41 protein-coding genes and 2 tRNA genes are annotated in these 41661 nt (G+C 66.3%); 20 read left to right on the top strand and 23 right to left on the bottom strand.

Translation table 11 applies throughout. The features are described from left to right. Nucleotides 1-149: 149 nt before the first annotated feature. Complete coding sequence (locus ACM14_RS24230) at nt 150-1031, bottom strand: LysR substrate-binding domain-containing protein (protein WP_065347559.1); 882 nt, start codon at nt 1029-1031, stop codon at nt 150-152. Between the two features lie 205 nt (nt 1032-1236). Between ACM14_RS24230 and ACM14_RS24225 the strand changes: the two genes are divergently transcribed. Then, nucleotides 1237-2769 carry an MFS transporter gene (locus tag ACM14_RS24225; protein ID WP_084027439.1) on the top strand — a complete coding sequence of 511 codons (1533 nt, stop codon included), beginning with the start codon at nt 1237-1239 and terminating at the stop codon, nt 2767-2769. 39 nt (nt 2770-2808) lie between these two features. Beyond that, on the top strand, nt 2809-3210 hold the full coding sequence (locus ACM14_RS24220) for a group II truncated hemoglobin (protein ID WP_065347557.1): 402 nt from the start codon (nt 2809-2811) through the stop codon (nt 3208-3210). 80 nt (nt 3211-3290) lie between these two features. Here ACM14_RS24220 and ACM14_RS24215 read toward each other — a convergent pair whose 3' ends face one another. After that, complete coding sequence (locus tag ACM14_RS24215; RefSeq protein ID WP_012203944.1) at nt 3291-4712, bottom strand: FAD-binding oxidoreductase; 1422 nt, start codon at nt 4710-4712, stop codon at nt 3291-3293. Nucleotides 4713-5047: 335 nt separating this feature from the next. Between ACM14_RS24215 and ACM14_RS24210 the strand changes: the two genes are divergently transcribed. Continuing rightward, nucleotides 5048-5446: a nuclear transport factor 2 family protein gene (locus ACM14_RS24210; RefSeq protein WP_065347556.1), complete on the top strand. Its 399-nt coding sequence runs from the start codon at nt 5048-5050 to the stop codon at nt 5444-5446. Nucleotides 5447-5570: 124 nt separating this feature from the next. After that, a complete protein-coding gene (locus tag ACM14_RS24205) occupies nt 5571-7013 on the top strand; it encodes an amino acid permease (protein WP_012203946.1) in 1443 nt (480 codons plus the stop codon). Nucleotides 7014-7059: 46 nt separating this feature from the next. Here ACM14_RS24205 and ACM14_RS24200 read toward each other — a convergent pair whose 3' ends face one another. After that, entirely contained in the window at nt 7060-8589 is a 1530-nt protein-coding gene (locus ACM14_RS24200; RefSeq protein WP_065347555.1) for a PLP-dependent aminotransferase family protein, read from the bottom strand. Nucleotides 8590-8772: 183 nt separating this feature from the next. Between ACM14_RS24200 and ACM14_RS24195 the strand changes: the two genes are divergently transcribed. The 3 genes from ACM14_RS24195 to greB all read left to right on the top strand — a co-directional run bounded on the left by ACM14_RS24195 (nt 8773) and on the right by greB (nt 9769). After that, nucleotides 8773-8849: transfer RNA gene (locus ACM14_RS24195), tRNA-Arg, on the top strand. Between the two features lie 159 nt (nt 8850-9008). After that, a tRNA-Arg gene (locus tag ACM14_RS24190) sits at nt 9009-9085 on the top strand. Between the two features lie 117 nt (nt 9086-9202). Next, nucleotides 9203-9769, top strand: a complete 567-nt coding sequence (gene greB / locus ACM14_RS24185) for a transcription elongation factor GreB (RefSeq protein WP_013803797.1) — start codon at nt 9203-9205, stop codon at nt 9767-9769. 4 nt (nt 9770-9773) lie between these two features. Here the strand turns inward: greB and ACM14_RS24180 are convergent, their stop codons facing one another. Then, nucleotides 9774-11159 (bottom strand): lytic murein transglycosylase, encoded by a 1386-nt coding sequence (locus ACM14_RS24180; RefSeq protein ID WP_065347554.1) that lies wholly within the window; start codon nt 11157-11159, stop codon nt 9774-9776. 86 nt (nt 11160-11245) lie between these two features. Between ACM14_RS24180 and ACM14_RS24175 the strand changes: the two genes are divergently transcribed. Beyond that, nucleotides 11246-12112: an NAD-dependent protein deacetylase gene (locus ACM14_RS24175; protein WP_065347553.1), complete on the top strand. Its 867-nt coding sequence runs from the start codon at nt 11246-11248 to the stop codon at nt 12110-12112. A gap of 27 nt (nt 12113-12139) precedes the next feature. Here the strand turns inward: ACM14_RS24175 and ACM14_RS24170 are convergent, their stop codons facing one another. From ACM14_RS24170 to ACM14_RS24155, 4 genes are all read right to left on the bottom strand, one after another. Further along, a complete protein-coding gene (locus tag ACM14_RS24170; RefSeq protein ID WP_012203951.1) occupies nt 12140-14407 on the bottom strand; it encodes a bifunctional (p)ppGpp synthetase/guanosine-3',5'-bis(diphosphate) 3'-pyrophosphohydrolase in 2268 nt (755 codons plus the stop codon). Between the two features lie 101 nt (nt 14408-14508). Further along, a complete protein-coding gene (rpoZ, locus tag ACM14_RS24165; RefSeq protein ID WP_012203952.1) occupies nt 14509-14712 on the bottom strand; it encodes a DNA-directed RNA polymerase subunit omega in 204 nt (67 codons plus the stop codon). Nucleotides 14713-14730: 18 nt separating this feature from the next. Next, on the bottom strand, nt 14731-15360 hold the full coding sequence (gene gmk / locus ACM14_RS24160) for a guanylate kinase (RefSeq protein WP_013803794.1): 630 nt from the start codon (nt 15358-15360) through the stop codon (nt 14731-14733). A gap of 44 nt (nt 15361-15404) precedes the next feature. Further along, a complete protein-coding gene (locus ACM14_RS24155) occupies nt 15405-16298 on the bottom strand; it encodes a YicC/YloC family endoribonuclease (RefSeq protein ID WP_065347552.1) in 894 nt (297 codons plus the stop codon). Between the two features lie 89 nt (nt 16299-16387). Between ACM14_RS24155 and ACM14_RS24150 the strand changes: the two genes are divergently transcribed. The 4 genes from ACM14_RS24150 to hemW all read left to right on the top strand — a co-directional run bounded on the left by ACM14_RS24150 (nt 16388) and on the right by hemW (nt 20264). Then, a complete protein-coding gene (locus tag ACM14_RS24150) occupies nt 16388-17419 on the top strand; it encodes a serine/threonine-protein kinase (protein ID WP_012203955.1) in 1032 nt (343 codons plus the stop codon). Further along, nucleotides 17416-18321 carry a PP2C family serine/threonine-protein phosphatase gene (locus ACM14_RS24145; RefSeq protein WP_012203956.1) on the top strand — a complete coding sequence of 302 codons (906 nt, stop codon included), beginning with the start codon at nt 17416-17418 and terminating at the stop codon, nt 18319-18321. Before ACM14_RS24150 ends, ACM14_RS24145 begins: the two co-directional genes overlap by 4 nt. A 99-nt stretch (nt 18322-18420) precedes the next feature. Then, a complete protein-coding gene (gene rdgB, locus ACM14_RS24140) occupies nt 18421-19023 on the top strand; it encodes an RdgB/HAM1 family non-canonical purine NTP pyrophosphatase (RefSeq protein ID WP_012203957.1) in 603 nt (200 codons plus the stop codon). Beyond that, the gene (gene hemW / locus ACM14_RS24135; RefSeq protein WP_012203958.1) at nt 19020-20264 is read left to right on the top strand and encodes a radical SAM family heme chaperone HemW; all 1245 of its coding nucleotides are present in this window, start codon (nt 19020-19022) and stop codon (nt 20262-20264) included. Before rdgB ends, hemW begins: the two co-directional genes overlap by 4 nt. Before the next feature lie 76 nt (nt 20265-20340). Here the strand turns inward: hemW and ACM14_RS24130 are convergent, their stop codons facing one another. The 5 genes from ACM14_RS24130 to ACM14_RS24110 form a co-directional block, all read right to left on the bottom strand. Beyond that, nucleotides 20341-20691 (bottom strand): I78 family peptidase inhibitor, encoded by a 351-nt coding sequence (locus ACM14_RS24130; protein ID WP_034390989.1) that lies wholly within the window; start codon nt 20689-20691, stop codon nt 20341-20343. Between the two features lie 151 nt (nt 20692-20842). After that, nucleotides 20843-22429, bottom strand: a complete 1587-nt coding sequence (locus ACM14_RS24125) for an SPOR domain-containing protein (RefSeq protein WP_065347551.1) — start codon at nt 22427-22429, stop codon at nt 20843-20845. A 150-nt stretch (nt 22430-22579) separates the two neighbouring features. Beyond that, nucleotides 22580-23896 carry a fumarylacetoacetase gene (gene fahA / locus ACM14_RS24120; protein WP_065347550.1) on the bottom strand — a complete coding sequence of 439 codons (1317 nt, stop codon included), beginning with the start codon at nt 23894-23896 and terminating at the stop codon, nt 22580-22582. 75 nt (nt 23897-23971) lie between these two features. Continuing rightward, entirely contained in the window at nt 23972-24790 is an 819-nt protein-coding gene (locus ACM14_RS24115) for a 3-hydroxybutyrate dehydrogenase (RefSeq protein ID WP_065347549.1), read from the bottom strand. Beyond that, nucleotides 24787-25530: a GntR family transcriptional regulator gene (locus ACM14_RS24110; RefSeq protein ID WP_065347548.1), complete on the bottom strand. Its 744-nt coding sequence runs from the start codon at nt 25528-25530 to the stop codon at nt 24787-24789. Before ACM14_RS24110 ends, ACM14_RS24115 begins: the two co-directional genes overlap by 4 nt. A 189-nt stretch (nt 25531-25719) precedes the next feature. Between ACM14_RS24110 and ACM14_RS24105 the strand changes: the two genes are divergently transcribed. Continuing rightward, nucleotides 25720-27957, top strand: a complete 2238-nt coding sequence (locus ACM14_RS24105; protein WP_065347547.1) for a hypothetical protein — start codon at nt 25720-25722, stop codon at nt 27955-27957. A 72-nt stretch (nt 27958-28029) separates the two neighbouring features. Beyond that, nucleotides 28030-29145, top strand: coding sequence for a 3-deoxy-7-phosphoheptulonate synthase (locus ACM14_RS24100; protein ID WP_065347546.1), 1116 nt, complete (start codon nt 28030-28032; stop codon nt 29143-29145). 349 nt (nt 29146-29494) lie between these two features. Here the strand turns inward: ACM14_RS24100 and ACM14_RS24095 are convergent, their stop codons facing one another. The 3 genes from ACM14_RS24095 to ACM14_RS24085 form a co-directional block, all read right to left on the bottom strand. Beyond that, nucleotides 29495-29950 carry a PaaI family thioesterase gene (locus ACM14_RS24095; protein ID WP_065347545.1) on the bottom strand — a complete coding sequence of 152 codons (456 nt, stop codon included), beginning with the start codon at nt 29948-29950 and terminating at the stop codon, nt 29495-29497. Continuing rightward, entirely contained in the window at nt 29943-30410 is a 468-nt protein-coding gene (locus ACM14_RS24090) for a MerR family DNA-binding transcriptional regulator (RefSeq protein ID WP_012203968.1), read from the bottom strand. The genes ACM14_RS24095 and ACM14_RS24090 overlap by 8 nt, the downstream gene beginning before the upstream one ends. 83 nt (nt 30411-30493) lie before the next feature. Further along, on the bottom strand, nt 30494-31276 hold the full coding sequence (locus ACM14_RS24085; RefSeq protein WP_065347544.1) for an SDR family oxidoreductase: 783 nt from the start codon (nt 31274-31276) through the stop codon (nt 30494-30496). Nucleotides 31277-31342: 66 nt separating this feature from the next. On the opposite strand from ACM14_RS24085, the gene ACM14_RS24080 reads away from it, so the two are divergent. Further along, on the top strand, nt 31343-32290 hold the full coding sequence (locus ACM14_RS24080) for a LysR family transcriptional regulator (RefSeq protein WP_065347543.1): 948 nt from the start codon (nt 31343-31345) through the stop codon (nt 32288-32290). Continuing rightward, complete coding sequence (locus ACM14_RS24075) at nt 32287-32724, top strand: hypothetical protein (RefSeq protein ID WP_065347542.1); 438 nt, start codon at nt 32287-32289, stop codon at nt 32722-32724. Before ACM14_RS24080 ends, ACM14_RS24075 begins: the two co-directional genes overlap by 4 nt. Before the next feature lie 244 nt (nt 32725-32968). On the opposite strand, the gene ACM14_RS24070 is transcribed toward ACM14_RS24075, so the two are convergent. The 5 genes from ACM14_RS24070 to ACM14_RS24055 all read right to left on the bottom strand — a co-directional run bounded on the left by ACM14_RS24070 (nt 32969) and on the right by ACM14_RS24055 (nt 38333). After that, the gene (locus ACM14_RS24070) at nt 32969-33208 is read right to left on the bottom strand and encodes a hypothetical protein (RefSeq protein ID WP_065347541.1); all 240 of its coding nucleotides are present in this window, start codon (nt 33206-33208) and stop codon (nt 32969-32971) included. A 523-nt stretch (nt 33209-33731) separates the two neighbouring features. After that, nucleotides 33732-34067 (bottom strand): hypothetical protein, encoded by a 336-nt coding sequence (locus tag ACM14_RS31790; protein ID WP_139093488.1) that lies wholly within the window; start codon nt 34065-34067, stop codon nt 33732-33734. Nucleotides 34068-34328: 261 nt separating this feature from the next. Continuing rightward, a complete protein-coding gene (locus ACM14_RS24065; RefSeq protein WP_065347540.1) occupies nt 34329-36815 on the bottom strand; it encodes a DUF4238 domain-containing protein in 2487 nt (828 codons plus the stop codon). A gap of 273 nt (nt 36816-37088) precedes the next feature. Further along, on the bottom strand, nt 37089-37793 hold the full coding sequence (locus ACM14_RS24060) for an HNH endonuclease (RefSeq protein WP_065347539.1): 705 nt from the start codon (nt 37791-37793) through the stop codon (nt 37089-37091). A gap of 192 nt (nt 37794-37985) precedes the next feature. Then, the gene (locus ACM14_RS24055; protein WP_065347538.1) at nt 37986-38333 is read right to left on the bottom strand and encodes a helix-turn-helix domain-containing protein; all 348 of its coding nucleotides are present in this window, start codon (nt 38331-38333) and stop codon (nt 37986-37988) included. A 122-nt stretch (nt 38334-38455) separates the two neighbouring features. Between ACM14_RS24055 and ACM14_RS24050 the strand changes: the two genes are divergently transcribed. After that, nucleotides 38456-38833 (top strand): hypothetical protein, encoded by a 378-nt coding sequence (locus ACM14_RS24050; protein ID WP_065347560.1) that lies wholly within the window; start codon nt 38456-38458, stop codon nt 38831-38833. A gap of 207 nt (nt 38834-39040) precedes the next feature. On the opposite strand, the gene ACM14_RS24045 is transcribed toward ACM14_RS24050, so the two are convergent. Together ACM14_RS24045 and ACM14_RS31785 are read right to left on the bottom strand one after the other, a co-directional pair. Continuing rightward, the gene (locus ACM14_RS24045) at nt 39041-39340 is read right to left on the bottom strand and encodes a hypothetical protein (RefSeq protein ID WP_065347537.1); all 300 of its coding nucleotides are present in this window, start codon (nt 39338-39340) and stop codon (nt 39041-39043) included. Beyond that, nucleotides 39341-39925, bottom strand: coding sequence for a DUF4124 domain-containing protein (locus ACM14_RS31785; RefSeq protein ID WP_139093487.1), 585 nt, complete (start codon nt 39923-39925; stop codon nt 39341-39343). A 238-nt stretch (nt 39926-40163) separates the two neighbouring features. Here ACM14_RS31785 and ACM14_RS24035 point away from each other — a divergent pair, with 238 nt between their 5' ends. The 3 genes from ACM14_RS24035 to ACM14_RS24025 all read left to right on the top strand — a co-directional run bounded on the left by ACM14_RS24035 (nt 40164) and on the right by ACM14_RS24025 (nt 41540). Then, a complete protein-coding gene (locus ACM14_RS24035) occupies nt 40164-40478 on the top strand; it encodes a helix-turn-helix transcriptional regulator (RefSeq protein WP_012203973.1) in 315 nt (104 codons plus the stop codon). Continuing rightward, nucleotides 40475-40831: an SRPBCC domain-containing protein gene (locus ACM14_RS24030; protein ID WP_065347535.1), complete on the top strand. Its 357-nt coding sequence runs from the start codon at nt 40475-40477 to the stop codon at nt 40829-40831. Before ACM14_RS24035 ends, ACM14_RS24030 begins: the two co-directional genes overlap by 4 nt. Before the next feature lie 103 nt (nt 40832-40934). Beyond that, nucleotides 40935-41540: an ATP-dependent Clp protease proteolytic subunit gene (locus ACM14_RS24025; RefSeq protein WP_013803771.1), complete on the top strand. Its 606-nt coding sequence runs from the start codon at nt 40935-40937 to the stop codon at nt 41538-41540. The last annotated feature ends 121 nt before the right edge of the window (nt 41541-41661 follow it).

The raw sequence follows: 41661 nt of genomic DNA, 5'->3' as shown, positions 1-41661 counted from the left end.
GGGTCGCGGACATTCGGGTCGCCTTCTTTGATCTGACCTTTCTTGGCGAATCAAGAAAGGGCAGTCGGCTGCCGGGCCGAGACCCGGCCTCGAAAAACAACCACCCGGCAGGGGCAAAAAAAGGCGACTCCGGCGAGCAGAGACACAACTCAGCCCTCCTTGAACAACCTCCCCCCCACAAAATCCACAAACGCCCTCACCTTAGGCGACAACTGCCGGCTCGACGCCCACAGCGCCGAAAACTGCCCCGTGTGCGTCAGGTCCTCCGCCAGCACCCGCTGCAGTTCGCCACGCCCCAGTGCATCCCGCGCGAGGAAGTCCGGCATATAGGCCAGCCCCATGCCCGCCACGGCCGCGCCCAGCATGGCTTCCATGTTGTTGCAGACCAGGGCGGCGGGCAGGTGGGGCGGCATGCCGGGCAGCACCCATTCCTCCAGCTTGCCACTGCTCAGGAAGCGGTAGCGCAGGCAACTGTGCTGTGCCAGTTCGGCGGGGGATTGCGGTATGCCTCGTGCCGCCAGGTAGTCGGGCGAGCCGGCCAGGATGAAGCGGAACGGCCCCAGCCGGCGCGCCACCAGGCGTGAGTCGGCCAGTTCGCCGCTGCGGATGACCACGTCCAGGCCGGCCTCGACCACGTCCACCAGGTGGTCGTTGAAGTCCAGGTCCAGGTCAACCTCCGGGTACAGGGCCTGGAAATCGGGCAGCACGGGCAGCAGGAAGCGGTAGCCGATGGTGGGCAGGCTCACGCGCAGCCGCCCGCGCGGCGCCTCGGCGGCGGCCTGCATGGTGGCGCGCGCATCGTGCAGTTCATCCAGGATGCGGCGGCAGCGCTCATGGAACAGTGCGCCTTCCTGCGTGAGGCGTACCTGGCGCGTGGTGCGCTGGAACAGGCGCAGGCCGAGTTGCTGTTCCAGCCGCGCCACGTTCTTGCCTACGGCCGAGGCCGAGATGCCCAGGGCGCGCCCGGCCTCGGCAAAGCTCAGCAGGTCGGCTGCACGCACAAAGGATTCGAGTCCGCTGAAGCTGTCCATGTCGATTGCCAACCTTGGGTTGGGAGTGTGGGGAGTCTGGCGCCTATTTTCACGGCATTGCAGCGCTTTTATCGTTCATGCATGCCTGGCCATGTGCGGCCGGGAAATTGCGAAAGCCTTGCAAACCATGTCCTCCTGCCTGACTTCTTCCCGCGCACCGGATGCGCTCCACGGTACAGCGCGTCCGCGTGCATCCCCGGTCTGGGTGCTGTTGTCGGTGTGCCTTGCGGCGCTGGCGATGCCGCTGAGCTTTACCGGGCCGGCCGTGGCCCTGTCTGCGCTGCGCGAGGCGCTGGGCGGCGGGCCGCTGGCGCTCAACTGGGTGACGAATGCCTTCATGCTGAGCTTTGGCGCCACGCTGATGGCGGCCGGCGCGCTGGCCGATCTGCACGGGCGGCGGCGCGTTTTCCTGACCGGGCTGGGCGTGGTGCTGGCCAGTGCGCTGGCCCAGGCCTGCCTGGGCGGGCAGGGGGCCATCGTCGTGTTCAACCTGCTGCGTGCGCTGCAGGGCCTGGGCGCGGCGGCCGCGCTGGCGGGCGGCACGGCGGCGCTGGCCCAGGTGTTCGACGGGACGGCGCGCATGCGTGCCTTCAGTGGCGTGGGCACGTCGTTCGGCGTGGGCCTGGCCTTCGGGCCGTTGCTGTCGGGCTGGTTGCTGGGCGTGGCGGGCTGGCGCGGCGTGGTGCTTTGCGTGGCCGCCGTGGCGCTGGCCGCGCTGGTGCTGGGGCTGCGCTGCATACCGCAGTCGCGCAACCCGAAGGCGCAGCGGCTGGACCGGGCCGGTGCGCTGCTGTTCACCGCAGCCCTGGCGCTGCTGACCTGGGGCGTGCTGCAGGGGCCGGAGGCGGGCTGGTCCAGCGGGGCGGCGCTGCTGCCGCTGGCCGGTGCCGCGCTGGCGCTGGCGGCCTTTGTGGCCGTGGAGCGGCGCGTGCAGCAGCGCACGGGGCAGCCCATGCTGGACCTGTCGCTGTTTCGCTATCCGCGTTTCGTGGGCGTGCAGTTGCTGGCGGGTGCGCCGGCCTATGCCTTCGTGGTGCTGCTGGTGCTGCTGCCGGTGCGCTTCATCGGCGTGGAGGGCATGGCGCCGCTGCAGGCGGGGCAGCTGATGTTTGTGCTGTCCCTGCCCATGCTGTTCGTGCCGTTGCTGGCGGGCTGGCTCACACGCTGGGTTTCGGCCGCGCTGCTGTGCCTGGCGGGGTTGCTGGTGTGCGCGGCGGGCCTGCTGTGGCTGGGCGGGTGCGCGCCGGGCACGGCCTTTGCGCAGATGGCGCCCCCGCTGCTGCTGATCGGCCTGGGCATCGGGCTGCCCTGGGGTTTGATGGATGGCCTGGCCGTGAGCGTGGTGCCCAGCGAGCGCGCCGGCATGGCCACGGGCATTTTCAGCACGGTGCGCGTGGCGGGCGAGGGCATGGCGCTGGCGCTGGTGGGCGCGGGGCTGGCTGCATTGCTGGCATGGCGTCTGTCGGCCCTGGCAGCTCAGGCGCCCCAGGCGGCGCAGGCGGTGCATGCCACCGGCCGTGCGGCGCAGTTGCTGGTGACGGGGAACATCGCCGAGGCCATGGCCCTGCTGCCCGGCCTGTCTGCACCCGCCGTGCTGGCGGCCTATGGCCAGGCCTTTGGCATCTTGCTGGATGTGCTGGCGGGCATCACGGTGCTCACGGCGCTGGCGGTGTACGGCTTCCTGCGTGCCGGGGCCCCCACGGATACCGGTACGGGCACGGACATGGCACATGCCTGACAATCGCGGGTTTCACTCAGCCGCCAGCCGCTTTTCGCCATGTCAGAGGAATCCCAGAACAACGCCCCCCAGACCCCCTATGAATGGATCGGCGGCGAGCCCAAGGTGCAGGCCCTGGTGGACCGTTTCTACGATCTGATGGACCTGGAGCCCGGCTACGCCGAACTGCGTGCCGCCCACGGCAGCACCCTGGCCGATGCGCGCCAGAAGCTGTTCTGGTTCCTGTGCGGCTGGCTGGGCGGCCCGGACCATTACCAGGAGCGCTTCGGCCACCCGCGCCTGCGCATGCGCCACATGCCGTTTTCCATCGGCATCCTGGAGCGCGACCAATGGGTGGCCTGCATGGACCAGGCCATGGGCGAGACCGGCGTGCCCGAGGATTTGCGCGTGCGCCTCAAGGCCAGCTTCATGAACACGGCCGACTGGATGCGGAACCGGTAGCAGGTGGCTGCCCCCGGCGCTGCTGAAAAAAAGGGCCGGCCCCCTGCAGGAGGCCGGCCCAAGCAGCAAACGGTTGGGGTTCAGAGCTTTTCGTCGCGCATGTAGTACCAGTGGTACAGGAACCGCTGCCCCAGCCGGCGAAACGGCGCAAACGCGGGCGAACGCACCATATTGAAGACGTTCGGATACTCCAGCTCCGAGTTGTAGATGGGCAGCTCGAAAGTCTTGCTCTGGCGCCCCGCGATGCGCTCTGCCATGCGACGGCCCGCGTGGGCCGAGAAGGAGACGCCGTTGCCGCCATAGCCCACGGCGTAGAAGATGCTCTGGGCCGGATCGGGCTGGAAGACGCGCGGCATCATGTCGTGGCTCACATCGACCCAGCCCCACCAGGAGTAGTCGATGGTGATGCCCTTGAGCGCCGGGAACTTGCGGTGCAGGCCGTCCACCAGCTTGGCCATGTGGATGGGGTTGGGCGCATCGGCACCCGTGACGGCGCTGCGGCTGCCGATCTGCACGCGGTTGTCGGGCAGGCGGCGGTAGTAAAAGCGCAGCGTGCGGGTGTCGGTGATGACCTGGGTGGTCTTGAAGCCCGTGGCCTCCAGTTCCTGCTCGGTCAGCGGTCGCGTGACCAGCGAGTTCGAGAGGATGGGCATGATCTTGGAGCGCAGGCTGCCATGCAGGGCGTTGCTGGTGTAGCCGCCCGTGGCAAAGCCCACGGCGCGCGCCCGCACGGTGCCGCCGGGCGTGCGCAGGTGGTGCACGCCGTTGCGCGTCTCGACGCCCAGCACCGGGCTGGCCGGGTGCACCTTGACGCCCAGCTCCCGCGCCTTGCGCAGGTAGCCGAAGGCCAGCTTGAGCGGGTGCACGCCGATGCCGTCGGGCTCGTGCATGGCGCCGTGGCTGTCGGCATCGTTCACATAGTCGCGGCGCAGCTCCTCGGGGCTGAGCATGCGGGCGTCGTAGCCGAAGACCTCGCGCATGATCTGGGTCTCGTTGCGCAGGAAGTCGAGTTTCTTTTCGCGGTGGGCGATGTAGAGGTGGCCGCCGGGCTGGGGCTCGCACTCGGGGAATTCGGCCACCAGGTCCTTGAAGGTCTGGAAGCCCTCGCGGATCTCGGCGTCGAGCTTGAGCGCCACGTCCTTGCCCCAGCGCGCAATCCACTGCGAGCGGTACAGGCGGCCGCTGGCGTTCTGCCCCTGGCCGCCATTGCGGCTGGTGCAGCCCCAGGCGGTCTGGTTGGCGTCCAGCACCACGGCGCGTATGCCGTGTTCGCGCGCCAGGAACAGGGCCGTGGCCAGGCCCGTGAAGCCCGAGCCGACGATGGCCACGTCCACGTCCATGTCGCCGGTGACCGGGCCGTCATCGTCTGGCGGGCGTCCCGCCGTGCCGACCCAGTAGGTGGGCGCATAGCCCGTGCCGTGGCCCGGGTTGGCGGCCACCAGCGGGTCGTACTGGGGGTCGTAGGGACGCAGGTGGCTGGGGCGGATGTCCTCGGCTTTCATGGCGGATGTCTCCTGGTGCGGCGGCTTGGGATCTGCCGCTTTTTGCTATGGATTCGGTGGAATGGGGCCAATGCCGGCAAGCCCTGCAAGGCGGTGCGCCGACGATGGAATCAGCATAGCCAGCAGGCCATGGAGCCAGTTAGCGCCACAGCCCAGCTTTCGATAGAGCCAGTGGCGGCCGGTGCGCGCGCCTGGACCTAACGATTGATGGCATCTGGTTCTAACGGGTCCGTGTGCCTGCTACCTACCATGGGCCATCGACATTTCGATGACGCGGCGCGGCGGCCCTGCCCGGGGCCCGGCGCCGTGGTACCCACCACAGACAAGGAGACAGCATGAGCGCAGACACCAACCCTCCGGATGCCCAGTTCCTGGCCCGCTTTGCCGAGGCCTGGAACCGCCACGACATCGAGGCCCTGATGGGCTTCATGGCCGATGAGTGCGAGTTCCACGCCGTGGCCGGGCCCGATCTCATGGGCCGCAGCTTCGTCGGCCGCCAGGCGGTGCGCGAGGGTTTCCAGATGGCCTGGCAGGCCTTCCCCGATGCGGCCTGGCTCGATGGAGACCATTTCGTGCAGGGCGACCGTGGCGTGTCCGAGAGCACCTTCAAGGGCACCAAGGCCGACGGCCTGCGCGTGGAAGCGCGCATGGTGGATGTCTTCACCTTCAAGGGCGGAAAGATCGCCGTGAAGAACGCCTTCCGCAAGGACCGCCCGCCGGTGGCGGCCGCCTGACGGCGCGGGGCCTTGCGGCCCCGTGCCACCGGGAACACCGGATACGCCACGGCAAGGCGCGCACCTGCGCAGCCACCACAACAGAGCATCAGCCGTGGCGCCTGAACGCAACAGGAGACAAGACATGATCGGACATCAGCAAGCCTCTTCGCCGGGGCTTTCACACGGGCTCAAACAGCGGCACATGACCATGATCGCCCTGGGCGGCGTCATCGGCGCCGGGCTGTTCGTGGGCAGCGGCGTGGTCATCAAGTCGGCCGGGCCGGCCGCGATTCTTTCCTTCCTCATCACGGGCCTGCTCGTGGTGCTGGTCATGCGCATGCTGGGCGAGCTGGCCTGCTCCATGCCCGGCGGAGGGTCCTTCTACGAATATGCGCGAGAGGCCTGGCGCGACCGCCCCGGCGTGGGCCGGCTGGCAGGCTTTCTGACGGGCTGGATGTACTGGTACTTCTGGGTCATCGTCGTGGCGCTGGAGGCCGTGGCCGGTGCCGACCTGGTGCGCTACTGGCTGCCCGATGTCCCCAACTGGAGCATCAGCCTGGTGCTGCTGGTGATGCTGACGCTGACCAACCTGGTCTCGGTGAAGTCCTTTGGCGAGTTCGAGTTCTGGTTCGCCTCCATCAAGGTGGCGGCCATCGTGGTCTTCCTGTTCGTGGCCGGCGTCTACGTGCTGGGCCTGACGCCTGCGTCGCAGGGCATGCACTTCGGCAACCTCACCGGCAATGGCGGCTTCATGCCCAACGGCATCGTGCCGGTGCTGACCGGGGCCGTGGCGGCCACGGGCTTTTACTTCGGCGCCGAGATCGTGACCATCGCGGCGGCTGAAACCGCCGAGCCGCAGAAGGCCGTGGCCAAGGCCACCAGCTCGGTGATCACGCGCGTGCTGGTGTTCTATGTGGGCTCCATCTTCCTGGTGGCCTGCCTGGTGCCCTGGAATGCGGTTGGCATCGCCACGCCGTATGTGAGCGCACTGAACACCATGGGCGTGCCGGCTGCCGCGCAGATCATGAACGCCATCGTGCTGACGGCCGTGCTGTCGGCGCTCAACTCGGGGCTGTATGCATCCTCGCGCATGCTGTTCGCGCTGACGCGGCGCGGCGATGCGCCCCAGGCGCTGGCCAAGGTCAGCCGCAACGGCGTGCCCACGCGCGCCATCCTGGTGGCCACGGTGTTCGGCTACGGCGCCGTGGTGATGTCCTATGTGTCGCCCGACAAGGTGTTTGCCTTCCTGGTCAATTCCTACGGCACGGTGGCGATCTTCGTCTATATCCTGATCGCCATCTCGCAGCTGCGCCTGCGCTCCCGCCTGGAGCGCGAGGCGCCGCACCTGCTCAAGGTGCGCATGTGGTGCTATCCGTACCTGACCTGGTTCGCCATCTTCGGCATGCTGTCCATCGTCATCGCCATGGCCTTCATCCCCGAGCAGCGCACACCGCTGGCGCTGGGCGTGGCCAGCCTGTGCATCCTGTTGCTGGCCTATGGCGTGCGGCAGTTCCTGCAGCGTGGCGTGGCGCCGGTCGTGTCCTCGCTGTCCGAGGCCGCGCAGCCCGAACCGCAGAAGTACTGACCGGGGGCGACGGGACCGGCAGGGCCGGTCCCGGCCACTCCTTGCGTTACTTCTCGGGCTGCTCCTCACGGATCGCATCGGCCAGGGCCTTCACGCCCTGGCCGATGTCGTTGGCGGGTATGGATTGGTAGCCCATGCGCATGAAGCTGCCGGGCGTGCCCGGGCGGGCGAAGAACACATCGCCGGGCTCGATGAGCACGCCGTGCGCTGCGGCGCGCTGCGCCAGGGCTTCGACAGGAATGTGGTCGGGCAACTGCACCCAGCATGAGCCGCCGCCGCGCACGGGCGTGATGCGGCAGCCGGGGGCATGCTCGGCCATGGCGGCCGTGAGGGCTGCGTGCCGCTCCTTCTGCGCCTGGGCCAGGCGCCGCTGCTGGGCCTCGTAATGGCCCAGGGAGATGAACATGGCCAGCGTGCGCTGCACGAAGGTGGCAGGGTGGCGGATCATGAGCCGGCGCAGCGCGCGCAGTTCGCGGATCAGCTCGGGCGCAGCCACGATGTAGCCCACGCGCAGGCCCGGCGCCAGGCTCTTGGACAGGCTGCCCACGTAGATCACGCGGTTGCTGCGGTCCAGGCTCTTGAGCGCCGGAATGGGCTGGCCGTCGAAGCTGCTCTCGCTCTCGTAGTCGTCCTCGATGAGGATGATGTCGTGCGCCTCGGCCATCTCCAGCAGCGCCTCGCGTCGCGCCAGCGGCATGGTCACGCCCGTGGGGCATTGGTGGCTGGGGGTCACGTAGAGGTAGTCGAGCTGGCGCAGCAGCGGCGTGACCGGCAGGCCCTGGCCGTCCACCGGCAGCGGGATGACCTGGGAGGTGCGGCTGCTGAAGATGTTGCGCGCGTCGGGGTAGCCGGGCTCCTCGATGCCCACGGCCGTGCCCTCGCGCATCAGCAGGTCGGCCACCATGTAGAGGGCGTGCTGCGCACCCACGGTAATGATCAGCTCGTCGGCCGAGGCCCAGACGCCGCGGCGCGGCAGGATCTTGGTCTGCACCTGCTGGATCAGCATCTCGTCGTCGCGCGCGATCTGGTCGGGCGCCCACTGGCGTATGTCCAGCACGCCCAGGGCCTTGAGGCAGCATTCGCGCCAGGCGGCCGTGGGAAACAGCTCCTTGTCGAACTGGCCGTACAGGAAGGGATAGGGGTAGCGCTGCCAGTCCTCTTCCTTGACGATGCTGCGCTGCTGGCTGGGCAGCAGCCACAGGCGCCGCGACCAGTCGGTGCGGCGGCCTTCGCCAGGGGTGGTGCTGGCCGCAGCGCCGCCCGGCGTGCGCCCCTTGAGTACGTCGGGATGGATGAAGTGGCCCTTGCGCTGGCGGCTCAGCAAAAAGGCTTCCTCGGCCAGCTGCTGGTAGGCCAGCACGACGGTGATGCGTGCCACGCCCAGGTGGCGCGCCAGCTCGCGGCTGGAGGGAATGGATTCGCCGGGTGCGAGGATGCCCGAGAGGATGGCATCGACCAGCATCTCGCGGATCTGGCCCTGCAGGCTCAGGGAGGGGCGGGCGCTGCGGCGAAACAGCTGCCCCCACATGGCGCCCTCGGGCGGTTGCGGCTGCGTGGCCGCGCGCTTGTCTGTCATGTCTTGTCGTTCCCGCCGCTGCGGCGGGCCGCTCGCTGTGTTTGTCTCCCGCGCAGGTGCAGGGCAGGGCCTGCATCCGCGACCGGCCAATATAGGCCAGCGCGGTGCGCCACGGGGCCCGGAGTTTGCGATGGTTGCAATTTTTGCGGAGAGGCCAGAAATTGATATACAATCGTTGTCTTGGCGGCTGTAGCTCAGCTGGATAGAGTACTTGGCTACGAACCAAGGGGTCGTGGGTTCGATTCCTGCCAGCCGCACCAAAACGACAAGCCTCAGAACTGCAAAGTTCTGAGGCTTTTTCGTTTCAGGCGCCCGCACAGAGGCCGTGGCAATGGTTCAGGCGCTGGTCAACGGTTATTTTTCGATATTTTCATGGTTTTCCGTAAGCGTTCAAAAAGCACGCTATAATTCAAAGCTTGGCGGCTGTAGCTCAGCTGGATAGAGTACTTGGCTACGAACCAAGGGGTCGTGGGTTCGATTCCTGCCAGCCGCACCAAAACGACAAGCCTCAGAACTGCAAAGTTCTGAGGCTTTTTCGTTTGTGCTCAGTTGGTGTCGCGGTTTTTTCGGCGTCTTCGCCTGCTGCGGTGATCTGTGTGAAGATCAGCTCCCTATGAGCAAGGCTTTCACCAAGGAATCCGACGGCGACGACGATGATGAAGTCGGCCTGCCGCCCTTGCCGCCGGGCGGCAAGAACTACATCACGCCCCAGGGCTTCGCGCGGCTGAAGACGGAGCTGCTGGACCTGATCGACAACGAGCGCCCGCGCATCGTGGAGATCGTGCACTGGGCGGCCAGCAATGGCGACCGCTCCGAGAACGGCGACTATCTGTACGGCAAGAAGCGCCTGCGCGAGATCGACCGGCGCATCCGCTTTCTGACCAAGCGGCTGGAGATCGCCGAGGTGGTCGATCCCTCCGTGCATGCCGGCAGCGAGCAGATCTACTTCGGCGCCACCGTCACCTATGTCGATGACGAGGGCGAGGAGCGCACCATCACCATCATGGGCATCGACGAGGCCGACAGCGCACGCCAGCAGGTCAGCTGGATCGCACCCGTCTCTCGCGCCCTGCTCAAGGCCCGTGTGGGCGACGAGGTGGCCCTGCCCACACCCGCAGGTGTGCGCACGCTGGAAGTGCTGGAAGTCACCTACCCGGAGCCGGGCAGCGCCGCCGGGTGAGCGTTCAGGGCTGCAGTTTCTGCAGCAGCTCCAGCGTGGGATAGCCGTCGGCCACCAGGCCCTGGCTTTGCTGGAACTGGCGCAGGCCCGCGCGCGTGGCCGGGCCCATCACGCCATCGGCCGTCCCGGCTGAAAATCCCCGTTCGTTGAGCGCGGCCTGCAAGGCGCGCAACTGGTCGCGCGACAGCGGTGCCAGATCGCGCGGCCAGGCCGCCTGCACGCCCGGGCCGCCGGCCAGTTGCTGCGACAGCAGGCCCACGCCCAACGCGTAATTCACGGAGTTGTTGTAGCGCAGGATGGTGCGGAAGTTGGCTCCCACCATGAAGGCCGGCCCGCGCGCGCCGGCCGGTGCGATCACGCTGGCATCGGCCATGGCGGGCAGGGCGGGGCCGTCCACGGCCTGCACGCCCTCGGCCGCCCATTGCGCGCTGTCCTGGCGCACGCTGGTCTCGGCGCGTGCATGGTCAAAGCCTGCCGGCAGGCGCACTTCCACGCCCCAGGGCTCGCCCGTCTTCCAGCCCGAATGGGCCAGGTAGTTTGCCGTGGAGGCCGTCACATCGGGCAGGCTGCCCCAGATATCGCGGCGGCCATCGCCATCGGCATCCACCGCATAGGCCAGGAACACGGAGGGCAGGAATTGCGTGTGGCCCATGGCACCCGCCCAGGAGCCGATCATGTGGGCCGCATCGATATCGCCGTTGTCGATGATGCGCAGGGCTGCGAGCAGCTCCTTTTGCGCCCAGGCGGCGCGCCGGCCGTCAAAGGCCAGCGTGGCCAGCGCATCGACCGTGGGGAAGTTGCCGAAGTTGCCGCCGAAATTGCTTTCCATGCCCCAGATGGCGGCGATCACCTCGGCCGGCACGCCATAGCGCTGGCTGGCCGACTGCAGCGGTGCAGCCGCTTCGCGCAGCTTGGCGCGGCCCTGGGCAATGCGCTGGGCCGATACGGCGCTGTCCAGGTACTGCCAGGGCGTGCGCGTGAATTCAGGCTGCGAGCGGTCCAGCTGCACCGCGCGGCGCTGCAGCCGGGCAGGCTCCAGCGCGCTGCGCACGGTTTTCTCCGAGATGCCGGCGTCCAGCGCCTTGCGCGCGAAATCCCGCTTCCATGCTTCGAAGCTGGTGGCCTCGGCCTGCTGGGCGGCGTCCGGCGCGGTGGCCGGTTCGGGCTGCACGGGCGCGGCAGGCGCCGTGGGGGCCGGCATGGAGGGCGGCACCGTGACCGGCGCAGGCGCCGGCCGGGACGCGCAGCCGGCCAGCAGCACGGCGGCCAGGGCGGTGGCCAGGGCGGTGGCCAGGGCGGCACGGTTGAGCGCGGCGGGATGGCGGGCGGTGGGAAAAGCTTGGGCAGTGGCGTGTGCGGCGGCTTGGGCGGTGGCGTGTGCGTGGTGCATCCGGCCATTGTCTCCGCTGCGCCCCGGCTCGGAGTGCAACACGGTGTTTCTGCATTGGGCGTGCGGGGCCGCTATGCTGTGCGGCCATGACCGCCATCGCTCCGCCGCCATCATCATCCCCGGTTCTGCACGATGCCGCGCTGGCCCTGCGCGCCTTGCTGCCGCCCGGCCGGCGCTGGCTGGTGCTGACGGGCGCGGGTTGCAGCACGGGCTCCGGCATTCCGGACTACCGGGATCTGGAAGGCCAGTGGAAGCGCCCCCAGCCGGTGACGCTGCAGGCCTTCATGGGCAGCCATGCCACGCGCCAGCGCTATTGGGCGCGCAGCCTGCTGGGCTGGCCCGTGATGGCGCAGGCCAGGCCCGGCCAGGCCCACGCGGCACTGGCGCAGTTGCAGCAGCGCGGATGGATCGAAGGCCTGGTCACCCAGAATGTGGACGGCCTGCATACGGCAGCGGGCAGCGATGGCGTCATCGACCTGCACGGCCGCATCGCCGCCGTGCGCTGCATGGGCTGCGGCACCGGCATGGAGCGCGCCGTGCTGCAGGCCATGCTGCTGGAGCGCAACCCCGGCTGGGCCGGCCTGAGTGCCCAGGCCGCGCCCGACGGTGATGCCGATCTGGAGGGGCGCGACTTCAGCCGCTTCGACGTGCCGGCCTGCCCGCACTGCGGCGGCGTGCTCAAGCCCGACGTGGTGTTCTACGGGGAAGGCGTGCCCAGCCAGCGGGTGCAGGCCGTGCGCGCCATGCTGCAGCAGGCCGGCGGGCTGCTGGTCGCCGGTTCTTCGCTGATGGTGTATTCAGGCCTGCGCTTCGTGCATGAGGCCGTGGCCCAGGGCAAGCCGGTGGCCGCCATCAACCAGGGCCGCATGCGCTCCGAGGATTTGCTGGCCCTCAAGATCGAGCAGGACTGCGGCCCGTTGCTGCAGCAGCTGGTCCAGGACCTGGCGCAATGAAAAAGCCCCGCAGGAGCGGGGCAGTGTTCAGGGGATGACGCGCGATGCGCGCACCACCGAGTGCACGCGGCGCAGGTTGCGCAGCGCGGACTCCACCTGCTGGTTGTCGTGCACCGAGATCACGAAGCACAGGTCCGTGGTGCTCATGGCGGCCTCGTCGGCCATGTCCACGCGCAGGATGTCCACCTCGGCGCCGGCCAGCTCGGCGGCCACGCGCGCGAGCACGCCCTTGCCGTTGTTGACGGTGACCACGATGCGTGCCTCGAACAGGCGCGCGGCATCCATGTCATCGGCCCACTCGACCACGATGAAGCGGTCCCTGTCCTTTTCCTGCAGGCGCTGCGCGATCTTGCACTGCGCATGGTGGACGATCAGGCCTTCGCCGCTGCCCAGGTAGCCCACGATGGGGTCGCCCGGCACGGGGCGGCAGCATTGCGCGTAGTGGATGGAGCCCTGGTTGGAGCCGTCCAGCAGCACGGCACCCTGGAAGGGGCGGTTGCTGGAGTTGAAGCGTTCGCGTGTGAGCAGCAGGGCGTCGGGCCGGTGGCCGTGGCGCGCCATCAGCGCCGTCAGGCGCGAGGCCACCAGCGACGCAATGCGCCGGCCCATGCCGATGTCCACCATCAGGTCGGCGCGGCTGCGGCTGCCGGCCATGCGTAGCACCTCGTCCCATAGTGCCTGGTTGGCCTCGTCGGCCGGCGGCACGGCATCCATGCCTTCGGCACGCATGGCCTGGGCCAGCAGGTTCTCGCCCAGGCGGGCCGATTCGCTTTGCGCGGCCGACTTCAGGTAGTGGCGGATCTTGGAGCGCGCGCGGCCCGTCTTCACGAAGCCCAGCCAGGCCGGGTTGGGCGTGGCGTCCTCGGAGGTGACGATCTGCACCACGTCGCCGCTCTTGAGTTCGGTGCGCAGCGGCACTTCCTCGTTGTTGATCCGGGCGGCCGTCATGTGGTTGCCGACCTTGCTGTGGATGGCATAGGCGAAGTCCACCACGGTGGCGCCGCGCGGCATGGCCATGATCTCGCTCTTGGGCGTGAACACGTAGACGGCGTCGGGGAACAGGTCCACCTTGACGTGGTCCCAGAACTCGGCCGCATCGCGCGTCTCGTTCTGGATGTCCAGCAGCGACTGCAGCCACTGCGTGCCCAGCTGCTCGGAATCGTGGCCGGGCTGGGCCTTGTACAGCCAGTGCGCGGCGACGCCGGCCTCGGCGACGATGTGCATTTCCTCGGTGCGGATCTGGAACTCGATGTTCACGCCCGAGGGGCCCACCAGCGTGGTGTGCAGCGACTGGTAGCCATTGTTCTTGGCAATGGCGATGTAGTCCTTGAAGCGGCCCGGCATGGGCTTGTACATCTGGTGCAGCACGCCCAGCGCGGTGTAGCAGTCGATCACGCGCGGCAGGATGACGCGAAACCCGTAGACGTCCGTCACCTTGGCAAAGCTCAGCTGGTTCTTCTCCATGCGCAGATAGAGCGAATACAGCGTGCTTTCGCGCCCGGCCAGGCGTGCCTGCAGGCCTGCGCCGGCGAACTCCGCATTGACCTCGTCCTGCACGCGCTGGACCAGGTCGCGGCGGCGCTTGCGCGAGCGGGCGATGGCCTTTTCCAGCGTGGCATAGCGCCAGGGGTGCAGGTGGCGGAAGGCCAGGTCCTGCAGCTCGCGGTAGGTCTGGTTCAGGCCCAGGCGGTGGGCGATGGGTGCGTAGATCTCCAGCGTCTCCGACGAGATGCGGCCCCACTTGTTGCGCGGCATGTCGCCCATGGTGCGCATGTTGTGGGTGCGGTCGGCCAGCTTGATCAGGATGACGCGCACATCGCGCGCCATGGCCAGCAGCATCTTGCGGAAGGACTCGGCCTGGTTTTCCTCACGCGTGTTGAACTGCAGCTTGTCCAGCTTGGTGAGGCCGTCGACCAGCTCGGCTACGTCCTGCCCGAAGCGCTGGGCGAGGTCCGCCTTGGTGACGCCGCAGTCTTCCATCGCATCGTGCAGCAGCGCGGCCATCAGGGCCGGGGCGTCGAGCTTCCAGCTCGCGCACAGCGCGGTGACGGCAATGGGATGGGTGATGTAGGGTTCGCCGCTGCTGCGCCACTGGTCGCTGTGGGCCAGGTCGGCAAAGGCATAGGCTTCGCGCACCTGCTCGATGCTGGTGGCATCCAGGTAACCCAGGTGCTCCATCAGTCCGGCAAAGGCATTGGCCGACACGCTCGCTGCCTGCTCTGCAGACATGCGCTCGGGCCGGGGTGTCGGTACGGGATCAGAGGGGGCTGTGAACGAAGTCAAGGCCGCTTTCATGACTTAAATGTAGCGTGCATGCGGGTTTGTGCAGGCTTCATGTAAAAAAAGCACCGCTGTGCGGTGCTCTTTGTGGGGCCATTGTGTTGCTTTGCAGCAAATCAGCCCGGAACCTTCTTCAGCATCTCCAGGCCGACCTTGCCTTCTGCGATCTCGCGCAGGGCGGTGACACCGGGCTTGTTCTTGGTTTCGATCCTGGGCGTGTGGCCCTGGCTCAGCATGCGGGCGCGGTAGGTGGCGGCCAACACGAGCTGGAAGCGGTTAGGGATCTGCTCCAGGCAGTCTTCAACAGTGATGCGTGCCATCAGGATCTCCGGGAAACGTCAGTTGGGTACAGAAATATTGAGAGACTCGAAGGTCTCTGCGCGGCGGCTGCGCTGAGCCGCATACTTGAGGCGCTGAGCGTGGATGATCGTCTTGAGATCAAACAGTGCGCTCTCGAACAATTCGTTGATTATAACGAAGTCGAATTTCGCCACCTGGGCCATCTCCTCGGCCGCGTTCGTCAGGCGCAGTTCGATCACCTCGGGCGCATCCTCGCCCCGGTTTTCCAGGCGTGCGCGAAGCTCGTCCCAGCTGGGCGGCAGGATGAAGATCAGAACGGCGTTCGGAAACGCTTCCTTGACCTGCAGCGCGCCCTGGTAGTCGATCTCCAGCAGCACGTCGGTGCCGACCTGGATGCGCTCTTCCAGCGCCTTCTTGGCCGTGCCGTAGCGGCGGCTGTGCACATTCGCCCATTCGACGAAGGCGTTGTTCGACACCATGGTGTCGAATTCCTGGTCGGAGACGAAGTAGTACTCGCGGCCGTGCTTTTCCTGGCCACGCGGCGCGCGGGTGGTGTGGGAGACTGAGGGCGAGACGCGCGCATCGAACTCGCGCAAGGCTCGCACCAGGCTGGACTTGCCGGCCCCGCTGGGGGCCGAGACGACAAAGAGGTTTCCGGGGTAATCCATGGATTTGTGCGCAGTTTGGTTACGCATGGGCATCTGTGATGGGCTTATTCGATGTTCTGCACCTGCTCGCGCATCTGCTCGATCAGCACCTTCATGTCCACGCTGATGCGGGTCAGCTCCAGCGTGGCGGACTTGGAGCCCAGCGTGTTGGCTTCGCGGTGCAGTTCCTGGATCAGGAAATCCAGGCGCTTGCCGATCTCGCCGCCCTTCTTGAGCAGGCTCTGGATCTCGTCCAGGTGCGAGTCCAGGCGGGTGACTTCTTCCGCCACGTCGATGCGGATGGCAAAGGCCGTGGCCTCGGTCAGGGCGCGGTCCTGGGCGGCTTCGGGCGCCACGGCGCCTTCGGCCAGGGCCATCGCTTCCTTCCAGCGCTCCATGAAGCGCTGGCGCTGCTGCTCCACAAGCTGGGGCACCAGGGGCGTGGCGTCTGCCGCGAGCTTGCGCAACTGGGCGATGCGGTCCAGCAGCATGGTGGCCAGGCGCTTGCCTTCGCGGGCGCGGGCTTCCAGCAGTTCGGTCAGGGCCTGCTCTGCCAGCGTGGGCAGCACGCTGCTCCAGTCGATGGCCGAGTTGGCGCCGCCGCTGGCCAGGCGCAGTGCGTCGGAGACGGACAGGCTGCGAGCGTCGGGCAGCCATGACTGGACGGTGTCCTGGAGCATGGCCAGGCGCTGCAGCATGGCGGTGGAGGGGTCGGGCAGGGAGTTGCCGTCGTCGTTGTCGATGGCGGCGCGCACTTCGACCTTGCCGCGCTTGAGGCGGGCGGTCAGAAGGGCCCGCAGGGCCGGCTCATGGGCGCGCAACTCGTCGGGCAGGCGGAACGAAAGATCCAGGAAGCGGCTGTTGACCGAGCGGATCTCCAGACCGAGCCGGCTGTTGCGGCCCGACGCTCCACCATCTTCTGCGGACGCGCCGTGCTGGGCACTGGCGTATCCGGTCATGCTGTAAACTGGCATTGGACTTTTGATGGATGCTTGCAATTGCCCGATTATCCGGGTTTCGCCTCATCCCTGAGACTCACCGGAGAAAAATGTCTTCCAAGATCAAGCCGGCGCCATTGCCGCCAGGCAGCACGATCGGCGGCTATCGGGTGGTGCGCAGGCTTGCTTCCGGCGGTTTCGGCGTCGTTTACCTGGCCTTGGATGCAGAGGGCAAGCAGGTTGCGATCAAGGAATACCTGCCCGCATCGCTGGCCACCCGTGCCCCCGGAGAGCTGCAGCCCGCCGTGGCTCCCGAAAAGCTTTCACTGTACCGCCTGGGCCTCAAGAGCTTCTTCGAGGAAGGGCGTTCCCTTGCACAGATCTCGCACGCTTCCGTGGTCAGCGTGCTCAATTTCTTTCGCGAGAACGAAACCGTCTACATGGTGATGAACTACCTGGAGGGTGCCACCCTGCAGGACTTCGTTGTCACCGCGCGCGAGCTCAAGGCCGAGAAGGTGTTCCGCGAATCGACCATCCGCTCGCTGTTCGACGAGGTGCTGCGCGGCCTGCGCATCGTGCACCAGCACAAGATGCTGCACCTGGACATCAAGCCGGCCAACATCTTCATCACCAATGATGACCGCGCCGTGATGATCGACTTCGGCGCGGCGCGCGAGGTGCTGTCCAAGGAAGGCAACTTCATCCGCCCCATGTACACCCCGGGCTTTGCCGCGCCCGAGATGTACCGCCGCGATGCGTCGCTCGGCCCCTGGACCGACATCTACGCGATTGGCGCCTGCATCTATGCCTGCATGCAGGGCTTTCCGCCCAACGAGGCGCCGCAGCGCCAGGACAAGGACCGGCTCACGCTGGCGCTGACCAAGCTGCGCGGCGTGTACTCGGACAACCTCATCGAAGTCGTCGAGTGGTGCATGGCCATGGACCCGGGTTCGCGCCCGCAGTCGGTGTTTGCGCTGCAAAAGGAATTGAGCCGCGAGGGTGAGCGCCGCTACACCAAGCTCAGTGTCTCCGAACGCATGCGCCTGCAACTGGACACGCTGGTGACCGACGCCAAGAAGAACATGCAGAAGATCAGCGGCGCGGCAGGCCTGCCGGCCGTCGGCCAGGAGCGCAAGCCATGAGGTTTTCGGTATTTCAGCTGAGCCGCCGCGGCGGCCGGGCGCTCAATGAAGACCGCATGGGCTACTGCTACACGCGGGAGGCCGTGCTCTTCGTGCTGGCCGACGGCATGGGCGGCCATCCCGAAGGCGAGGTCGCCGCGCAGCTGGCGCTGCAGGTGATGTCCGTGCATTTCCAGCGCCAGGCCAAGCCGCTGCTGGACGATCCGCAGGGCTTTCTGGTCGATGCGCTGCTGCACGCGCACCGGCAGATCCTGCGCTACGCCAGCGCCAAGGGCATGATCGATACGCCGCGCACCACGCTGGTGGCGGCCGTCATCCAGAAGGGCAAGATCACCTGGATCCACTGCGGCGACTCGCGCCTGTACCTGGTGCGCGGTGGCGAGCTGCTGGTGCGCACGCGCGACCACTCCTATCTGGAGATGGGCGAGATCGCCGCGCAGCTCAAGACATCCAGCCGCAATGTGCTGTTCACCTGCCTGGGCTCGCCGTCCAAGCCCATCTACGACGTGACCGAGCCGCGCCGGCTGGAGCAGGGCGACAAGCTGCTGCTGTGCTCCGACGGCCTGTGGGGCAGCGTGGACGAAGGGCACCTGATGCGCACCCTGCACGGCCGCACCGTGTCCCAGGCCATCCCCCAGCTGGTGGAAACGGCGCTGCGCAACGCGGGCGATGCCAGCGACAACGTCACGGCCATCGCCATGGAGTGGGAGACGCCCGACGCCTTCGAGTCCACCATGGGCATCTCCACCCAGGACATCGAGAACGACGCGTTTGAATCCACGATCCAGGGGGGGCCAATCGAAGACCTGGAAGATGAGCTGGATGACGCCGCCATCGAGCGCTCCATCGCCGAGATCAACGAGGCGATACGCCGCTCGGCCGAGCGCCAGTTCAAGCGCTGAACGCCGCTGCCGGCCCGCAGCAGCGGTGCCGGTGGCGCGCATGGACTACCGAACCTATTGACGACAAAGGGCGCACGGGCGCCCGACTGGATTTCTACGATGAAGATTGTGTTGGCCTCCAACAACCGCGGCAAGCTCGCCGAGCTGCAAGCCATGTTCGCCCCGCTGGGCGTTGAACTGATTCGCCAGGGCGACCTGTTCGAGGGCGAGGCGCCCGAGCCGCATTGCACCTTCGTGGAGAACGCGCTGTCCAAGGCCCGCTTCGCGGCCGAGCGCACGGGCCTGCCCGCCATTGCCGACGACGCCGGCATGTGCGTCTCGCACTTCGGCGGCCTGCCGGGCGTGGACACGGCCTACTACTGCACGCAGTTCGGCTACGAGAAAAGCGACGACAACAACGTGCGCGCCCTGCTGGAGCAGATGCAGGGCGTGGCCGACCGCCGTGCCGCCATGGTCAGCACCCTGGTGGGCGTGCGCAGCGCCAGGGACCCCGAGCCGCTGATCGCCATGGGCCGTGTGCTCGGCGAGATCACCACCGAGCGCCGTGGCACGCAGGGCTTCGGCTTCGACCCCGTGATGTACATCCCCGAGCTGGGCCAGACCTTTGCCGAGATGGACCCGGCCGTGAAGCACGCGCATAGCCACCGCGGCCGCGCCACGCTGCAGATGATCGAACTCGTGCGCGAGCGCTGGGTGCGATGATTCCCATCCAGCCCCAGGATTCGGCCTCCGGCGCCCAGGCCGCCGTGCAGCGCGACATCCAGCACTACATGCGCCCCGGCACGCTGCAGCTGGGCAGCCTGCCGCCGCTGTCGCTGTATGTGCACCTGCCCTGGTGCATTCGCAAGTGCCCGTACTGCGACTTCAACTCGCACGAGCACGGCCGCGACGGCCCCGAGCTGCCCGAAGACCGCTACATCGACGCTCTGGTCGCCGACCTGGAGAGCGCGCTGCCGCTGATCTGGGGCCGCACCGTGCACAGCATCTTCATCGGCGGCGGCACGCCCAGCCTGTTCGCGCCCGAGTCCATCGACCGGCTGCTGGCCGCCATCCGCGCGCGCCTGCGCATGGAGGCCGACTGCGAGATCACCATGGAGGCCAACCCCGGCACCTTCGAGACCGACCGCTTCCGCGCCTTCCGCGCGGCCGGTGTCACGCGGCTGTCCATTGGCGTGCAGAGCTTTGACGACCGCCTGCTGCAGGCCGTGGGCCGCGTGCACGACGGCGCCCAGGCGCGTGCGGCTGTGCGCGAGGCGGCCGACAGCTTCGAGACCTTCAACATCGACCTGATGTACGCGCTGCCCGGCCAGACCGAACTGGACCTGGCGCGGGACCTGGACGTGGCCATGTCCTTCGCCCCGCCGCACCTGTCGGTCTATCACCTGACCATCGAGCCCAATACGTATTTCGCCAAGTTTCCGCCGGCCATCCCCGAGGACGACCTGGCCTACGACATGCTGGACCGCATCACCGCGCGCACCGCTGCCGCGGGCATGCAGCGCTACGAGATCTCGGCCTATGCGCGTGAGGGCCACCAGTGCTGGCACAACCGCAACTACTGGCAGTTCGGCGACTACCTGGGCATAGGCGCGGGCGCGCACAGCAAGCTCAGCTTTGCGCACCGCATCGTGCGCCAGGTGCGCTTTCGCGATCCCGCGCGCTACATGGACCAGGCCCTGGCCGGCGCGCCGCTGGCGCAGGACGGCGAGGTGCGCCGTGCCGACCTGCCCTTCGAGTACATGCTCAACGCGCTGCGCCTGCGCGAAGGCTTTGCGCTGCAGGACTTCATGGAGCGCACGGGCCTGCCGCTGTCGTCCATCGCCAAGGGGCTGGACGCCGCACAGGCCAAGGGCCTGATCACGCGCGACCTGGGCCGGGTGGTGCCTACGGAGCGGGGCTTTGACTTCCTCAGCGACCTGCAGGAGCTGTTCCTGGCCGAGTGAGCGGGCCAACGACCATTGAAAAAGGACGCCTCGGCGTCCTTTTTTCATCCAGCGCCACCGCGCAATCGGCCGGCGATCAGCCGCAGCGCACGGCCACGATGCGGCCTGTGCCGTCGACCACCAGGTTCAGGCGTTCCTGGTTGAACTCCATCGTCGTTGGCTGGCCTTCGCGCAGCACGCGGGCCATGTAGGCGCCCGACTGCTTGCGGGCGGCCTCCAACGTGGCCGATGTATTGCTCTTGCCCACGAAGGACTGCGCCGATGCCGCATTGCAGACCTGCACGGGGCGCGGTGCCGGTTGCGCCCCACCGCCGCTGCTGCCACCAAAAGGATTGCTCATGCCGGCGCAGCCTGCCACCAGGGTGGTGGCGCCCAGCAGGGCCAGGGCGGCAAGGCGGCGTTGGAGGGCGGGGGCGGTCATCGGCATGGTCTGTCTCCTCGATTCATGGGGTGTTGCTGCGCAGTATCAGGGCGGGCGCGGGCGCGCTGCCTCGGACAATGCCGCATACCTTAGCCGGGCTGAGCCGGGCCAAGGCGAAGCCGAAGGCATGCGGAAGTAACAGGTGGCAGCAAAGGCTTCAGCGCCGCGCGCTGCGGCCTTCCGCGGGGGCGTGGTGGAAGACCGTGGCCTCCATGCCCATGGCGCGTATCTTGGCCGCCGCCTGATCGGCGCTGCGCTGCTTTGCAAAGGGGCCCGAGCGCACGCGCACGATCTCGCCCTTGTTGCTGTGCAGGGTCTGGCTGAGCGTGGGCAGCTTGGCTTTCTCCAACCGCTCCACCACGCGCCCGGCATTGCCAGCTTCAGAGAACACGCCGATGTTGATGTAGTAGTTGCCCGGCTCCAGAGCCGCCGAGGCGGCCTTGGCAGGTGCCGGGGCCTTTGCGACGGGTTCGGCGGGCTTGGCGGGCTTGGCTGGTTTGGTTTCAGCCGCCACCTTGGAGGGCTTGGCGGGCGCTGGCGTGGCTGCGTGCACGGACGCTGGCGCAGGTGCAGATGCAGGCGCAGGTGCTTTGGCTGGCACCAACGCGGCCTTGACGGGAATGGCTGCCGCTGCAGTGGCCGCGACGGCACCCGCGGCGCCGGTCGCTGCCACTCCGGGCATGGGTTCGACCGTGCCGGAGACGGTGCTGCCGGCAGCGGGCAAGGGCGCTTGCGGATCAGGGCGCGCCTCGGTCTGGGCAACCGGCTCTTGCGGCTGGGGTATGGGGGCGGGTGCGGGTGCGGGCGCCGGTTCCGTCCTTGGCGTTTCAACGGCAGGTACGGCTGCGGCGGGCGTTGGCGCCACGGCTGGTGCAACTGGCGAAACTGGTGCAGCGGCCGGTATGGATTCGGACGGAGTCACCTCGGTCTGTGCCGCCATGAAATGTGGCATGCCCGACATCGCCCAGATGCCTGCACCGGCAGCGGCGGCAAGCACCGCACCGGCCGCCACGGCCAGGCGCTTGCGCAGGGGCGTGGCCGCGCGGCGGGCCAGGCGTTCGTGCGCTGCGGCCATGTTGGGGGCCTCGCCAATGGCTTGCAGCGTGTGGCGGCGCACATGGTGCCAGTACAGGGCATTGGCGCCCAGGCCGGGAATGGCAATGGCCAGCAGGATCAGCGTGGCATCGATGCCGTGGGCAATCGCCGGGGGCAGGCCCAGCGCGGGGCGCAGCAGCAGGCCCCAGACCAGGCCCGTGCCGCCGGCGGCCAGCGCATAGAGGCCGCCCTCTTGCCACAGCCCGCGCAGCCCGCACCAGGGCAGGGTGAACAGGCCTGCGGCCAGATTCCAGGTAGGCAAGGGCTTGCCCAGCGCGTCGAAGCGCTCGAACAGGCGCAGGTAGTAGTCGCGTGAGGGCTCGCCAATCAGGCTGGCGTACAGGCCCGGCATCAGGCCGGTGCCCTGTCCGCCCGTGAAGCTGGTGACGCCGGCATGTGCGCCGGCGCCTGCCCGCTCGTTGGGGGCAGCGGCGTCATCGCCGTGCTGCAGCGCATAGGCTGCGGCGGCGAAGGCGCTCGCTATCGAGGGCGGCAGTTTGCTGGGGCTCTTGGCAGAGTCGGCCGTGTCGGGCCTGCTGGCACTGCCGGGCTCGGCAAAGGCGGGCTCCTGCCGGGCAGGGGCCGCCTGCCTTCCGAAGTCGATGGTGGCGGGAGGTGCTGAGATGGCGTCTTCCGATGGGGCGGGCATGTCAGCAATTGTGTCATGCACTCATGGCTGTCGGAATCACGACATTCGGGCGGATCGATCGGGTGAATCAATCGGTCAGACCAATCGCGCAGATCAATCGCGCAGATCAATCGGGCCGATCCATCGGCCCCGATCGATCTGCCGTTGCCATCAGGCCTGGCGCGCGGGCAGCACGGTGGCGCGGCACTCGCCGAAGCCGATGCGCGCGGCGCCCGGCTTCTCGCACCAGCCGCGCAGGATCACGGCATCGCCATCCTGCAGGAAGGTGCGGCTCTCGCCATTGGCCAGCGCCACGGGCTTCTTGCCGCCTTCGGTCAGCTCCAGCAGCGCACCGGCCTCGCTGGAGGTGGGGCCGGACAGCGTGCCCGTGCCCAGCAGGTCACCGGGCTGCAGGTCGCAGCCGTTGACGCTGTGGTGGGCCACCAGCTGGGCCATGGTCCAGTAGGCGTGGCGGTAGCTGGTGTGGGTGATCTGCTGGGCGGCCTGGCCTTCGGCGCGCATGCGGCCGGTCTCCAGCGCCACGCTCAACTGCACGTCGAACGCGCCGCGCTCGGAATTGGCGGCCGAGCTCAGGTAGGGCAGGGGCTGGGGATCGGCGGCGGGCCGCGTGAAGGCCGTGCGGTAGGGCTCCAGCGCCTCCAGCGTCACGACCCAGGGCGAGACCGTGGTGGCGAAGTTCTTCGACAGGAAGGGGCCCAGCGGCTGGTATTCCCAGGCCTGGATGTCGCGCGCCGACCAGTCGTTGAGCAGGCACAGGCCGAAGATGTGGTTCTCTGCCTCGTCCATGGAAATCGCCTCGCCCCAGGCGTTGCCGGCGCCGGTGTAGATGCCCATCTCCAGCTCATAGTCCAGGCGTGCGCAGGGCTTGAGCGCGGGTGCGGCGGCGTCGGGTGCCTTCAGCTGGCCCATGGGGCGGCGGAAGTCCACGCCCGACACGCGCAGGCTGGACGCACGGCCGTGGTAGCCAATCGGCACCCACTTGTAGTTTTCCATCAGCGGGTTGTCCGGGCGGAACAGCTTGCCGACGTTGGTGGCGTGGTGCACCGAGGTATAGAAGTCCGTGTAGTCGCCGACCTGGGCCGGCACCGTGTACTCCACGTCGGACTGGGCCACCAGGCAATCCTGCAGGGCCGCCTGTGCGGCAGCGCCTTCGCGCAGCGCGCGCGACAGCGCCAGGCGCAGGGCCGACCAGGCGGCCGGACCCATGGCCATGAAGCCGTTCAGGTGCTGCTGCGAAGCGGCTTCCAGCTGCGGCTGCACGGCATCGCCCAGCGCCTTGATCGCGCTTGCGCGCGCCAGGTCCAGCACCTGGTCGCCAATGGCCACGCCGCCGCGCCAGGCCTCCTGGCTGCCTGCGCGGCGGAACACCGCAAACGGCAGGTTCTGGATGGGAAAGTCGCTGGCGCCGGTATTGGCCGAGGCCACCCAGCTGCGCAGGCCTGCGTCATGGGTTTCGTTCAAGGACATCTGTCTCTCCTGGTTGGGTTTGTCTGTCGTTGGTATGAAAAGGTGTTTGGCGGGGCAGGGCGAGGCGTGGCGGGGTCAGGCGGCGGCAAAGCCGCCGTCCATGTTCCAGTGTGCGCCGCGCACCTGGGCGGCCTGCTCGCTGGCCAGGAAACCGGCCAGCGCCGCCACCTGCTCCACGGTCACGAAGGCCTGGGAGGGCTGCTTGGCGCCCAGCAGCTGGCGCGCCGCCGCGTCGGCATCCAGCCCCTCGCGCGCTGCCAGCGCATCGATCTGCCGTTGCACCAGCGGCGTCAGCACCCAGCCGGGGCAGATGGCGTTGCAGGTCACGGGCGTGGTGGCGAACTCCAGCGCCACCGACTTGGTCAGGCCGATCAGCCCGTGCTTGCTGGCCACATAGGCCGGCTTGCGCGCCACGCCCACCAGCCCGCTGACCGAGGCGATATTGATGATGCGGCCCCAGCCGCGCTCCAGCATCTGCGGCGCGCATGCCTGGATGGCGTGGAAGGGCGCCGAGAGGTTGACGGCCAGCAGCTCGTCCCACTTGTCGGCCGGGAATTCGAGCAGCGGGCTCACATGCTGCATGCCTGCGTTGTTGACCAGGATGTCGATGGGCCCCAGCTCGGCCGCAATGCGCCGGGCCAGCGGCGCGATGGCGCTGCCGTCGCGCAGGTCCAGCCCGTAGTGGCGCACGGGCACGCCGTGGGCCTGGGCGATCTCGCGCACCAGCGCATCGGTCTCGGCAGAAGCGGCGGCCTGGCCATGCAGCGCGATGGCTGCGCCCTCGCTGGCCAGATGGCGCGCCACGGCCAGGCCGATGCCGCTGGTCGAGCCGGTGATCCAGGCCACGCGGCCCGCATGCGGGCGTGAAGCGGGGAATGAGGAAGTCGGGTTCATTTCAGGAGATCCATTTCCATATGCACGTACTCGCTGAGAAAGCGCACCCGCGCCCAGTAGATCAGCAGCCCGTCGGCGTTGCAGGCCCAGCGCAGCGCCTGCATCAGCGGCGTGCCCAGGGCCACGCCCAGGTGCTCGGCGGCCAGTTCGTCGGCTGGCGCCACGCTCAGGTGCTGGCGCGCCACGGCAATGCGCGAGGGGTCGCTGCTCAGGGCCACGGCCAGGGAGCTGCGCTCCAGCTGGGCCTCGATCTCGGGGAACAGTTGCTGCTCCAGGTACAGCTGCGACAGGCAGAACCGCGCCGCGTCATGGTCGTACACGCGCAGCAGGTGCACGTAGGCGGGGGCCATGCGGCCCACGTCGGGGAAGCCTTCGGGAATCGGCGGCAGGCAGTCGCGCCCGGTGTGCAGGGTGATCTGGCCGATGTGGGCGCCAAAGGCCACCAGCTCCTTCCAGCTGGTGGGCAGCAGAAAGGACGGCGGCTTGTAGGGCGCCGCAATCACCCGCGTGCCGCCGCGCTTGCGCGTGAGCAGCAGGCCCTCTGCCACCAGGGCGCCCAGTGCCATGCGCACCGTGGTGCGCGACACGCCATGCAGCGCCTCCAGCTCCGGCACCGTGGGAATGGCGCTGCCTACGGGCCAGGCGCCCGTGGACACCTTGCTGCGGAACAGCCGCGCCAGCTGCAGGTGCAGCTTGTCCCGGCCTTGTTGAGGGGCCGACGCGGTGGAGTTGGAGGGCATGGAGGCAATAAAGTATCTATTCAGTGCTTTTATTTTCACACAAAGCGCCAGCCCTGACAGCCTGTGCTGACGCCCATCGTTGACAAATGTCTTCAATTGAGCAGGCCGAATGACTTTTAAACTGCGGCCCTTTTTCGGTTTTTCGTTTTCGTTTTTTGAATGTTGGCCAGAGCGGCCGTTGGGTATTTCATGCAGCAGCAACATGCTTGGGAGTTTTTTCGCGCCGGTGGAGTGGACCAGGTGGTCATCCGCACCGGGCAGGACATTGCGCACATCGGCGAGCTGGACCAGAAGCTGTGGGTGGCCCTGGCCTGCCCCACGCGCGGCATCGAGTTCGACAGCGACACGCTGGACCTGATCGACGAAGACAAGGACGGCCGCATCCGCCCGCCCGAACTGATCGCCGCCTGCCAATGGGCCGTGGCGCGCGTGCGTGACCCCCAGGTGCTGGCCGATGGCGGCGACGTGCTGCAACTGTCCAGCCTGGAGCGCGACAGCGAGCAGGGCGCCCTGCTGCATGCCGAGGCCGAGCGCATGCTGGCCCTGTCCGGCCAGGCCGGCGGCGCCGCGCTGAGCCTGGCCCAGGTGCGCGAGCGCCTGGCCTCCCTGGCGGCCATGCGCTTCAATGGCGACGGCATCGTCAGCCCCGCCACCGCCGGGGACGACAAGGCGCTGGCCGCGCTGGTCGAGCGCATCGGCAAGGCCTATGGCACGGCGGCGGGCGCCGATGGCGTGGCCGGCATCGCACGCAAGCAGGCCGAGTCCTTCTATGCCGACCTGCGTTCCCTGCGCGACTGGCATGCAGGCGCCGAGGCCCTGGGCTGCGGCATTGCCGAGCGCGACCAGGCCCTGGCCGCGGCCCGCGCCGTGGACGCGGTGCAGGCCAAGGTGGACGACTTCTTCGCACGCACGCGGCTGGCCGCCTTCGACACACGCGCGCAGGACCCGCTCAACCCCTCCATCGAAGGCTATGCCGCCCTGGGCCGCGAAGTGCTGGACAGCGGCGCCCAGGCCATTGCCGCGCTGCCGCTGGCCGCCGTGGCGGCCGACCGCGCGCTGCCGCTGGCCCAGGGCGTCAACCCCGCCTGGGCCGGTGCGCTGCAGGCCCTGCGCGAGCAGGCCGTGCAGCCCGTGCTGGGCGAAGACCTGCAGGAGATCACCGCCGCGCAGTGGGAGCAGGTCAAGGCCGCGCTGCAGCCCTGCCGCCAATGGCTGGCGGCCCGGCCCGCCACGCCGCTCGATGCCCTGTCGCAACAGGAGGTGCAGGCGCTGCTGGACGGCGGCCAGGAAGCCGCGCTGCTGGACCTCATCGCCCAGGACGAGTCCGAGAAGGAACACAGCCTGCAGGCTGTGGCGCTGGAAAAGCTCATCCGCCTGCAGCGCGACCTGCTGGCGCTGCTCAACAACTTCGTCTCGTTCAGCAGCTTCTACCGGCGCGAGGGCGCGGCCTTCCAGGCCGGCACGCTCTACCTGGATGCGCGCAGCTGCGACCTGACCGTGGAAGTGAGCGACACCGCCGCCCACGCCGCGCTGGCCGGCCGTGCCAAGACCTGCCTGGCCTACTGCGAGCTGCGGCGCGAGGGCAAGAAGAAAGCCATCGTCGCGGCCTTCACGGCGGGCGATGTGGATTTTCTCTTCGTGGGCCGCAACGGCGTGTTCTATGACCGCGCGGGCAACGACTGGGACGCCACCATCGTCAAGCTCATCGAGAACCCCACCAGCATCGGCCAGGCCTTCTTCCTGCCCTACAAGAAATTCCTGCGCATGGTGGAGGAACAGGTGGCCAAGCGCGCCTCGGCCAAGGAAGAGGGCGTGACCGCCAGCCTGGGCACGCAGGCCGGCCAGCTGGTCACGGCGCCCGGCACCGCTGCGGCCAACGCCACAGCTGCTACAGCCGCCACCGCTGCGGCATCGCGCAAGACCGATGTGGGCACCGTGGCCGCCCTGGGCGTGGCCCTGGGCTCCATCAGCGCCGTGCTGGTGGGCATCTTCGGCAAGTTCATCGACCTGGGGCCCTGGATTCCCGTGGCCCTGGTCGGCCTCATCGCGGCCATCTCCGGGCCCAGCATGATGATTGCCTGGCTCAAGCTGCGCCAGCGCAGCCTGGGGCCCATCCTGGACGCCAGCGGCTGGGCCATCAACGGCCGCATGCGCATCAACCTGCCGCTGGGCCGCAGCCTCTCGCAGACCGCCAAGGTGCCGGTGGGTGCACGGCGCACGGCGGGCGACCCCTATGCGGAGGGCAACGGCCTGCGCAACACCCTGGTGGCGCTGGCCGTGGTGGCCTTGCTGGCGCTGATGGCCTGGCGCCTGCACTGGGTCGATGGCCTGCTGCCCGCCGGCTGGCAGTACGGCGCGGCACCGGCCGCTGTGCCGGCCGTGCCAGAGTCGGCACCGGCACCGGCACCGGCAGCGGCGGCTCAGTAAGTCGATGCCAAGGGGCGGGCAAGCCACTTGCCCCGCCCCGGTCGGGAAACCTCAAGGCGCGACAATAGCGCCATGACCACCCCCACCCACGTACAACGCAGTGCCGTGCCCCTGAGCACGCACGACACCACCCGCATCGACGACCTGCGCATCAAGGCCGTGCGCCCCCTGATCACCCCGGCCCTGCTGCAGGAATGGCTGCCCGCGCCCGAAGCCGCGCAGCAACTGGTGGAAACCAGCCGCGCCGCCATCTCGGACGTGCTGCAGGGCCGGGACGACCGGCTCATCGTCGTCGTCGGACCCTGCTCCATTCACGACCACGACCAGGCCATGGACTATGCGCGCCAGCTCAAGGCCCAGGCCGACGTCCTGGCTGGCGAGCTGCTCGTGGTCATGCGCGTCTACTTCGAGAAGCCCCGCACCACCGTGGGCTGGAAGGGCTACATCAACGACCCGCACCTGGACGGCAGCTTCGCCATCAACGAAGGCCTGGAAATGGCCCGCGCCCTGCTGCTGGACGTGCTGGCCCTGGGCCTGCCCGTGGGCACGGAATTCCTGGACCTGCTGTCGCCGCAATTCATCAGCGACCTGGTCAGCTGGGGCGCCATCGGCGCGCGCACCACGGAAAGCCAGAGCCACCGCCAGCTGGCCAGCGGCCTGTCCTGCCCTGTGGGCTTCAAGAACGGCACGGACGGCGGCGTCAAGGTGGCCAGCGATGCCATCCAGGCGGCCAGCGCGCCCCACGCCTTCATGGGCATGACCAAGATGGGCCAGTCCGCCATCTTCGAGACCCGCGGCAATGGCGACTGCCACGTCATCCTGCGCGGCGGCAAGCAGCCCAACTACGGCGCCGAGCATGTGCAGGCCGCCTGCGCCCTGCTGGAAGGCGCAGGCCTGCGCCCGCAGGTCATGATCGATGTCTCCCACGCCAACAGCAGCAAGCAGCACCGCCGTCAGATCGACGTGGCGGCCGACGTGGCCCAGCAGATCGCCGGTGGCGATGCCCGCATCACGGGGCTGATGATCGAAAGCCACCTGCAGGAAGGGCGGCAGGACATCGTGGACGGCCAGCCGCTGGCGCATGGCGTGTCCGTGACCGATGCCTGCATCAGCCTGGAGCAGACCGTGCCTGTGCTGGAGCAGCTGGCTGCGGCGGTGAAGGCGCGGCGGGCGAAGCTGCAGGGGTGAGCTTTTAAAGCGGGGGGGCCGCCTGGGGGCTGTTTTTTGACCCTGCCGGGCGGTTCCTTTTCGAGGCCGGGTCTCGGCCCGGCAGCCGACTGCCCTTTCTTGATTCGCCAAGAAAGGTCAGATCAAAGAAGGCGACCCGGATGTCCGCGACCCTCCGCTTCGCTGCGGGCAACCTGCGTCGTGGCGGTTGCGGGGTTTGCCGCAGAACTCGCTTTGCGCTTCGCGCGCCGCTCAAACAACTGCGGCAAGTCAGATCACGAAACAGTCCTGTCCTTCGGCAGGACTGCAACCCCGCAACCGCCACGACGCAGGCGCTGACATACGGGGTGGGAAGACCGGGGGATCGTTCTCAGGCCCGCGCTGGCCTCGGCTCCAGATTGCGCGCCGTCCCCAGCCAGGTCGCGCAATGCGTTTCATGTCCATCCTCGGCCACTGCGTACAGGTCCGCCGCGCAGATGCTGAGCACGCGGCCGGCATCCACCACGCGGCCGCGCGCCCGCAGGTGGGTGCCGCGTGCGGGCGCGAAGAGCTTCACGCTGCCGTCCACCGTGGCATTGGCCCAGCCTGGCGGTAGCACAGAGCCTGCGGCTGACACCGCCGCAAAGTCGCCCAGCGCAAAGATCGCCGTGGCCTGCAACTGGCCCGGCTGAAAGCACAGGGCATCGGCAATGGGCATCTCCAGCTCGGTGGCGCCGGGCTCGGCCCGCACGAAGCGCAGGCCCAGGGTGCGCGCCATGGGCATGGCCAGCACGGCCTTCTGCAGCGCCTGGGTGGATGGGGTGGGGTGGGTGATCGGCTCAGTCATGGCTTGTCTCCTTCGTGGTGGGTGAAGCGGCACGGCGCACGCGCGGCCAGGGCGCGGCGGGTTTGTCGGGGGTGCTGGCTGGGGCCGGTGCCATCTGCGCCAGATCCCGCTCGGCCTGGCGGGCGCGCAGCCACTGCACATGGTCCAGGGCCTGGGCGCGCTGGGCCTGCAGCGCAGCGATCTGTTCGTCTATCTCCTGCACGCGCTGCTGCACGGCATCGGCCAGGTCACCGGGGCCTATGCGCCCCGCACGCCAGGCGCGCAGGTTCTCCGCAATGCGCGGCAGCCCGAACCCCAGCGCGCGGGACATGGCGATGAACACCACCTCGCGCCGGGCCGAGCGCGGATAGTCGCGGTAGCCATTGGGCAGGCGCCGGGGCTTGAGCAGGCCCGCGCGCTCGTAGTGGCGCAGCGCGTGGATGGAGACGCCCGTGAGCTGGGCGAGTTCGGAGATCAGCATGTGCCAAGGCTAGCAAGGCTCGTGCTGGACTAGGGTTGGGAAGGGGACAGGTTTTTTCTATCGCTGTCTCTTGGCAGTCGTCTTCAAGCCGGCTGCGCTGCAGGCCTCATCACGCGGGCCGTGAACCGGGCCATGAACTCGCGCGTGACAATGCGCCCGCCCAGGGCCGTCAGGTAGTTGGCGCAGCCGTGCACCATCGAGGCGCGGTTGTCGTCGAAGGCTTTCAGCCCCAGGCGAACCACGTCTTCGCTGGATGCTTTTTTCCCGAAGGATGCGGCCTCGCCGGCGCGGGTGAAGAACGCCGTGTCGGTAGCGCCCGGGCACAACGCCAGCACGCGCACGCCGCGCGGCCGGTACTCGGCCCAGAGCGCTTCGCTGAACGAAAGGACGAATGCCTTGGTCGCGGCGTAGACCGCCATGTACGGGACCGGCTGAAACGCTGCCGTGGAGGCGATGTTGATGACGCCGCCCTGGCGCTGCTCCAGTGCGGGGAGACACAGGTGCGTCAATTCCACCAGGGCGCCCACATTCAGATCGATGGCCTCCCGCTGCATGGCCAGCGCCAGTTCATCAAACCTGCCGTGGGTGCCGAAGCCGGCGTTGTTCACCAGCAGATCCGGCAGCAGGCCCCTGGCGCTGGCGGCATCGAAGACCCGCCGGGCCGCCCCGGGTGTGGCCAGGTCCTCCACCAGGAATTCGGCGCCGGGCAATTCGCTGGCGAGCTTCTCGAGCCTGTCGCGGCTGCGCGCGATCAGCACGACTTTGGCGCCACGGCGGGCAAGTTCCCTGGCGAATACTTCACCGATGCCCATGGAGGCGCCGGTCACCAGGACGGTTTTCTGGGAGAAATCAAAAGGGGTTTTCATGCACTCGAGTATTGCGACGGGGTGCCCGGCTGGGAATGGGCAGCGCTGGTAAGCTGATTTGCATTCATGAAAAACCAATCGCCCACCACCTGGGATGACCTGCGCGTGCTCCTGGCGCTTCACCGCCACCAAAGCCTGCTTGCCGCAGGCGCTGCCCTGGGCCTGTCCACCTCGACCGTCGCGCGGCGCATCGAGGCGCTGGAGCAATCCCTGGGCCGCGCCCTGGTACACCGCAGCAGCGCAGGGACGACGGTCGAGCCCGATGCAATGGAACTGGTGGAACTGGCCGAGCAGTTCGAGCTGGGACTGGGCGGCATCAAGCGCGACGACCGGCCCGATGAGAAGGCCCATGCGCTGACCGGCACCATCCGCGTCAGCATGGGCGAGGGCTTCGTGAAGCCCGTGACCGCCGTGCTCTCGCAGTTGAGAAGCGCGCATCCCGGGCTGCATATCGAAGTGGCCGTGGAGTCGCGCTTCACGGATGTCGGGCGGCGCGAAGTGGACGTCGCGCTTAGGGTCGGGCGCTCCAGTTCGGCCGTGGTGGTGGAGAAATGGGCGGGGCAACTGACGTTTGGCCTGTACGCCTCGCACGGCTATGTCGAGCAGCGCCTGCCGGATCGCCACCTGCACGTGCAGGACTTCGCCAGCCACGATTTCGTGGGACAGGACCTGGCCACCGGCCGGCAGGACGCCTCCAACCTGTGGCTGGCCAGCCGGGGCGCTACCCGGTTCGTCTTTCGATCCGGCTCCGACCTGGCCCGCCAGGAGGCCACGGAGCAAGGGCAGGGCATCTGCCTGCTGCCCGACGCCATGGCCCATGCCGTGCCCGGCCTGGTGCGACTGGAGGTGGACGCGCCGCTGCCTTCCTGCCCGGTGTACCTGGCCTATCACCGCGACCGCCGCAACGTGCCGGGCGTGCGGGCGGTCATTGACGCGCTGGGTGTGGCGCTGGCCGATGGGCTGCAACTGCCAGCAGAAATGGCGAAGGCGGCCAGCACCGCCGCGAAGCCATGACAGGCACGGTCTTTCCAGATCTTCTGGTCTTGCATGTCGATGAGCCGGGCGACGAAGCTGCGTCCGTTACGCTGGCCAGCGACCAGGCGACCGTCACCGTGTTCTGCCACCCCTGCACCTTGAGCGCCGGACAGAGGGTTCGCAATCGTCTCAGTGCATTGGACGTCCGGCTGCTCCAATCACCGTATGGCTTCGATTGGCCGCAGGACGAGCGAGAAAAGCTGGGGCGCGACAGACTGATCAGGACCGGACATTACGCGTACAGCGGCACGGGGAGGGTTATCGATGCAGGCCGTGGACTGGTGCTGGTTCACGGATTCCTCGTCGATTTTGGGAAAGTTCCAGACGTCGATCACGTTGAGTTCGATGTCGTGAGGCTGGATTGCGACGAGGATGCCGTCGATGAAGAGCCCAGCGCCATCGTTGGTCGTTGATCTTGACGGGAAAAAACGGGGCCTTGGCTGGCGTAGAACGACGGCGGATTCAACCGTTGTGAATTCAACCGTTGTGAATTCAACCAGTCGATGCAGCACCATGTCCGCCTCTGGCCGAAAATCCAAGCGCCGCGCCAATAAGAAAATGATGAAATCAAATATATGGATTATGGTCGCTTGAGCCCCGGTCAGCCCGATGGCGAGAATTTCGCAAGCTGATTCTCAACGGAACTTTGGCAAAATATCAGCCGCAGGAGTCAGTCAGCCATTCTTCGTATTCATCGAGCGACAAGAGCGTCGCCTGATAACGAACAAGACGGTCTGCATGATATTCCAGGACGTTGCTGCCTTTCAGATGTTTCAGCTGCTCTACCGCGTATGCAGATATTTTTATTTCCTCTGCCAGCCAACTCCTGAGCGTCATATTTTCGACTGTCCTTTTCATTTGTAGAACCTGCTTCTGCACTACGTGCGATTGCAGCATACCCTCTCAGAGCGCTGCTGATTCCGGACCCGAAAACTAAGACGCATCTTCGTAGTAAAAGCAAATTTCTATTTCTGCTTCATGCCCGGCGAGAAGCGCCAAAGTTTCGCTTGTAATAAATGGGCCACCTCCCGTCCCATTTCCGCCCCAGAAGACTGAAAAATAATATTTATAACCCATTGATTTCAGATCGCCAAGGCTTCTTTCATTATTCAGGCAGCTTAGCAAGGATTTAATGTGATCCTCTATGCTTGTACTGAGAACCGTACCGTTCGTGTCTAAAACCCACCCATACCTAGGCAGATCGGGTCGCCTTCGGATTCCAGCAGCGTCTAGTCGTCTTCGCGTCTGGCGTCGTTCTGGAGATTCTTCATCTGTAAAATCGAAATTCTCCCGTGAAGATTCCAAAAATATTTCCGAAGGAAGTTCTGAGCGATCATCGGATCGAATAAATAGTGTGCAATAGCATGTCATTGAGAATAATCATCTATTAGATGGATGATGGATGATGGATGATATTCTGCTATTTCGGCGCAAAAAGAGCAGGCAATCCATTGATCCAGGGAACTTCGGAGTCGTCATCGCTTTCGAGTGCATCAAGTTCTTCCAAAGTGAGCCAAACCCCATGCGGGTCTACCCAATATCGTTGACCGTTGGTTAAGGTGACAGCCTTTGAGATTGCTCGCAAATTACCTCTCAAAAGTAGTTCTATAGGAACGACTTTAGTCATAAAAACGGTGTGCTCCGGTGTCTGCGCTTCTGTCGCGAGTTGCAGCGCATGTGTACGAGCGCCGTCAGGCGCTTGGCACAACGCAATCCGATATTCCTGCAATTGGTCGATACTGGCTGGAGACCACATTTTGTATTCCTTAAGTGAGGTAAGGCTGGATCGGCTCGGGATTCTGGATTGCCTGATCTTGCTTGTGAATTGTGCAATGCGGACGATGAAGCGTATGTCACACGCCATGGCCACTCCGAAAGCCGTATCGAGCCATCGCTGACTTTATTGGTAGACGGCCTCCCACGGAGGCAGGTCATTGGCAGCAGTTGCTAAGGTGTGGAGTTGGAGTTGGCCAGTTTCCGTAGGCACATCATTCTTTGTGTTCAAGTGGCCTTAACTCTATCGGCGCTGCTCTGGTCGGGAAGCGAGGATCCCGCCAGCGCCATCCGCCTGCTCCTGGGTATTTGAGTCGCCCGCCTGCAGGTCATCAAACACGAGCCGCAGCGCATACGGCACCGACCGGGGGCGGGTCGCGCCTGCGAACATCACCAGCAGCCGCTGGACCTCGTGGCGAAAAAAGCCCGCAGGCGGCACATGCAGTTCCAGCCGCATGCTGAGCGCATTGTTGTCGTCCATCCCCTTGCGCTCAGCTTTGCCACGTGACTGGCGCAGCTGTTTGGCCAGGACTTGAGGAGTTGTACCTTTACCCGGCGAACGAACCGAATCGGCTAGACGGCGCAGCAGCGCATTGATGGGAGGCAAGTCTCCATGGGTTAGCCGTTTGGCCACCCGGAGCGGATCAAGGTCCACCGGGAAAGTGATCTCGGCCAAGGCCTGGCGCACAGGCTCCCAGGCACACTGCGAGGACGCGCCAGCGGGCTGTGCGTCCATCAGGAGTTGCTCCCAGTGCGCATCGGTGTCAACGTGAATGATCGAGCCGGTCAGTGTCGCCAGGTACAGCGCCGACTCCAGATTCAGGCTCTTGTAGATCTGGTACTGCGCTCCGGCTTTGCCCACGGGCAGTGGCTGCTGCAGGATGTATGGGTCGGCCTCAGCCTGGCGGCGGTAGTGGGCGACCATCTGATTCACCATCGCATCGTTGGCGTTAGGCGTGTGCTGTCTAATGTGGCGGCGCAGGGCATCTTCCGGCAGCATCCGGATCATGCGCCGGGTCTCGTCCTCGGCGAGTTTGAGCCGTTTGTGCAACCCGACGTTGGGTGGCTTCCCGGCGGTTCGATGGGTCAACACCTCCCGGACGTGCAAGCCTAGCGGGGCGCAGACTTCGCCAGGATCCGGCACAAGATGTACAACGCCGGCACGGATGTACTGCTCTAGCTTGAACAGCAGCAGGACGTTCTTGAGCGTCTGCATTTTGTGGCCGGCTGGCGAGTCGATGGGGCTGAACGCTGGCTTCAGGCTCCGTCCAATGAAAAACGGGTTCACGAGTACGATTTCGTCGACGTATGGCAGCCAACCCACCACCGCTGCCTCAATCGTGCGCGGGTCCGCTAGCCCGATGTAGACCGAGCGGAGCTTCTTTGGATGAGGCCGCGGTAGCAGCGCGGCCAGGTCCGTGTCGTCGGGCCACAAACTGGCGAAGACGTTGTGGATGCGCCGAACCTGATCGTCGCTTAGGGTGCGGCGCACGTCCTCCCAGGACGCGCCATCATGCATGCCAAGTATGCCCATGACGGCGCTGCAGAACATCAGGTTGCGCTCGCGCAGGCTATAGACCTCCCACGGCGGACGCTCTGCTAAGGGCAGCCGCTGGCAGCAGTCCTTGAAGTCGTAGGCGCTGCCACAGCCGCAAAAGTCGTTGGCCGCGATGTTCTTGCGCGGCGACTTGCGGGTCAGGAACTCGTGGGCCTTGGAGGTGCGGCCATGTTCGTCCCAGTACCCGGACCTGCCGTCCTTGTAGCCGACGTAGATTTCCCCGCCGAAAAGCCAAAGGTCGTCCTTGGGTAGCAGCACGTGGGCGATCTGGGCCCACGAGCCGCTGAAGTACCGCTCGGGGTACAGCCAATCCTTGTGGGCCGCTGCGATGCTGCGCTTTGCGCGGGACTTAAGTAGGTGGTTGATTGTGATCACTTCGTCGCGGCTAAGGCGGCGGTCGCGAATGAAGGCATCCGTGCGCATCATCCCCATACCGAGGTGTCTCGAGTTAGTGCGCAAGCGCTTCAGATCTTGCCTGTCTGGTTCCTCCGCGTATTCAAGATGGGTAATGATCAGACAGGTGTTGGCGTCCAGCGCGAACACGGTTTGCGTGCCCAGCGACGCCACCATCGGGTCCATCGGATAGGCGCAATCGGGCGCTGTGGGGGCGATCTGCGGGTTGTAGACGGTCACCGGGTGGTCCGTCACGATGAACTTCACGTCCGAGTCCGCCGCCGAGACGACTTCCCGAACGCCCTCGGCCCACATCGTGCAGTGCATCATCCGCAGGGCCTGCATCTCCACCATCAGGTTGATCTGGTCCAGCTGTGCATAGCAGGAGCGGATCCAGTCCAGGCCCTTGGGGGTGCGCAGCTTTTGTGCTGCCATGTACTCGAAAAAGTCCTTGAATGACTCGTGGACCTCTACAGGATCACCCTGCGCGAAGGCGCGCACTGCCTTGGCGCCCTGATCGTCGATGGCGCCGAAAAGATGCTTTTCGATGTCGTCATTGGCGATTGAGCCAAAGTGCGTGGTGTAAAGGTCGTACTCCACGAAGCAGTTCTTGGTGCCCCATTGGTGCAACGCAGTACGGGGCACCTGCCGGCCATCAGGCAGCGTGTTGCAGTCCGGATCGAGGTTCAGGTGGAAGAGACGAGACTGCTCCGGAGGGAGAAATCCGCGCTGGTACCACTGTGGGACGTAGTGGTTATTCCGGGTCTGTTGGTCAGTCATCCGCTAACTTGGGTAGTCCGAAGCGTTTGAGCGTAAGCGGCTGCTACCAGCCTGAAGCAGCTAGCCAAGCAGTCATCACAACCCGGCTGCTCCTAACCGATCTCTGAATGGCAGCGAGCTAGCCGAGTGTAATCAGCACCGATGGTCAGCCTAACTGAAGTGGGCGGCTAAGAAGACTTGCTGATGGACCGCTCGTAGTAGTAATCACCAGGTCGCCACGGCGTCACACAGCGGCCGTTCGGGCCACCCATCGGCTTAGGTCGACTACTTTCACTACCCGCCCTTAAACTCCTCTGTTCGATGGTGCGCCATGTATTTTTCGTGGTCGGGTTTCAGCGCAATCTTCATATCGGACGTGATCCCAAGTTTTGCGGCCTCAATGAAAAGAGGAGAGAGGCGAATCGAGCCGTCCATCTCGAATGTGATGAAGCCCTTGTCGAAAGCCTTGTCCAGGTTTGGCGAAAGCAGCAGTCCGTTCCACTGGTCCAGTCGCTCACTATTCGTCGATTTCTTCCATGGCTTGATGTGAGACGCAACAAGGAGGCTGGTGTCGTTGAATCCGGTGACAGCACAGCCGGTCCAGTGCAGGAGCACCTTGTCTCGGAATGCTCCCTGCCCGATCCTAGATTTGATCAGCGCTGTCTTCTCAGTCGCTGTTGTGGTCGGATCGCTGATGATCTGTTCGAGGTCGGCTTGCATGTCGTCGCTACCGTTGCTCGCAAGGTATGCGGCGAACTGCGACAAGGTCGCGCTGTACATGTGGTGCCCGCGTGCGTTTCGCTCTTTGAAAACGGGCAGTTCCTGGATGCTGGGAGAAAGAGCGCCCAGAGCCGAAGAGCTGGTCAGCGCGGTAAGAGGGCCAGAGATCAGACCGCCATCCATCGCCCATTCGGACAGGGCACCGCGGAGCGCTCCGTCGTAGCTCCTCGCCGAGGACTTCGAAAGGCCCTTGTAAATCATCCAATCGTAGAAGTTCATGCTCTAAAAATTGTGCGCGGTCTGGCTATTCTCGCGCAGCGCTGGGTCGACTAGCTACGACAGTTGACTGGCGTGACGCGCGAGGATCAGGTACTGGCCGATAGCCCCGTTCGCGCAGCTTGTGAGCCTATTCAAAGGTGTCGAGACAGGAGCCGTAAACAATCTGCTCAAGAACTGTTGAGCGATGCTCTCTCAACCCATCCCCTTCTCTGTCCCAGCCACCAAACCAAGCACCAATTTCTTCGCTCTGACTTGCCCATCACGAGTGAGCTGTCCCCACGCCAGGATTACCTCGGCAAGGTCATCGTCCTCGCAGTAGAGGTAAGAAGAAGGCACGCCGAGCACCTGCGCAATCCGGTTCGCGATATCCACTGGTGGTTCATGAACCCCGGTCTCGTATCTGCTCATGCGCGCACTTGCCGTCGTTTCATCAAGACCGACAGCAACCCCCAACTGGTCCTGCGGTATTCCTGTACGCAATCTGGCCTCGCGAAGGCGTTTCCCAAAGAGGTTGGAGGGCGGTTTGGTCCGGGGCGGCATCCTACGATAGTCGTAGGGTGTATTGATTCGGTCTCTACGAAATTCGTAGAATGAAGCGGTGCCTCACGCAGTCGATTTGCGTGTGCCCGTTGTTCGACATGATCCAAGCCCAGGGAGCCTCCATGGATGAACCCAACCTCGCCATCTCCCCCCAACCCAAGCTCGACGACCTCGCCATCGACGCCGTCCTGCACATGGGCGCCGCGCTGGATGTGCTGGAACTGCACGCTCGCCACAACATCACGGCCATCAATTGCGTCTGCCGGGACCTGCTGCGCATCTACTACGTGAAGGCTGATCAGGCGCAGTCTCTGGAGCCGCAGGACAAGGAATTGCTGGGCCTGCTGCACGACACGGCGGTGGACCTGGGATATGCCATCGAGGTGGTGGACCACCTGAATGGCGACGAGGCTGACGACCCCATCCTCTATGCCGTGAGCTATCTGCTCAAGGCGGCCAAGCGGTTTGCGGATGAGGGCTTGTCTGCTGGGGTGTCGTGATGGGTGAGGGCGCGAACATATTGCCTGCGCTTCGCATGCAGGGAATCTGCGTGCGTTGGGAGGCTGCAGTTTGCCGGAGCCATGAATTCGTGCACTGTGGCGCCGGAGTTTTGAACAGAGCCATGCTCGTCGCTGCAGACTCGTACTGATTGGCTCTTTTTTTTGGCGACGGTGGAGGCCTGGCGTTGGCAACCGTTCCCTATGCGGCTACGCCTTATGTCGGCGCAGAACGGCCAAGCTGCGATGCCGAATCCGTTGGGAAATGTGCTTGTTCTCAGATACCAGGGCCAGCGCTTGAAGCACATCAGCGTTCACCGGTGCACCTTGCTCCAGCCATTCGATGGCCAGGCCCGGCCAGTAGTCGGAGGCTTCGTAGCCCAGGCCGGCCAGGACGATTTCAACGGGCGATGCACTGCCTGAATAGGCTTGCAGCGGGTGCTCCAGATGCAAAAGCAGGATGCGCGTGTCCATTGGGTTGAATTTCAAAGTTTTGCTGCGGGGCTGCATTCACTGAATCCAGTTGCCACGCCGGGCATGGGTGCGCGTCCATCCGTCATCGAGCTTGCCGCCGTTGATCTCGCAGGAAGCTGGCGTCTGCGTCGTGCCCTGCACTCTGGCGCCCGTGTGGTTTGTCATGGAAACGGGGGCGGCAATCACGAGGGTCACCACCCGGCGATCCTTGGTGGCACTCAGGTACGTGGCGTCGGGGGGCAGGCCGGCATTTTTCTGGTACCAGTCAAGACACATGCGCGCTTCTTCCTCCAGCATGGAGGAGGGCGATAGAGCCTGTGGCGCGGGGGCAGACGCGGGCTTGGTGGCGGGCTCGGTCGGCATTGAATTCCGCAGAGGCTCGGGGGATGCAGGAGGCGGGTCCAGTTGCATGGGCCTGGCGGTGGTGCCTTGCGGGCAAGGGACATCCTGGTACCAGGTTTTTCCATCGCTAAGGCATTTCATGACGGCTTGGGCATCGGGGGCCAGGCCGACTGCTGCCACCATCCACAGCAGGCTTTTCAGCAGAGCGGTCTTGTTTCGGGGTGGCTTGAGGGAAGTGCGCTTTGCAGGTCTGCTGCCGCCAGTGGATGAATGGGCCATTGAGTCTCCAATGAAGTGAACTGGCTGCTGCGAGCCTTTGCCCTCGGCTTTGCCAATGCGCTGCGTGGCTGGAAGTGACGGGTTTCCTGACTCTTGTGCGGCCCCGTGCAGCGGTTATACGTCAGCCACTTCAACCCCCCAATTCACCTGCCGAGCCAGACTTCCTTGAGCAGGCCTTGTCGGTGACGTTTGCCATGGACCGCTTGCATTTGAAATAAGTGATTGCTAAAGTGTCGCCATGCCCGAGAACGACATCTTCAAGGCCCTGGCCGACCCTACGCGCCGCTCCATCTTCGAGAAGCTGGCCGCTGGCAGCATGCATGCCAGCGCGCTGCGCGAGGGGATGGAGATCAGCCAGTCGGCCATGTCCCAGCACCTGGCCGTGCTGCGCAACGCGGGGCTGGTGAGCGAGCAGCGGCAGGGGCGCTTCATGCATTACGAGGTTGATCCCGAAGGGCTGGCGCAGATTGCGGGCTGGCTGGCGAAGTACCGCGCCTACTGGCCGCAGCGCGTGGATGCACTCAAGGGCCTGCTCAAGGACATGGACCAATGAACAAGATGAGCAATATGGACACCGACGATGCGGCCCGCGAGCTGGTGCAGGAGTACGCGCTGGACGCCCCGCCCGAGAAGGTCTGGCGCGCGCTGAGCATTCCCGAGCTGCGCGCGCAGTGGCTGCCGGGCACCGAGCATGCCGAGCCTTTGCAGCAGGTGCCGCAGCAGGAACTGCGCCTGCGGCTGCGCGAGGCTGAGCCTCCCTTTCTGGAAAGCACGGTGGACCTGCAGATCAGCCCCGGCGCCGATGGCGGCACGCTGCTGCGCATCGTCCATGTGCTGACCGATGCGCGGCTGCAGCCCGCCAGGGAAGCGGCCAACGACGGCGGCTTCCTGATGTACGCGACCTGATGCACGTGACCTGATACACGCGACCTGAGGGCCCCGGCAACGGGGCGTGCGGCACAGGGCCGCAGCCCTTTTTTTTTTCACCACCACACACAGGAGTTCGCCCATGCGCGAATCGATGATGCTCGTCCCCATGGTTGTCGAACAGTCGGCGCGCGGAGAGCGGTCCTTCGACATCTACTCGCGCCTGCTGCGCGACCGCGTGATCTTTCTCAACGGCGAGGTGAACGATGCGGTCTCTGCCCTGGTCTGCGCGCAACTGCTGTTCCTGGAGGCGGAGAACCCGGACAAGCCCATTCACCTCTACATCAACTCGCCCGGCGGGGTGATCACTAGCGGCCTGGCCATGTACGACACCATGCAGTTCATCAAGTCCCCCGTGCACACGCTGTGCATGGGCACGGCGCGCTCCATGGGCTCCTTCCTGCTCATGGCCGGCGAGCCCGGACACCGCATGGCCCTGCCCAACGCCAGCCTGCACGTGCACCAGCCGCTGGGCGGCGTGCAGGGCCAGGCCTCGGACATCCGCATCCATGCCGAGGAAATGCTGCGCACCAAGGACCGCGTGACACGCCTGTACGCCCAGCACTGCGGCCGCAGCTACGAAGAGGTGGAACGCGACCTGGACCGCGACCGCTTCATGACCGCAGAAGAAGCCCGCGAATGGGGCCTGATAGACAAGGTTCTGGACCGGCGCACAGTAACTCCCTGAGCCGCAGCGCCAGCGCCAGCAGGGCGCAGCGCACCGCGCGCGCCCCTTCTCCCCAATCCCGTATGTCCGCGCCTGCGGCGTGGCGGTTGCGGGGTTGCAAGCCTGCCGAAGGACAGGCTTG

This window comes from Delftia sp. JD2 (assembly GCF_001682645.1).
In the GTDB taxonomy this organism is placed as follows: domain Bacteria; phylum Pseudomonadota; class Gammaproteobacteria; order Burkholderiales; family Burkholderiaceae_C; genus Comamonas; species Comamonas acidovorans.
This window is presented reverse-complemented; position numbering and strand designations above follow the sequence as displayed.

Excerpts from the sequence above, each read along its gene's own strand:
- ACM14_RS24230 (WP_065347559.1), bottom strand. The coding sequence starts at position 1,031 with ATGGACAGCTTCAGCGGACTCGAATCCTTTGTGCGTGCAGCCGACCTG.
- ACM14_RS24220 (WP_065347557.1), top strand. The coding sequence starts at position 2,809 with ATGTCAGAGGAATCCCAGAACAACGCCCCCCAGACCCCCTATGAATGG.
- ACM14_RS24215 (WP_012203944.1), bottom strand. The coding sequence starts at position 4,712 with ATGAAAGCCGAGGACATCCGCCCCAGCCACCTGCGTCCCTACGACCCC.
- ACM14_RS24210 (WP_065347556.1), top strand. The coding sequence starts at position 5,048 with ATGAGCGCAGACACCAACCCTCCGGATGCCCAGTTCCTGGCCCGCTTT.
- ACM14_RS24205 (WP_012203946.1), top strand. The coding sequence starts at position 5,571 with ATGATCGGACATCAGCAAGCCTCTTCGCCGGGGCTTTCACACGGGCTC.
- ACM14_RS24200 (WP_065347555.1), bottom strand. The coding sequence starts at position 8,589 with ATGACAGACAAGCGCGCGGCCACGCAGCCGCAACCGCCCGAGGGCGCC.
- greB (WP_013803797.1), top strand. The coding sequence starts at position 9,203 with ATGAGCAAGGCTTTCACCAAGGAATCCGACGGCGACGACGATGATGAA.
- ACM14_RS24180 (WP_065347554.1), bottom strand. The coding sequence starts at position 11,159 with ATGCACCACGCACACGCCACCGCCCAAGCCGCCGCACACGCCACTGCC.
- ACM14_RS24175 (WP_065347553.1), top strand. The coding sequence starts at position 11,246 with ATGACCGCCATCGCTCCGCCGCCATCATCATCCCCGGTTCTGCACGAT.
- ACM14_RS24170 (WP_012203951.1), bottom strand. The coding sequence starts at position 14,407 with ATGAAAGCGGCCTTGACTTCGTTCACAGCCCCCTCTGATCCCGTACCG.
- rpoZ (WP_012203952.1), bottom strand. The coding sequence starts at position 14,712 with ATGGCACGCATCACTGTTGAAGACTGCCTGGAGCAGATCCCTAACCGC.
- gmk (WP_013803794.1), bottom strand. The coding sequence starts at position 15,360 with ATGGATTACCCCGGAAACCTCTTTGTCGTCTCGGCCCCCAGCGGGGCC.
- ACM14_RS24155 (WP_065347552.1), bottom strand. The coding sequence starts at position 16,298 with ATGACCGGATACGCCAGTGCCCAGCACGGCGCGTCCGCAGAAGATGGT.
- ACM14_RS24150 (WP_012203955.1), top strand. The coding sequence starts at position 16,388 with ATGTCTTCCAAGATCAAGCCGGCGCCATTGCCGCCAGGCAGCACGATC.
- ACM14_RS24145 (WP_012203956.1), top strand. The coding sequence starts at position 17,416 with ATGAGGTTTTCGGTATTTCAGCTGAGCCGCCGCGGCGGCCGGGCGCTC.
- rdgB (WP_012203957.1), top strand. The coding sequence starts at position 18,421 with ATGAAGATTGTGTTGGCCTCCAACAACCGCGGCAAGCTCGCCGAGCTG.
- hemW (WP_012203958.1), top strand. The coding sequence starts at position 19,020 with ATGATTCCCATCCAGCCCCAGGATTCGGCCTCCGGCGCCCAGGCCGCC.
- ACM14_RS24130 (WP_034390989.1), bottom strand. The coding sequence starts at position 20,691 with ATGCCGATGACCGCCCCCGCCCTCCAACGCCGCCTTGCCGCCCTGGCC.
- ACM14_RS24125 (WP_065347551.1), bottom strand. The coding sequence starts at position 22,429 with ATGCCCGCCCCATCGGAAGACGCCATCTCAGCACCTCCCGCCACCATC.
- fahA (WP_065347550.1), bottom strand. The coding sequence starts at position 23,896 with ATGTCCTTGAACGAAACCCATGACGCAGGCCTGCGCAGCTGGGTGGCC.
- ACM14_RS24115 (WP_065347549.1), bottom strand. The coding sequence starts at position 24,790 with ATGAACCCGACTTCCTCATTCCCCGCTTCACGCCCGCATGCGGGCCGC.
- ACM14_RS24110 (WP_065347548.1), bottom strand. The coding sequence starts at position 25,530 with ATGCCCTCCAACTCCACCGCGTCGGCCCCTCAACAAGGCCGGGACAAG.
- ACM14_RS24105 (WP_065347547.1), top strand. The coding sequence starts at position 25,720 with ATGCAGCAGCAACATGCTTGGGAGTTTTTTCGCGCCGGTGGAGTGGAC.
- ACM14_RS24100 (WP_065347546.1), top strand. The coding sequence starts at position 28,030 with ATGACCACCCCCACCCACGTACAACGCAGTGCCGTGCCCCTGAGCACG.
- ACM14_RS24095 (WP_065347545.1), bottom strand. The coding sequence starts at position 29,950 with ATGACTGAGCCGATCACCCACCCCACCCCATCCACCCAGGCGCTGCAG.
- ACM14_RS24090 (WP_012203968.1), bottom strand. The coding sequence starts at position 30,410 with ATGCTGATCTCCGAACTCGCCCAGCTCACGGGCGTCTCCATCCACGCG.
- ACM14_RS24085 (WP_065347544.1), bottom strand. The coding sequence starts at position 31,276 with ATGAAAACCCCTTTTGATTTCTCCCAGAAAACCGTCCTGGTGACCGGC.
- ACM14_RS24080 (WP_065347543.1), top strand. The coding sequence starts at position 31,343 with ATGAAAAACCAATCGCCCACCACCTGGGATGACCTGCGCGTGCTCCTG.
- ACM14_RS24075 (WP_065347542.1), top strand. The coding sequence starts at position 32,287 with ATGACAGGCACGGTCTTTCCAGATCTTCTGGTCTTGCATGTCGATGAG.
- ACM14_RS24070 (WP_065347541.1), bottom strand. The coding sequence starts at position 33,208 with ATGCTGCAATCGCACGTAGTGCAGAAGCAGGTTCTACAAATGAAAAGG.
- ACM14_RS31790 (WP_139093488.1), bottom strand. The coding sequence starts at position 34,067 with ATGTGGTCTCCAGCCAGTATCGACCAATTGCAGGAATATCGGATTGCG.
- ACM14_RS24065 (WP_065347540.1), bottom strand. The coding sequence starts at position 36,815 with ATGACTGACCAACAGACCCGGAATAACCACTACGTCCCACAGTGGTAC.
- ACM14_RS24060 (WP_065347539.1), bottom strand. The coding sequence starts at position 37,793 with ATGAACTTCTACGATTGGATGATTTACAAGGGCCTTTCGAAGTCCTCG.
- ACM14_RS24055 (WP_065347538.1), bottom strand. The coding sequence starts at position 38,333 with ATGCCGCCCCGGACCAAACCGCCCTCCAACCTCTTTGGGAAACGCCTT.
- ACM14_RS24050 (WP_065347560.1), top strand. The coding sequence starts at position 38,456 with ATGGATGAACCCAACCTCGCCATCTCCCCCCAACCCAAGCTCGACGAC.
- ACM14_RS24045 (WP_065347537.1), bottom strand. The coding sequence starts at position 39,340 with ATGCAGCCCCGCAGCAAAACTTTGAAATTCAACCCAATGGACACGCGC.
- ACM14_RS31785 (WP_139093487.1), bottom strand. The coding sequence starts at position 39,925 with ATGGCCCATTCATCCACTGGCGGCAGCAGACCTGCAAAGCGCACTTCC.
- ACM14_RS24035 (WP_012203973.1), top strand. The coding sequence starts at position 40,164 with ATGCCCGAGAACGACATCTTCAAGGCCCTGGCCGACCCTACGCGCCGC.
- ACM14_RS24030 (WP_065347535.1), top strand. The coding sequence starts at position 40,475 with ATGAACAAGATGAGCAATATGGACACCGACGATGCGGCCCGCGAGCTG.
- ACM14_RS24025 (WP_013803771.1), top strand. The coding sequence starts at position 40,935 with ATGCGCGAATCGATGATGCTCGTCCCCATGGTTGTCGAACAGTCGGCG.